Origin of the sequence: Spirillospora sp. NPDC052242, from assembly GCF_040679555.1 — a bacterium.
GTDB lineage: Bacteria > Actinomycetota > Actinomycetes > Streptosporangiales > Streptosporangiaceae > Spirillospora.
Genome location: NZ_JBFAUZ010000026.1, coordinates 54,360 through 110,046, shown reverse-complemented (window position 1 = coordinate 110,046; position 55,687 = coordinate 54,360). Strand labels below are relative to the sequence as shown.

Below are 55,687 nucleotides of genomic sequence, written 5' to 3'. Positions count from 1 at the left end.
CACGGTCCATCCGGCGGACTCGGCGCCCTGGCGGCTGCACCGCGCGGCCGGTGTCGACGCCGCCGACACCGAGGCGATCGAACGGGCCGACCGGCACATCGGGGTCACGTCCGTCCTCCAGGTCGACGAATTGCCGACGGCGCTGCACGTCGTCCGCGCCACGGCCCTGGCGATCGCCGAGGAGGTCTGCGGCGTCCCCGTCGACCTCGACACCGACCAGATCCTCCCCGCGTCGCGGCCCGGCGACACCGGCGGCTTCGTCCTCGCCGACGGGTGGCTCGGCGCGTCCCTCCCGCCCTACCGGGCCGGCGGGCGCTGCGAAGCACCGGACGACGACGAGGCCTGCACCTGCGTCCGCCTCAGGTCCCGCGGGCTGCGCCGCTTCGGGATCCCCGAACTCGAGATCACCGGCGTGGCCTGCACGCAGGACGTGGCCGCGCTCAACGTCCTGCGCACGACCGCGCAGCGGCTGCTCCCCCTCGGGCGGCATCCGGGCCGCCACACGGTGACGTCCGAGCCGGCGCTGACCGGCACCGACTTCGCCGAGTTCTGGGGCGGCCGCCGGCCGATGTGGGACGACGATCCCGTCCCCGTCCGGCTGGTCGAGGCCGGTCCCGGGCGGCTGGCCATCGAGCAGCCCGCCGACTATCCCGGCGGCCTGAACGACTGGCTGTGGGACGAACTGCCCTCGGCCCTCCACCAGGTGCTCAGCCGCGAACCCGACCGAACACCGGCCGCCTCCGCACCCGGCGGCTAACGTCGCCTGTCATGGACGAGTCTCTGCAGAAGGTGCTGGCGGACGTCGCGGCCGAACGTGCGGCCCAGGAGCGGGCCTGGGGCGTCCAGGACTTTCCGGACGGCACCGGGCCGGCGTTCACCGAACACGCCGATCGGTCCAAGCGCGACTGCGCGGACGCCGCGGCGTCCGGTGAGCCGACCTGGCGGCACATCCTCACCGAGGAGTTCTACGAAGCCCTCGCGGAGTCCGATCCCGCCCTGCTGCGCAAGGAACTCGTGCAGACGGCCGCGGTCGCGGTCCAGTGGATCCAGGCGCTCGATCGCCGGCACGGCGGCGGCGTCCCGGCGGAGAAGCTGGTCCGCGACCGCATCCCGGAGATCATCACCGGCTCCGGCCGGAACCCGCGGACCCGGATCGCCGGGCAGGGCGAGTACACGTCCCTGCTGCGCGCCAAGCTCCTGGAGGAGGTGACCGAGTACACCGACGACGCGGATCCGACGAGCTCGCCGACGTCCTGGAGGTCGTGCACGCCCTCGCCGCCGTCCACGGCCTCACTCCCGGCGACCTGGAACGCCGCCGCACGGCCAAGGCCGCCGAACGCGGCGGCTTCACCGGCCGAGTCGTCCTCCGCCTCCCGTCGCCCTGACCGATTTCCTGCACACCTACGATCACCACCGCTGCCGCACCGCACTGGGCGGCCGACCACCCGTCACCCGCGTCACAACGCTGAAGGTCGATACGGCTGAAGCGCGAGCCGGGCGTGAGCGGCACGGCGAACGCGGCCTCGGCGAGCGCGGGCCGGGCGTTGGGCGGCGCGGCGGGTGCGGCGTCGGGCCTCGGCGAGGGCGAGCGAGGGTGCGCCGGTCGACGTCCACGCTCCGCACGCGGGCGTCGTGTGCCTGGGCGGTGTGCCTGGGCGGTGTGCCTGGGTGTGGACGCCCGCGGACGGCGATGAGTCGAGCGTGGACGGTTTCTACTTCTCCAGGACAGCGGAGGAAGGATGGTGCGCGGTCCGGAACACCCATTCGTTCCATCTGAACTCGTGGTCGACCAGCACCAGCGTGCGCCAGCCGCGGTAGAGGCACCCGGACCGCTGATCATGCGGGGAAAGGCCGTCGATCAGCTCCTGCCACAGGTCGTAGTCCTCGTACTTGAGCAACTGCGAGGCGTCGGTGATGACGACGCACTCCGCCTTGGCGGAACGATCGTCCAGTGCCTCCCGGAAATCTCCCCATCCCCGGGTCGCTTCGTACGGCAGCTGCAGCGCGGCGACGAACTGCTCGATGGTCTTGGCCGCGGTCGTGCACGCCGAGCCCAGCGCCATCCGCACCGTGACCTCGTCGGGCTCGTCGCCGAACGCCGCGTCGAGGGCCCGCGCGAGGCGCCGAACCAGCTCGCCGACCTTGGAGCCGTCCAGCTCCACGGTGATCAACGTGCCGCACTCGTCGATCACGCGAGCGGTGAGCGCGTCGATGCCGTCGCCGCCGGTGTGCACGGTCTCCCGAGTCATGACCCCATCGTGGGCCACCGACCGGCGCGGTGACCAATGATTTGATCGGCTGGTTTCGATAACGGCCGGTTGCCCGGCGCCCCGGCGCGAAGGTGTGTCAGGTCGCGCCTATCTTTTCGGCCAGCTCAGGGGACAGTGGGTAAGGGCGTTCAGGCGGCAGGAGGATTTTCGCTCTCGATGTCTTGCCGTCTTGGAGCAGGCGGTGGATTCGGCGGACGAGCGGTGTGCGGTCCTCGATCCCGATAATCCAGTCGTCCACGTAACGGTCGATCACATGGCGGCTCAGGCCGATCTGGATGCTGCGTTGTTCGAGTTTCTGCCCGCGCAACGAGCGTTCCGGGTCCCATTGGACGTGGACGACCGCGTGCGCGAAACGGCGGCGCCATTCGTCGGAATCGCGGAAGACCCGGCGGTCGGCGTGGGTGGGCACGGCCTGCGCGAGGGCCTCCTCCCATCCGGCGCGGGTGATCCGTACCGCGAGGACCATCTCCTGGCCCGGCTTGCTGGCCCAGTTGCTGCGCGCCATCAGCCAGAGGAAGGAGGGCTTGATCCAGGTCATCCGGTTGCGAGAGAAGGGTTCGACGAACGTGCCGGTCCCGATGGCGGGTACGCCGATCTCCGGCCGGTATGCCTGGTAGACGGTGATCGAGTCACGATCGTGTGCGGCGCGGATCTGCCGGAGCGGAACGGTCATGTCATGCCTTCGTCGTATCGCGGGTCGCCGTCATCGCGGCTCGCCGGTGCATATTGGCCGTTCGGCGCACCGGCGGTCAACGCGTTTATCCGCCGGTGTCGCGGGCCCGGGCAGGGGTAGATAGCCTGCCCTCCGAGACTGTTTCCGTGCGGGGGCGATGACCGTGGCCACTTTCGTTCTGATTCCCGGCGCCGGTGGGCGTGCCTGGTACTGGCATCGGCTGATCCCCGAGTTGCGGGGGCATGACGTCGTGGCCGTGGACCTTCCGGCGGACGACGACTCCGCGGGGCTGCGAGAGTACGCCGACACGGTGGTGTCCGCGATCGGCGGCAAGACGGACGTGGTCCTCGTCGCGCAGTCGATGGGCGGGCTGACGGCGCCGCTCGTGTGCGCGCGGGTTCCGGTGAAGTCGCTGGTGCTGGTCAACGCCATGGTGCCGGTGCCCGGGGAGACGGGCGCCGAATGGTGGCGGAACACCGGACAGCCGCGGGCGGCGGCCGAACTGGCGGTGCGGCAGGGGCGGACGCCCGCCGAGGAACTGGACCCGATGGAGATCTTCTTCCACGACGTCCCGCCGGACGTGGTCGCGGAGGCGATGCGGGAGGAGCCGCGGCAGTCGTCGGCTCCGTTCGAGGAGCCGTGGCCGCTGGACGCGTGGCCCGACACGCCGACCGTGTTCCTCCAGGGACGGGACGACCGGCTGTTCCCCCTCGAATGGCAGCGGGGAGTCGTCCGGGACCGGCTGGGGATTCCCGTCGAGGAGCTGCCCGGCGGGCACCTGGTGGCGCTCGGGCATCCCCGGGAGCTGGCGGCGCGCCTGGTGCGCGCGGCGTCCTGAGGCTCAGCCGCGCGTGCGGCGGCGGTGCGCCTTCTGGCGGCAGGCCGGGCCGCAGGACCGTGCGGGACGGCCGGTTCGCGAGGCGTTCAGCGGGCCGCCGGGCGGACGAGCCCGGTCTCGTAGGCCGCGATGACGAGCTGGGCGCGGTCGCGGGCGTCCAGCTTGGCCAGCAGGTGACCGATGTGGGTCTTCACGGTGGCCGGGCTGAGGTGCAGGTGCTCGGCCAGCTCGGCGTTCGACAGCCCGCGCGCGATGAGGGTGAGGACCTCCCGCTCCCGGGCGGTGAGGGCGCCGAGCCCGTCGGGCGCGGGCCGGACGGGGCCGGGACCGCGGACGAACTCGGCGATCAGCCGCCGCGTCACCGTGGGCGCGAGCAGCGACTCCCCCTCGGCGATCACCCGGACGGCCGACAGCAGATCGGCGGGCGGGGTGTCCTTGAGCAGGAAGCCGCTGGCCCCCGCCCGCAGCGCCCCGTAGACGTAGGCGTCGAGGTCGAACGTGGTGAGGATCAGCACGCGGACGTCCGGGAGGGCGGCGCAGATCCGGCGGGTGGCCTCGAGCCCGTCCATCTCGGGCATCCGGACGTCCATGAGGACGACGTCGGGACGTTCGCGCGCGGCGAGTTCGACGGCCTCGGCGCCGGTCCCCGCCTCCCCCACCACGCGGAGCCCGGGCGCGGTGTCGATGAGGACGCCGAAGCTGCCGCGGACCAGGGCCTGGTCGTCGGCGACGAGGACGCGGAGTTCTTCCACGGTGCTCACGTTTCGTAGGGGAATCGGGCCGTGACGGCGAATCCGCCCTCGGGCCGGGGCCCGGCGCTGAACTCGCCGCCGTACATCATGACGCGTTCGCGCATCCCGATGATCCCGTGCCCCTCGCCGGGGCCGCCGGGCAGGACGCGCACGCCGGGGCCGTCGTCGGCGACGTCGATGGCGACGCGGCCGCCGTCGGCGACGACGCCGACGCGGCAGCGGGCGGGCGCGGCGTGCTTGACCACGTTGGTGACGGCCTCCTGGACGATGCGGTAGACCGCGAGCGCGACGCTCTCGGGCACGTCGCCGGCGCGCACGTCGAGGTCGACGCGGACGCCGGCCATGGCGGCCCGCTCGGCGAGCGCGTCGAGGGCGGCGAGGTCCGGGGGCGGCGCGAGGGAGCCCTCGCCGGTGGCGTCGGCGCGCAGGACGCCGAGGAGGTGCCGCATCTCGGCGAGGGTGCCGCGGCTCGTGGCCTCGATGACGCGGAGGGCGTCGACGGCCTCGGCGGGGCGCGCCTCGGCGACGTGCACGGCGACGCCGCTCTTCACGGCGATGAGGCTCATGCTGTGGGCGACGATGTCGTGCAGCTCCCGGGCGATGCGGAGCCGCTCCTCCCCGACGGCGCGGTCGGCGAGCTCGCGGGCGAAGCGCGCGGCGTGCTCGCGGCGGTCGCGGACGGTGCGGCCGAGCGCCCAGGACGCGCCGAGCACCGCGAGGCCGAGCACGAGGAAGCCGAGCCGTTCGGCCTGCCAGCCCATCGGACCGGCGAGGGCGGCGCCGAGGATGACGACGCAGCTCAGCACGCCGATGAGGGTGGTGGGCACCCATCTCCGCCGCCGCCGGGTGACGGCGACCGTGTAGAGCGCGTAGGCCGCGGCGACGAAGGCGTCCGACGGCATGTCGAGCAGCATCATCAGGGCGGACGCGGTGAACACGACGGCGAACACGGGGACGGGCCAGATCCGCCGCACGGCGAGCGGGAGCCCGGACGCGGTGAGCAGGAAACCGGCGGCGACCGCGGAGACGCCGGACCGCGCGGACGCGAGCATCACGAACACGTAGAGGAGCGCCGCCGCGGCGTCGAGGGCGATCAGCTTCGACCGGGCGACCCGCGCGCCGAGCGGGACGAGCGGGACGCGCGCTTCGGGTTCGTCCACGTCGCAACGGTATCCGGGGGCCGCGGGCGGGCGCGTCCGCCCGGCGGGCGTCGGACCGGGGTCGGAGGCGTCCGGGCGATCTCCGACCACGGTCGTACGGAGGAGTCCGGCCCGCGTTCCGATGTGCGCGGGGCCGTCCGGGGACGACCGTGGACGGCATGATCGAGGTACGTGAGCTGACCAAGCGCTACGGCGCGACGACGGCGGTGGACCGCCTGTCGTTCACGGTGGCGCCCGGGACGGTCACCGGGTTCCTCGGGCCGAACGGCGCGGGGAAGTCGACGACGATGCGGGTGCTGCTGGGCCTGGACGCGGCCGAGTCCGGTGAGGCGCTGGTGAACGGCGGCCGGTACGCGGCGCTGCGGCGGCCGATGTTCGAGGTGGGCGCGCTGCTGGACGCCGGCGCGGTGCACGGCGGCCGCCGGGCGATCGACCATCTGGGCTGGCTGGCGCGCAGCAACGGCGTGTCGCCGCGCCGGGCGGCCGAGGTGCTGGAGCTCGTCGGCCTGGCCGGAGTGGCGCGCAAGCGGGTCGGGGGCTTCTCGCTGGGCATGCGGCAGCGGCTCGGGGTCGCGGCGGCGCTGCTGGGCGACCCGGGCGTGCTGCTGTTCGACGAGCCGGTGAACGGCCTGGACCCGGACGGCGTGCGCTGGATCCGCGAGCTGATGCGGTCCCTCGCGGCGGAGGGCCGCACGGTGCTGATCTCCAGCCACCTGATGAGCGAGATGGAGCTGACCGCCGACCGGCTGATCGTGATCGGCCGCGGCCGGCTGATCGCCGACACGTCGGTCCGGGAGCTGGCGGACCGGTTCGCGCGGGGCGTGCGGGTCCGCTCGCCGCGTCCGGACGAGCTGACGGCGGTGCTCGCGGCCGCCGGGGGACGCGTGGAGGCCGAGCAGGGCGACGCGCTAAGGGTGACGGGCCTGGACGTGGCGGAGATCGGCGACCGCGCGGCGGCGCACGGCATCCCGCTGCACGAGGTGGCGGCGCAGAGCGCGTCGCTGGAGGAGGCGTACATGGAACTGACCGCCGACAGCGCCGAGTTCGGCTCGGTGACGCGATGAGCGAGATCGGGACGGGCGAACGCCGGACCGGGCTCCCCGGCGGGGAGGCCGTGACGGCGCACGGCCCCGCGGCGGACGCCGCGGCGGCGGGGGCGGCGCGGGCCGGCGGGACGTGGGCGGGCGCGATCGCCGCCGAGTGGCACAAGCTGCGCACCGTCCGCTCGACGGCCGCGCTCGCGGCGACGATCGGCGCCGGGTTCGTCCTGTGCCTGCTGTGGTCGCTGTACGCCTCGCAATACTGGGACGGCCTGTCGGCGGAGCGCCGCGCGAAGCTGACCGTGGCACCGCCGACCCAGTTCCTCGAGCTGATCCTGCCGGTCTGCGGCGTGGTCCTCGGCGCGCTGACGCTGACGTCGGAGTACGCGACCGGGATGATCCGCACGACCCTCACGGTGCTGCCCCGCCGCCTCCCGCTGCTCGTCGCCAAGGCCCTGGCGGCGGCCGGCGGCGTCTTCGGCGCCGGGCTGGTCGCCCTCGCGGCCGCGCTCGTAGCGGGCAGGGCGATCGCGGGCGGCCGTCCGATGCCGGGGTTCGAGGGCTCGCTCGTCGAGCATCTCCCGCACCTGGTCGCGGTGGCGCTGACGACGGCGGCCATCACGCTGATGGCGCTCGGCGCCGCCGCGCTGCTGCGGTCGACGGCCGCGACGATCACGATCGGGATGGGCCTGATGTTCGTCGCGCCGCCGGTCGTCCGGCTGCTGCCGGCCCCGTGGAACGACCGGATCTGGTGGCTGCTGCCGACGGGCTTCCCGAACCAGATCGCGCCGGTGCCGGGATCCACGGCGGGCGACGACGGGCTGCCCGCGCCCGTCGCGGGGGCGCTGCTGGTCGCTTACGTCGCGGTCATGGTGGGCGCCGGCGCGTACGCGTTCGCGCGCCGCGACGCGTGACCGCCGCGGGCGCGCCCGCCCCGGAGGGGGCCCCGTTGGGCGGGGCGGTGGCGGCGGAGTGGCGGAAGCTGCGCACGGTCCGCTCCACCTACGGCGTGCTGGGGGCGGCCTTCGCGTTCTCCCTGTTCACCGTGCTGCTCGCGTTGCAGCTCGCCCGGACCTGGGACGGCCTCGGCCCGGACGATCGCGCGCTGGTGGCGATCCGCCCGGTGCTGGAGCTCGCCGGGTGGGTGGGCGGCCTGTGCCTGGCGATCCTCGGGGTGCTGAGCGTGACGTCGGAGTACCGGACCGGCATGGTGCGGCTGAGCCTGGTCGCGGTACCGCACCGCGGGAGGTTCCTGGCCGCGAAGGCCCTGGTGGTGGGGGCGGTCGCGCTGGCCGCGGGACAGGTGACGACGGTGGGGGTCTTCCTCGCCACCCGGCCGGCCGTCGGCGACCGCCCGATCGCCGACCAACGCGCGGCGATCGTCGAGGAGCTGCCCGGGTTCGCCGTCTCCGGGCTGTCGGTGGTGGCGTTCGCGCTGTTCGGACTGGGCCTCGGCGTGCTGCTGCGGTCGGCGGCCGGGGCGATCGCGGGCGTGGTGCTCGTCTGGCACGTGCTGCCCGTGGCGGTGTTCCAGCTGCCGAGCCCGTGGGACGAGCGGGCCGGATCCGTGATGCTGAGCGGGCTGCCGGCGCAGATCTCGGGACGCGGCGCCGAGTCGTCCATCTACGGTGAGCTGCTGCCGCCGGTGGCGGCGTCGGCCGTGCTGGCCGCGTACGCGCTGGTGCCGCTGGCCGCCGGGACGCTGGCGCTGCGGCGCCGGGACGCCTGAGCGGCGGGAGGGACGGCCCGGGCGAGGGACCCGGGAGGACGGCGGCGTCCGGGCACGGGCGCCGCCGTCGGCGGTGCCGGCTCAGCCGACCCGCAGGTTGGTCATCCGGACGGCGAGGCGGGAGCGCAGCAGCGCGATGGCCTCGGCGAGCCGCGGCGCGGCGGCCTGGGCCCGCACGATCCGGCCGTCGATCTCGATGACGGCGCGGGCCAGCGCCGGGCGGGGCAGGGCCGGGTCGGCCACGACGCTGAGCGTGACCTGGACGGACGTGACGGCGCCGTGGGCCTTGGCCAGCGCCTCGCCGACGGCGCGTTCGGCCGCGCCGCGCTCGTGCGCGGTGACGTCGCCCGAGATCAGGAACCGGATGTCGGGTCGCTCACAGGTCGCGTTCATGATTCCCCCAGTTCGGTCGGTGGTGGGCCGGAATCCGGGCGAGCGCCGCACGGGACATCGCTGCCGTCCGCTTTCGCGGCGCGCGTGCGCTGCGCCTCCGTACCAGTGAACGCCGGAACCGTCGAAAGTACGCCCGGCCGCAGAGAGACCTTCGTCACCGAGGCGGGCACCTGCGGCGACGCGGACGAGATCCGGATCACGCCCGGACGCCGGCCCGCGCGGCAGGACCGCCGCCGGGCCCCCGGACGATCGGCGGCGCGGCCTCACGTATTGTTCAGCAGACCGCCGGACGCCCGTCATTATCGTTTCGCACGGGACGGTACGGAAATCACCGCCGATTGGTCGACTGCGACACCCGAGAACGCCCGGCAATTCATGTGCCATCAGGGACGCGCCGCCATCGAAGCGGCCATCGAAGCGACGCCCGAAGCGGTCACGGAAGCGGACGCGGAATTGGCGCGCGGGCGCGCCCGTCCGGCCGCGGCGGCCACGGTCCGCCGCCGTACCGCCACCGACAGCGTCGAACGACCCCGTGGTCACGCTCCAAACCGCCCTTCCGTGATCGGTGCGGCGAAGGGACGCGTTGGCGCGGCATAGGCGAGAGGAGTATCGTCTGCGACTCCGAACGGCGGGACCGTCCGTACTTCGAGGCGTACGGCACCGCGCTGCGCTGCCCGTTCCGGCACGATTGGGAGATTACGAAGACGCCTTTTCCGTACTTCCCAAAATCGTGCTTCCATCCTCTAACATAGGGCGGTGCCGTTCCGCCCCGCGCAGACCCGTCGACTGGCTGGTGACCCCCTTGCCCCAGGATTCAGCTGTCCCGACTCCTCCGGCCGAAGATGATCCGGCCGGACGGCTGATCGACTATCCGCGGCGCGGCGGTCCGACCGTCCTGCGCATCCTGCTCGGCGCGCAGCTCCGCCGCCTCCGGGAGGACTGCGGCATCTCCACCGAGCAGGCCGGGTACGAGATCCGCGGCTCCCATTCGAAGATCAGCCGGATGGAGCTGGGCCGCGTCGGCTTCAAGACCCGCGACGTCGCCGACCTGCTCACCCTCTACGGCGTCACCGACCCCGGCGAGCGGGAGCAGATGCTCGAGCTGGCCAAGGAGGCCAACACGCCGGGCTGGTGGCACCGGTACGGCGACGTGCTGCCGAACTGGTTCGAGGCGTACCTCGGGCTCGAGGAGGCCGCGTCCCTGCTGCGCTCGTACGAGCTCCAGTTCGTCCCGGGCCTGCTCCAGACGGAGGACTACGCCCGCGCGGTCGTCCGCCTCGGGTTCCCCGACGCGTCGGAGGAGGAGGTCGAGCGGCGGGTCTGGATCCGGACGACCCGGCAGCAGCGGTTCACCGCGCCCAGCGCGCCGACGCTCTGGGCGGTCCTGGACGAGGCGGTCGTGCGGCGCCCGCTGGGCGGGCGCGACGTCATGCGGCGCCAGCTGCGGCACCTGATGGAGATGTCGGAGCTGCCGAACGTGACCCTGCAGATCGTGCCGTTCGGCGCGGGCGGGCACGCCGCGGCCGGCGGCCCGTTCACGATCCTGCGGTTCGCCGAGCCCGGCCTGTCCGACGTCGTGTACCTGGAGCAGCTCACGAGCGCGCTCTACCTCGACAAGCCCACCGACGTCGACACCTACATGCGCGCGATGAACAACCTGTGCATCACCGCGGCGCGCCCGGACGACACCGGCGGCCTGCTGAGCGGCGTCCTCAGGGACCTGTGACCGGCCCGGTCCCCGTGATCGCGCATCGGCGGGCGGGCGGCGGGGAAGGTCGTTCGCAACGGCACGGAGCCACGGAAGGAGCAGGAGATGCTGTTCGGCAAGGAGCACGTCGACCGCTACCGGGAGACCGACGGCGCGGAGGGGCACGACTGGCAGGGGACGGTCACGCTGCTGCTCACCACGACGGGGCGGCGCACCGGGCTGCCGCGGACGTCGCCGCTGATCTACCAGCCGGAGGGCGACGCCTACCTGGTGGTCGCGTCCAATGGCGGCGCGGACGAGCCGCCGCTGTGGTACCTGAACCTGCAGGAGAACCCAGAGGTCCAGGTGCAGGTGAAGGGCGACAAGTTCACCGCGCGGGCCCGCACCGCCATGCCGGAGGAGAAGCCCGGCTTCTGGAAGAAGATGGCCGCCACCTGGCCCCAGTACGACGAGTACCAGACGAAGACCGACCGCGAGATCCCCGTGGTCGTCCTCGAGCGCGTCTGAGCGCGGTCGCCTTTCCCCGCGGTGGCGGGCCGTGTAGCGTCGGCCTGGAACATCCGTTCGACCGCCGTCCGTCCGAGGCCGCCGAGGTGCACAGTGCCGACGTCAGAGGTGCCGACGTCAGAGGTGCCGACGTCCGACATGCCGACGTCACGGTCCGCTGACATCGCCGCGGGCGGGCGCGACGCCGGGCCGCCCGCGCGGCTCCTGCGCCGCTGGGAGCTCGGGCCGGACGCGCGGTTCGCCGACCCCGGACCGGACGGCGCCGCCTACCGGCGGTCCCGGCGGGTCGACACGGCGAACGGCGCGTACCTGCTGAAGGAGCACCCCGCCCCCGACCGGCGGCGCATCCTGTTCCGGCACCGGATCACCGCCGCGCTCGACGAGGCCGGCCTGCCCGTCCTCGCGCCCGTCCCGGCACGGAACGGGCGGACGCTCGTCACCGCCGCCGGCCGGGGATACGAGCTGTTCCCCTGGGCCGGCGGACGCGGACGGGACGGGCTGGAGCTGACGTTCGCGCAGTGCGAGGAGCTCGGCGGGCTGCTGGGCCGGCTGCACGCGGAGATGGAGCGGCTGACGCCGCCGGTGCAGCAGAGCATGCTGGTGCCCGCGCCGCGCGCGGCGGACGCCGCGGCGGCGGTCGAGACCATGCTGGCGACCGTCCCGCGCGACGGCGGCGGCACCGACTTCGACGCGCTGTCGGAGCGGCGGCTGCGGGAGCGGCGGGCGCTGCTGGACGAGTTCGCCGACCACCAGCCGCCGGACGCGGAGGTCTGCACGGTCGGGCACCTGCACGGCTCGTTCCACGGCGGGAACCTCCGGTACGGCGGGTCGGGGAACGTGACCGCGGTCCTCGGCTGGGACGGTCTCACGACGGGCCCGGTGGCGGGCGAGGTGGTGGGGGCGGCGGCACGGCTGTTCGCGGGCGAGGACGACCGCGGCCTCGACCTCGACCGGGTGCAGGCGTTCGTCCGGGGGCACCGCGCGGCGTTCCCGCTCGACGCGGGGCAGATCCAGTCGGCGGTGCACCGGGCGTGGTGGGAGCGGCTGTGCGACGTCGCCCCGCTGCGGCAGCGCTACCTCGGCGAAGACGGGACCGGCGGGGCCGCCGCGCCGGACGCCGTGGCGTCGCCGCCGCAGGATCGCGGCCACGCCGCGCTCGTGACCTGGTGGTCGGCCCACCTGGAGCGGACGCTCGACGCGTTCGCCGCGCCGTACGCGCCGGGCGCCGGAGACGGTGCGACCGCCGACGCCGGCACCGACGTCCCGGGTGACGAGCACGCCTACGGCTGACGACCGCGGCCACGGCCGGCCGCGCGCCGCGCGCCGCCCGTACCGCACGAATTCGTACCGTTCAGTTCGGATAGGAGACGATCATGACCGAAGTCGCCCTGCTCGGAACCGGGATCATGGGCACCGCGATGGCCCGCACCCTGCTGCGCGACGGCCACCGGGTCACGGTGTGGAACCGGACGGCCGCCCGCGCGGAGCCGCTGCGCGCCGACGGCGCCGCCGTGGCGCCCTCCCCCGCCGAGGCGGTGACCGGCGCCGAGGTGGTCATCACCATCCTCGGGGACGGCGAGACGGCGCTGGCGGTCATGGCCGACGCGGCGCCGGGCCTGCGCCCCGGGCAGGTCTGGGCGCAGATGGGCACCGTCGCCGTGGACGACGTGCCGCGGCTGGCCGCCCTGGCCGCCGAACACGGCGCGACGTTCGTGGACGCGCCCGTCCAGGGCACCAAGCAGCCCGCCGAGCAGGGCAACCTGGTGGTCCTGGCCGCGGGGCCGGAGAAGGCGCGGCCGGTGCTGGAGCCGGTGTTCGGCACGCTCGGCAGCCGGACGCTGTGGCTGGACGAGGACGGTTCGGCCGCCGCGGGCACCCGGCTGAAGCTCGCCGCCGTCAGCTACGCGATCTCGCTGACCTCGGTGATCGCCGAGTCGGTCGCGCTGACGCGGGCGCTCGGGCTCGACCCGGCCCTGCTCGGGGAGGTCCTCACCGGCGGCCCGCTCGACAACGCGTACCTGCAGGTGAAGATGAAGGCGATCGTGGAGGACGACCTCGCGCCGAGCTTCGCCGTCCGCACCGCGGAGAAGAACACCCGCATCATCCACGACGCCGCGGCGGCCGCCGGGATCCGCGTCGACGTCAACGACGCGGCGGGCGAGCGGTTCCGCCGCGCGATCGAGCAGGGCCACGGCGACGCGGACATGGCCGCGACCTACCACGCGAGCTTCCCCGGCTGATCGACGCCGGCCCGGAAACGTTCGGTTCCGGGCAGGGGCCGGTTCCGGGGCGGCACGGGCGCCGGGCGAGGATGGGGCCATGGAGGTTTTGAGCAGCCGGATCCTGCTCCGCCCGGCGGACGCGGAGCGCAGCCAGCGGTTCTACCGGGACGTCCTTGGGCTCGCCGTCTACCGGGAGTTCGGCCCGCCCGATTCCCCCGGCGTCGTGTTCTTCCTCGGCTCCGGGTTCCTGGAGGTGTCGGGGCACGGCGCCGCCGAGGACGGGTCGGCCGCGATGATATGGCTCCAGGTGCGGGACGTGCGCGCCGAGCACGAACGGCTCACCGCGGCCGGGGCGCGGATCGTCCGGGAGCCCCGGGAGGAGCCGTGGGGGCTGGTGGAGATGTGGATCGAGGACCCGGCGGGCGTCAAGATCGTTATCGTGGAGGTGCCGGAGGGGCATCCGCTCCGCCGCGACACCCGCTGACCCCGTCCCTCCCCCGGTGGCGCCGATGGCCGTGAGCACGGCAGACGAGTACTGGAACCACAACACCCACTACCACCCGCTCGTGCTGCGCGGCGTTCCGCGCGGCTGCCGGGAGGCGCTGGACGTGGGGTGCGGCGACGGGCTACTCGCCCGCCGGCTCGCGCCCCGCGCGGCCCGCGTCACCGGGCTCGACCGGTCGGCGGAGATGATCGAGCGCGCGCGGGCGCTGAGCCGGGACGCGGGCAACGTCCGGTTCGTCGAGTCCGGCCTGCTGGAGTACGACCTGCCGGAGGCCCGCTACGACTTCGTCTGCAGCGTCGCCGCGATCCACCACATGGACTTCGCCGCCGCGCTGACCGCGATGCGCGACGCCGTCCGTCCGGGCGGGACGCTCGTGGTGGTCGGCCTCGCGAACAACGCGGGCCTCGGCGACCTGCTGTACTCGGCGGCCGGGCTCCCCGCGCACCACTTCCACCGCGCCCGTCACCGCAGGATCGCCGGAGATCCCGGCGCTCCGGTCACCGACCCCGACATGACGTGGGCGGAAGTACGCGACGGGGCCCGGCGGGTGGTGCCGGGCGTCGTGTTCCGCCGCCACCTCCTCTGGCGGTATTCGCTGGTGTGGCACAGGCCGAACCCCTCTCCCGGACATCTCGGAGAGACCGCCGGATAACGCGCCGAAATACTGGAAAACCCTGGAATTGTCTGGGACCTCCTGTACCGTCTGCCGCATGTCCCGCTCCCCCGGCCCGCCCACCCCCGACGCGCTCGAGGCCCGCATCGCCGAGCTGCGCGCGGGCGTGCGCCGGGCGATGGCGGCCGGGGACCGGCGGGCCGCCCGCGAGCTGCGCGGCGAGCTGCGGTCCGCCGAGGACGCCTGGGACGATCTCGTCCTCGGCGACGGCGCCGACACCGCGGACGCCGGAGACCTCGTCGACCTCCGCGCCGCCGCACCGCGGCGCTCGTCCGGCGGACGGGCGCCGGCCGCGGCGTCCGGAAAGGGCGGGCGCGCGAAGCAATCGCCGAAGGGTTCCGCGAAAGGCACCGGCAAGGGCGGCGCGAAGGGCGCCAAGAGTCCCGGAAAGGGCTCCGGAAAGGGCTCGCGCCGGGGCCTGCTCCCGGTCCGCGAGCAGGTGCACCAGGCGCTGACGCTGCTCGGCGTCCCGTCCGCCCCCAAGCTCGTCGGGACGGTGTACGCGGCGTTCTTCCCCGGCGAGATCGCGGCGGGCCGGCTGTCGAGCCTGCGCCGCGACGAGGAACGCTCGTTCCGCACCGCGCCGTACGCCCGGCCGTACTACCTGTGCGCCGCGCTCACCGCGGACCTGCTCGCCCCCGCCCGCGGCCTGCTCACCGTCAGCACGTGGCCGCTGGAGCGCCGCATCGTGGGCCCGCTGAGCCCGCGCACCGATTTCCTGACGTCCGCGATCCGGCTGGCCGAGCACGCCGATGCCCGGCTGACCGGGCGCGGCGAACCGAACCCCGACGTGCAGCGGCTGCTGTGGCGTTTCGCGTCCAACATTCCCGGTGCGGTCGACGGTACGGTCGGTACAGTCGATCCGGCCGTGCTCGCCGAGGCCGCCCGGGAGGAGCTGGAGGTGCACCGGGAGGCGGACCGGCGGCGGCGCGAGTCGGCCGCCGGGCGCGCCCTGGACCGGCTCGACGACGCGGAACGGCTGTTCGGCAGCCGGCTGCGGGCCCTGCAGGACGCCCCACGGCGCCCTGCCGTCAATGGAGAGACGGACCGATGACCGAGACCGCGCCGGACCTGGACCGGCTGCGCGGCGGCGCTCCCCCGCGCAACCACGACGCACGCACGATCGCCGCGCTGACCGGCAATCCCGGTTGCGCCCGCCGCGGGGTGATGGACGCGGCGGGGGTCGACAAGGACGCGGTGGCGCGGGCGCTCGGGTTCCCGGCGCCGTTCGGCCAGTCGCAGTTCGCGATCACGCGCGGCAACGCGTTCGAGGCGCAGGTGAAGGCCGACGGGTGCGCGGAGCTGCTGACGCTGCTGCGCGACCGGCTCGGGCTCGCCGTCCCGGAGGTCGCCTACGACGACCTCGAGGTGGTCGCGGGCAACGAGGGCCGGGAGCTGCGGCACACCCGGACGCGGCGGCTGCTCGCCCGCGCGCTGGAGTCCGGCGAGGGCACGCTGTTCGACCATCCGCTGCTGCGCCTCGACATCGCCGGGCAGCCCGCCTACCTGGAGCCGGACGTCATCGCGTTCCAGCTCGCCGGACGCCTGCACGTGATCGAGATCAAGTCGTTCGCGGTCGTCGACGGGCAGGCCGAGCCGGAGCAGGTCGCGGCGGCGGCCAGGCAGTCGGCGGTGTACGTGCTGGCGCTGCGGCGCCTGGTGGAGGAGCTGGGGCACGACCCGGCGCGCGTGTCGCACGAGGTGTTCCTCGTCTGCCCCGAGAACTTCTCGAACCGGCCGACGGCGACGCCGCTGGACGTCCGTCCGCAGCTCGCCGTCCTGGAACGGCAGCTCGCCCGGATCACCCGCATCGACCGCATCCTGGACGAGCTCCCGGACGACCTGACGTTCGAGCCCGGCGACGCGCTCGCCGAGTCGGTACGGGCGGTCGAGGCGCGGTACGCGCCCGAGTGCATGGCGGGCTGCGAGATGGCGCTGTTCTGCCGCGACGAGGCGCGGGCGTGCGGGGCGACCGGCGCGCTGGGCCGCTCGGTCCGCGACGACCTCGGCGGCGTGGACGCGATCGGCACCGCGCTGGCGCTCGCCGACGGCGTCCTGACGCCGTCGGACGACCTGGCCGAGACCGCCGAGCAGCTGCGCACCGCGGCCCGGCTGCGCGCCGAGGCGCTGGCCGGAGCGGCGCAGGGCGCCGCGTGATCGGCACATGAGCGCGCTGTCCTCGCTCGCCCGCCTGCAGGCGGCGGCCGCCGGGATCGCGCAGCCGCTCGCCACCGTGCGGCACTGCCACGTCTCGGCGGCGCCGCTGGTGCTGATCCCGCTGCGGCTCGCCGGGGAGGCGGCGGCGCCGCTGGCGATGATGCTCGGCAGCGACCGGGACGACCCGTCGCTGCTGGTCGTCCCGCAGCCGCGCAACCGCGACCTGCGGTTCGCGTTCGCCGCCGAGGCCGCCAAGCTCGTCCTGAACCACATCGAGACCAGCCGCGGCCCCGTCGAGACGCTGGCGCCGAGCAGGTCCGCCGCCAAGTCCGGGGAGGTCGAGGAGCGGATCCGGTACGGGGACGCGCCGCAGGTGCTGGTGCCGAACCGCGGCGGCGTCACGTTCCTGCGGCTGCTCGGCCGCTCCACCCGGTTCCGCAGCACGGAGGGCCCCTACGCGGTGGACCCGGCGGTGCCGGTGCTCGGCCGGTGGCTGACCTGGTTCGCCGACCGGTACGACCATCCGGGGTCGTCGCTGCTGCTGGCCATGACGGAGACGCTGCGGCTGCACTGGGCGACCGGGCAGAGCTCCCTGGAGGACGGGAACCTCGCGGCGCTGCTCGGCTGGATCGACCCGCCGGACGGCATGGACGGCCCGGCCGCCGCCGCCCGCGCCGAGGACCCGGTGACGTGCCCGCCGGCGGGGCCCGCGACCGACCCGACGTTCGACAACGAGGTGCTCGCGCCCGCGATCGCCGCCTACGACCGGTCGAACGGCGCGCCCCGCACCGAGGAGCGGCTGCGCGCCGCCGTCGCGTCCCAGCTCACCCCCACCTGGGACCTGATGTGGGGGGCGGCCGACCTGCTGCGCGCGCTGCCCGAGGGCGCGAGCGTCCCGCGCCGCTGGGAGCGCGATCGCGACGCGTTCACCTATTACCACCAGACGTTCGGCGAGGCGTATCCTCAGGCGCGCCGCGACACGCCCGTCCGGGCGGCGCGGCGCCTGCACGATCTGGAGCGCGCGCAGGACGCCTACGAGGCGCAGCGCGCGTTCGACGACCCGCTGGTCATGGCCGAGCACCGGCTGTCCGGCCAGGCGTTCGGCGGCGTCGTCACCGAGTGCGACCCGACCCGCCTGGACGAGACCGGCAAGCGGCCGAAGCTGCGCCCGTACCTGCGGGTCGCCACCGAGGACCCGGTCCGGCTCGACGTCGGCACGACCGTGTGCAACGCGGCGCGGCCCGCGCTGAAAGGGAGGATCGTGGAGTTCGGCACGGGCGGCGTGCTGCTGGAGCTGACCGGCGGGATGGGCCGCAAGCTCACCCCGGAGCCCGGCGTGGTGCCGCAGGTGGGCGAGCGGGTGTGCTTCACGTCGCTGACCGAGGGCTCGTTCGGGCAGGCGAAGTTCCCCGACCGGGAGGACACGCCGTGGACCCACGGCGGCCCGCCCGAGGACTACGTGCCGACCGACGAGGACGCCGAAGAGGAATGGTCATGACCACGGGCGAGACGACGGACCGGATCGCGCCGGGGACGCGCCGCCTGACGCCGGTGCCGTCGCCCGCCCCCGCGCCCGCGGGACGTCCGGGGGCCGGGGCCGCCGGGGTCCCGGCGGAGGACCCGGGGAAGGCGGCGGCCCGCGTCGTCGACGCCGTCCTGGCGGACCTGTCGGGCTCCCACCGCGGCGTCGTCGTCGACTCCCCGCCCGGCGCGGGCAAGTCCACGCTGGTGGTGCGCGCCGCCGGGCACCTGGCGGACGCGGGCGAGCGGCTGATGATCGTCGCGCAGACCAACGAGCAGGTCGACGACCTCATCGAGCGGATCGCCGACGCGCATCCGCGGCTGACGATCGGCCGCCTGTCGGCGTCGCAGTACGTGCCGTCCGAGCGGGTGCTGGCCCATCCGCAGGTGCAGGTGCGGCAGAAGGCCGGGGACCTCGCCGAGCAGGCCGTCGTGATCGCGACGGCCGCGAAGTGGGCGACGCTGTCGGGCGGCTCGTGGCCGTGGGCGATCGTCGACGAGGCGTACCAGATGCGCTCGGACATGCTGCTGCGCATCGCCGGGCGGTTCGAGCGGGCGCTGTTCGTGGGCGATCCCGGCCAGCTCGACCCGTTCTCCACGGTCGAGGTCGAGCGCTGGGCGGGCCTCGCGTGGGACCCGATGCGCAGCGCCGTGTCCGTCCTGCTGGCCCACAATCCGGGCCTGCCGGTCCACCGGCTGCCGGTGTCGTGGCGGCTGCCCGCGTCGGCGGCGCCGGTCGTGGCGGACGCCTTCTACCCGTTCACCCCGTTCCGGGCCGGGACGGGACCGGACGACCGGCGGCTCGAGTTCTCCGCGGGCGGCATGGGCACCACCTACGACCGGGCGCTGGAGGAGGCCGCGGCCACCGGCTGGGCGCTGTTCGAGCTGCCCGCCCGGCACACGCTGCGCACCGACTCCGAGGCGGTCCGGGCGACGGCGGCGCTCGCCGTCCGGCTGCTGCAGCGCGGCCCGGTCGCGCACTCGGAGAAGGGGACGGCGCAGGTGGACGCGTCCCGCGTGGCGATCGGCGCGGCGCACCGCGACCAGGTCACCGCGATCCGCGCCGCGCTCGGCCCGCACGGCGCCGGGATCACCGTCGACACCGCGAACCGCCTGCAGGGCCGCGAGTACGACGTCACGGTCGTCCTGCATCCGCTGTCGGGCCGCCGCGACGCGACCGCGTTCCACCTGGAGTCGGGGCGGCTGTGCGTGCTGACGTCCCGGCACCGGCACGCGTGCATCGTGGTGGCGCGGGCGGGCATCCCCGAGCTGCTGGACGCCCACCCGTCGGCCGAACCGGTCCACCTCGGCGTCCCGGTGAAGTTCCCGGACGGGTGGGAGGCGAACCAGTCGGTCCTCGCGCACCTCTCCCGGCACCGGATCGCGGCGGGCTGACGGCGGCCGGCTGACCGCGGCTACGCGGGCCCGGCGGTCGCGGCCCAGCGGCCGTTGTTCCGGGTGATCGTGATCGGGTGGTCGAAGCATTCGCTGACCGCCTCGGTGGTGAGCACGTCGGCGGCGGCGCCGGACGCCAGCACCCGCCCCTCCCGCAGGAGCAGCGCGTGGCTGGTGCTGGTCGGCAGCTCCTCCAGATGGTGGGTGACGAGCACGGTCGTCAGGTCGGGCCGGTCGGCGCGGAGCCGGTCGATGCTGGCGAGCAGCCGCTCCCGGGCGGCGACGTCCAGTCCGGTGGCGGGCTCGTCGAGGAGCAGCAGCGGCGGGTCGGGCATCAGCGCCCGCGCGATCAGCGACCGGCCGCGCTCGCCTTGCGACAGGTTCGGCCAGCGGGCGTCGGCGCGGTGCGCCAGGCCCATCAGCGCGATCAGCTCGTCGGCGCGGCGCAGCTCGCCGTCGGTGGGCGTCCAGCGCGGCACCAGCTCGATCGTGCCGGTGGCGCCGGTGAGGACGATCTCGCGGACCGTCCGCGCCGACTCCAGCGGGTGCCGGGGATTGACGTGGCCGATCATCGTGCGGATCCGCTGCACGTCGACGCGGCCGAGCCGGTGCCCGAGGATCTCGGCGGAGCCCCGCGTGGGGTGGGTGTAGGCGCCGAGGATGCCGAGCAGGGTGCTCTTTCCGGCGCCGTTCGGCCCGAGCAGCGCCCAGTGCTCCCCGCGCAGCACCGTCATGGTCACCTGATCGAGCAGGAGCCGCCGCTCGCGGACGAGATCGATCTTGTCGGCGTTCAGGACGACGCCGGGCACGGCGGGGGGCATCGGGACCTCCGTTCGGGATGCGGGCGCGCACGACGGGGCGTGGAACACCGGGTCACGGGGATCTGAACCGCGGGACGCGCCGGGGCGGACGGACGCGGGCGGAGGCCGGGGTCGCCGGGCGCGGGCGTCGAGGAAGATCTTCAACTTATCCGAACCGCCCGACACCCGGGTACAACGGGAGCGCTCGGACGGATACTGTGAGAGCCGGTGCCTCAGCGATCAGGGGAGGGACATGGAGGACATCGGCTTCATGTGCGCCCGCTGCGGCGGCGAGGTGCACGACGTCACGCACAACCGCGAGGGATCGCTCGACGGCGTCGGCTACCGCCACAACCGCAGGGTGGAGCCGTGGGACCACGAGCTGGAGCTCGCGGTCGGCGAACCCGCCGTGCAGGACCGGGCGTGCGACTTCTGCGGGGGTCCGGAGACGAGCTGGCTGTACTACCCCACGCTCGACCCCGAGGACACCGACATGTTCGAGGTCGAGCTGGACACCACGCACCTGTCGGACGACGACACCGCGGTCGCCGTCCTCAACATGCTGTACCCGTGGTACGCGTGCGACACGTGCTCGGTGCTGGTCGCCGACCGCAACGTCGACCGGCTCATCGCCCGCGCCCTGGACCGCACGCCCGTCCGCCCGGACGGGCCCGTGGACGAGGAGACCGTCCGGGCGCGCCTGCGGGGCTCGCTGTCGGTCTTCTTCACCACCCGGCCGGGCCGCCCGCAGCCGTCGCGCGCCGTCTGAACCGTCGCCCGCCGGCCCGTTCCGCCATTGCGGACGGGGTCGGCGCTTCGGACGTCCGACCGGCTCATTATGATCGGTCCCGTTTTTGCGGCGGATCGTGAGCACGGGGGAAACGGCAAGTGATCATCGAGAGACGGTTCCACGGCCCGGACGAGTCGGGCAACGGCGGCTACGTGGCGGGGCTGCTGGCGAAGCGGGTGCCCACCGACACCGTCACGGTGACCCTGCGGCAGCCTCCGCCGCTGGACACCGAGCTGACCGTGACGGCGGAGGACGAGCGCTGGCACAGCGTCCGGCTGTGGGACGGCGAGCGGCTGATCGCCGAGGCGCTGGCGGGCGCGATCGTGGTGCCGCCGGTGCCGGGCGTCTCGTTCGAGGAGGCGGAGCGGGCCGCGGAGAAGTACCGGGCGGCGGGCGGCAACCCGTTCCCGGGCTGCTTCGTGTGCGGCCCGGACCGCGAGCCGGGGGACGGGCTGCGGCTGGAGCCGGGGGCGGTCGCCGAGGACACGGTCGCGACGCCGTGGACGCCCGAGGAGGTTCCCGGGCGGGAGCTGGTGTGGGCGGCGCTGGACTGCCCGGGCGCCTGGTCGTTCGACGTGGCCGAACGGCCGGCGGTGCTCGGCACGATGACCGCGCAGGTCTCCGACGTGCCCGCCGCCGGGGAGCGCTGCGTCGTCATGGGCGCGACGCGCACCCGCGAGGGCCGCAAGACGCACACGGCGACGGCGCTGTACGGGGCGGACGGCCGGCTGCTGGGCCGCGCCGAGCAGATCTGGATCGAGATCGACCCGGAGCGGTTCGGGAGCTGATCCGGGGCCCGGCGGCCGGGCGTCCGTGCCGCCGGGCGGGCCCGCGGGCGCGGGTCACGGGCCGGTGAACAGGGGGTCCTCCCGGTCCGAGCCGTTCACGGTGCGGCCCTGGTCGGCGTGGGCGCCGTTCTGGCCGGGCACCGGGTAGGGCGTGGCGCCGGGGGTCCCGTGCGGTCCGGTCCCGCCCTGGACGGGGCCGCCGATCGGCGGCGGGCCCGGGGGCATCCCGGGCACCTGCGGGCCGTGCGGCTGGCCGTTCTGCATGGCGGTGCTCTGCATCTGCCCGCTCTGCATCCGGCCGCCCTGCGGGGCGCCCGACGCGAAGGTTCCCTGGGTGAACTGGTCCACCTGGCGGCGGGCGCGGTCGGCCTCGGCGCGGGCCGCGTCGCGCTCCTCGGCCAGCGCGGTGAGCGCGGCCTGCTGGTCGGCGACCGACTGCGACAGCTGCCGCAGCTGCGTGGCCTGGTCGTTCAGCCGGCCCGTCAGCTCGTCCCGCTCGGCCGCCGCGGCCTGCGCCTGGGCGAGCGCGGCGTCGCGGTCCTTGACGGCCTCGTCGGCGCGGGCCTGGACGCGGACGACCTCCGCCTCGGCCTCGGACTGGGCGCGCAGCGCGGCGCTGCGCTCGGCCTCCGCCTTGCTGGCGGCCTGCATCGCGCGCTGCCGCTGCGCCTCGGCGTCCCGCATGGCGTTGCGCAGGTCCTCGGCGCCCTGCTTGGCGACGGCCGCCTCGACGCGCTGCGACTCGGCGGCGCTCTCCGCCTCGGACACCTTGGCGTGCAGCTCGACGAGCTCGGCGCGGGCGCTCTCCAGCGCCGACAGCAGCTCGGCCTCGCGGGCGGCGACGCGGTCCCGCTCGCTCTCGGCGGCCAGCTTCGCGGTCATCGACTGCTGCGCGATCTGGTGCGCCTCCTCCCAGGCCTGCTGGGCGGCGTCCCGCTTCGCGGTCGCGAGCTTGGCCTCCTCGCGGGCCCGCTCGGCGTCCTTCTCCGCGTTCTCCGCGCGGTGGCGGGCGGACGTCGCCTCCTGCCAGGCCTCCTCGGCCCGGCGCTGGGACGCGTCCCGCTCGCTCTGCGCGATGGCGAGCTCGCGGGCGGCCTCGGCCCGCACCTCGGCGACGCGCCGCTCCACCCCGGCGACGCTCAGCTCGGAGGTCAGCGACTCGGCGAGCACGTCGGCGGCCTTCTCCAGCCGCTCGACCATCTCCCAGGTGGAGGCGACCTGCCCGGTGAGGCCCGGCGCGTCCCGGCCGCGCTCCCGGCGCTCGCGCGCCTCGCGCGCGCACGTGCCGTCGTCGTCCTGGCAGTAGCGGACGACGCGGGTCGCCCCCACCGGCTGCGGCACGGGACGCCCGCAGTTCGCGCACGGCCACACCGCGACGGGGTCGCCCATGCGGGCCACCGCCGTCTCCCCCGATCCCCCGGACGCGCCGACGTCGCCGCGCGGTCCCCCGGGGACCGCGGCAGAAGACGTCGCGGCCGTCTCCTGCGGGCCGCTATTGTCGCGCTCTTGGCTGTTAGGCATGGAATGAACGATACGCACTAGTTGGCGTGACCGCAGTGACTTGGGTGCCAGATGTGGGGCCGTCCACGACGCACCCGGCGACGGAAAACGGCCCGGACCGCCGATCCGGCGGCCCGGCCGCCGATGCGCCCGGAACGTCCCGTGATCAGGGCCGGAAGGCGTCGGTCGCCTCGATCAGCCGGTGCCGGACGCCCGGTTCGGACCCGCCGTGCCCCGCGTCCTCCACGATGTGGAACTCAGCTTCGGGCCACGCCCGGTGCAGTTCCCACGCCTGGTCGGGCGGGGTCTTCATGTCGTAGCGGCCGTTCACGATCACGGCCGGGACGTGCCGGATCCGGTCGACGCCCGCGAGGAGGCCCTCCGGCGGCAGGAACCCGCCGGCGGCGATGTAGTGGTGGCTGATGCGCGCGAACGCCAGCGCGGCCGCGTCGTCCAGATCCGGAGGCGCCACGGGCAGCAGCGTGTTGGCCGTCAGCTCCCAGTCGATCCACGCGCGGACCGCGGGCGTCCGGACTGCCGGGTCCGGGTGGCCGATGCGGCGGCCGTAGGCGGCGACCAGGTCGTCCCGCTCGTCCGCCGGGATCGCGTCGCGGAACGCCGCCCACTCGGCGGGGAACAGCCGCGACGCGCCGCCGGGGGCGAAGGCCCACGCCTCGTCCTCGGGGCGGACGAGGTAGACGCCGCGCAGCACCATCTCCGTCACGCGGTCGGGGTGCGCCTGCGCGTAGGCGAGCGCGAGCGTGCTGCCCCAGCTGCCGCCGAAGACGAGCCAGCGGCCGATGCCGAGATGCTCGCGGAGCCGCTCCATGTCGGCGACCAGGTGCGGGGTCGTGTTGCGCTCCAGCGGGACGGACGGGTCGCCGGCGTGCGGGCGGCTGCGCCCGCAGCCGCGCTGGTCGAACAGCACGACCCGGTAGGCGGACGGGTCGAAGAACCGCCGGTGGTCCGGCAGGAGACCGCCGCCCGGGCCGCCGTGCAGGAACACCGCCGCCTTGCCGTCCGGATTCCCGCAGACCTCCCAGTAGACCTCCTCGCCGTCGCCGACATCGAGGAGTCCGGAGTCGTAAGGCCGAACCACCGGATAAAACTCTCGCAACCCCATGTGTCCAGTCGTATCGGCTACTCGATCATGAGCGCAACCGGCCTACCATCGCGGGGTGACGGCGATCAGGTGCACGCAATGCGACGGCACGGAACTGGACCCGGGGTTCATCGAGGACGCCGGCGAGCACAGCAAGGGGTACGCCCGCTGGATCCCCGGCCCCCTGAAGCTCGGGATCCTCGGGGGCGCGAAGCGCTTCGGCAAGGACCGCTGGCAGATCGACGCGTACCGCTGCCGCGGGTGCGGCCACCTGGAGATGTTCGCCTCCGTCCAGGCGTACTGACCCGACGCTCCCGCCCCGGCGCGGGGCGGGAGGCGGGTCACAACTGGGCCATGGCCTTCCGGATGCGCTTGTCCGACACGGGGTAGCGCGTACCGAGCTGCTGGGCGAACAGGCTCACCCGGAACTCCTCGATCATCCACCGGACGTGCCGCACCGGCTCGTCCTCGCGGCGCGCCGGATGCAGCCGCTGCAGCGTCCGGCGGTACTCCTCCTTGAGCGCCTCGACCTGGCCCGCGAGCAGCCGGTCCCGGTTCGGGTTCTCCGGAAGCTTGTCGAGCCTGGCCTGGAGGGCGCGCAGGTAGCGGACGAGGTCGGGCAGCCGCGCCGCGCCCGTCGCGGTGACGAACCCGGGCCGGACGAGCGACTCCAGATGGCCGCGCGCGTCGGACAGCGCCGGGACGAGCGTGATGCTCTTCGTCCCGCGGATGCGGCGGTCGGCCTCGTGCGCCTCGGCCAGGATCCGCTCGACCTGCGCGACGATCTGCGCCGTCGCGTCGTGCAGGTCGGCGCGGACCCGGTCGTACAGGGCGCGGAACCCGGCCTCGTCCCAGGCGGGGCCGCCCGCCTCGGCCATGAGCCGGTCGGCGGCGGCGGTGACGCAGTCGTCGAACAGCGCGGCGATGGAGCCGTGCGGGTTGTGGCTGAGCGCCAGCTTGCCCTGGTTGGTGAGGCGGCTCTGGATGAGCTTCACCGGCGACGGCGCGTTCAGCAGGACGAGGCGGCGGGTGCCGCGCCACATCGCGCGGCGCTGCTCGGCCTCCGTCTCGTACATCCGGACGGCCACCGAATCGCCCTCGTCGGTGAGCGCGGGATACGCCTTGACGTCGTAACCCGCCTGCTTCCGCTCGTAGGTGCGGGGCAGCTCACCGATCGTCCAGTCGGTGAGGCCGGTCCGCTCGACGGTCGACGCCGCCTTCGACAGGGTGCCCCGCACCTTGCCCGCGAGGCGGCGCTTCAGCTCGTCCAGGTCGGTGCCCTCGCCGAGGGTGCGCTTCCCCTTCCGGCCGGGCTCGTCGCCGACGACGCGGAACGTGATCCGCAGGTGGGCGGGCAGGCGCGAGGGGTCCCACGCCTCCCGCGCCACCGGGACGCTCGTCAGCGCCGTCAGCTCGCGCTCCAGCGCGTCCAGGAGCGGTTCGCTGCGCGGCGCGACCCGGTCGAGGACCTTGCGGGCGTAGTCGGGCGCGGGCACGAAGTTGACCCGCAGCTGCTTGGGCAGCGACCGGATCAGCTCGGTGACCAGCTCGGCGCGCAGGCCGGGGACCTGCCACTCGAAGCCGTCCGAGCGGACCTGGTTGAGGACCTCCACCGGGATGTGGACGGTCACGCCGTCGGCGTCCGCGCCCGGCTCGAACTGGTACGTCAGCCGCAGCCGCAGCGGCCCCTGCTTCCACACGTCCGGGTAGTCGGCCTCGCTGACCCCGTCGGCGGAGTCGTTGATGAGCATCGACTTCTCGAACCCGAGCAGGTCGGGGTCGGTGCGGCGCGCCTTCTTCCACCAGGTGTCGAAGTGCCGACCCGACACGACGTCCGCGGGGATCCGGGCGTCGTAGAAGTCGAACAGCGTCTCGTCGTCCACGAGGATGTCGCGGCGCCGGGCGCGGTGCTCCAGCTCCTCGACCTCGTCGAGCAGGGCCCGGTTGTCGTGGAAGAACTTGTGGTGGGTCTCCCAGTCGCCCTCGACGAGCGCGTGCCGGATGAACAGCTCGCGCGACAGCGCCGGGTCGATGGAGCCGTAGTTGACGCGGCGGTCGGCGACGATCGGCACGCCGTAGAGGGTGACCTTCTCGTGCGCCATGACCGCGGCCTGCTTCTTCGACCAGTGCGGCTCGCTGTAGTTGCGCTTCACCAGGTGCCCGGCGAGCGGCTCGACCCACTCGGGCTCGATCTTGGCGTTGATCCGGCCCCACAGCCGGGACGTCTCGACGAGCTCGGCCGACATCACCCAGCGCGGCGGCTTCTTGAACAGCGCCGACCCGGGGAACACGGCGAACTTCGCGCCGCGCGCCCCGATGTACTCGTGCCCGCGCCGCGGTTTCTCGCGCTTGGCCGGGTCGCCGCGTCCAGCCCGCTCGGTCCGTCCGGGCGTGTCCATCAGCCCGATGTGCGACAGCAGGCCGGACAGCAGCGACACGTGGACGCGGTCGGGCGCGGCCTCGGCGTCGTTCAGGGTGACGCCGAGGGACTTGGCGACCTGCTTGAGCTGGCCGTGCAGGTCCTGCCATTCGCGGATGCGCAGGAAGTGCAGAAACTCGTTCTTGCACATCCGGCGGAACGCGCTGCCCGACAGCTCCTTCTGCCGCTCCCGCAGGTAGTTCCACAGGTTCAGGTACGCGAGGAAGTCGGAGGTCGGGTCGGCGAACCGGCGGTGCTTCTCGTCGGCGGCCTGCTGGTGCTCGGCGGGCCGCTCCCGCGGGTCCTGGATGGACAGCGCGGCGGCGATCACGAGGACCTCGCGGACGCAGCCGTTGCGGTCGGCCTCCAGGACCATGCGGGCCAGCCGCGGGTCCACCGGGAGCTGCGCGAGGCGGCGGCCGAGCGGGGTGAGGCGCTTGCGCGGGTCCTTCTCGGCCGGGTCGATCGCGCCCAGCTCGTGCAGCAGGTCGACGCCCGCCTTGACGTTGCGGCGGTCCGGCGGCTCGACGAACGGGAACGCGGCGATGTCGCCGAGCCCGAGGGCCGTCATCTGCAGGATGACGGACGCGAGGTTCGTGCGCAGGATCTCCGGATCGGTGAACTCCGGGCGGGACTCGAAGTCCTCCTCGGAGTACAGCCGGATGCACACGCCGTCGGAGACGCGGCCGCAGCGGCCCTTGCGCTGGTTCGCCGACGCCTGCGACACCGGCTCGATCGGGAGCCGCTGCACCTTCAGGCGGTGGCTGTAGCGGGAGATCCGGGCGGTGCCGGGGTCGACGACGTACTTGATGCCCGGGACGGTCAGGGACGTCTCCGCGACGTTCGTCGACAGGACGATGCGGCGCCCGCGGTGCGGCTGGAACACGCGGTGCTGCTCGGCCGCCGACAGCCGCGCGTACAGGGGCAGGACCTCGGTGGTCCCCCGCTGCCGCGCGAGGTGCTTGGTCAGCGCCTCCGCGGTGTCGCGGATCTCCCGTTCGCCGCTGAGGAACACCAGGACGTCCCCGGGGGCCTCGCGGCCCAGCTCGTCCACCGCGTCGATGATCGCCTGGATCTGGTCGCGGTCGGGGTCGGCGGACGGGTCGTCGGGGTCGGTGACCGGCCGGTACCGGACCTCGACCGGGTAGGTGCGGCCGGACACCTCCACGATCGGGGCGTCGCCGAAGTGCCGGGAGAACCGCTCCGGGTCGATCGTCGCGGAGGTGATGATCACTTTGAGGTCGGGCCGCTTCGGCAGGATCTCCTTGACGTACCCGAGCAGGAAGTCGATGTTGAGGCTGCGCTCGTGCGCCTCGTCGATGATCAGTGTGTCGTACTGCCGCAGCAGCCGGTCCGTCTGGATCTCGGCGAGCAGGATGCCGTCCGTCATCAGCTTGACGAGCGTGTCGTCGCTCGACCGGTCGGTGAACCGCACCTTGTACCCGACGGCGTCGCCCAGCTCGGTGCCGAGCTCCTCGGCGATGCGGTCGGCGACGGTGCGGGCGGCGAGCCGGCGCGGCTGCGTGTGCCCGATGGAGCCGAGCACGCCGCGGCCCAGCTCCAGGCAGATCTTGGGGATCTGGGTGGTCTTGCCGGACCCCGTCTCGCCCGCGACGATCACGACTTGGTGGTCGCGGACGGCCGCGAGGATGTCGTCCTTCTTCTGCGAGACCGGCAGCTCCGCCGGGTAGGTGATCGCCGGGACGGCGGCGCGGCGCCGCTCGACGCGGCGCTCGGCGGCCGCGACCTCGGCGGCGACCTCCTCGGCGACCTTCGCCCGCCGCGCGGCGTCCTTGATCTTCTCGGTGCCGTCGATGCGGCGGCGCAGCCTGCTGCGGTCGCGCGGCATCAGTTCGGGCAGGCGCGCGCGCAGGTCGGCGAGCGGCGATCTCACAGGCGTCCTCATAACCGTTGACAAGGATAGGCCGCGGGCGTCGCGCCCCTACCTCGGCCGGGGGCTCATCGGGCGCCGCCCTCGGAACCTTTGCACGGTAGCCGGACGGCTCACGGCGGGGCGATCCATTTTTCCGCGGCGCCCGAACCACAACGCGTCCCCGGACACCGCCATTCCCCGATGGCCGGACGTACCGGAATCATCACGCAACGTAGTGCGCGGGGGCCTCCGATGAGTCACCATGGGGAGGCGTGAGCACACCGAGCGCCGCCGGCCGCTACCGGATCGACCGCCTCCTCGGGACGGGCGGCTTCGCGTCCGTCTGGCTGGGCCACGACCCGGACCTCGACTCCCCCGTCGCGATCAAGATCCTCGGCGAGCACTGGACGCTCCACGCCGACGTGCGGGAACGGTTCGTCCAGGAGGCCCGGCTGCTGCGCCGCGCCGACTCGCACCGGCTCGTGCAGGTCTTCGACATCGGCGAGCTGCCCGGCGGGCGCCCGTACTTCGTGATGACCTACGCCGACCTCGGCACGCTGGAGGAGCGGCTCGCGGCCGGGCCGCCCGCCGGGCCCGGCGCGCTCGCGGACGCGCTGGCCCTCGCCCGCGAGATCGCGCGCGGCGCGCAGGACCTGCACGACCTCGGGATCGTCCACCGGGACCTCAAGCCGTCGAACGTGCTGCTGCGGACGGTGCCGGGCGGCGGCGAGCGCGTCATGATCGCCGACCTGGGCATCGCGCGGACCGGCGACCACCTGTCCAGCCTGACGCTGCCCGCCGGGTCGCCCGGCTACATGGCGCCCGAGCAGACGCAGGTCGACGGGGCGCCCGACCACCGCGCCGACGTCTACGGGCTCGGCGCCCTCGCCTACCACCTGCTCACCGGGGAGCCGCCCGGCACCCCGGCCCGCCCGCCGGGCGACGTCCGTCCGGGCGTCCCGCCGGAGGTGGACGCGGCGGTGCTGCGGGCGCTCGAGCCCGACCGGGAGCGGCGCTGGCGGACGGCGGCCGAGTTCGGGGCCGCGCTGGAGGGCCTGGACGCGGCAGCGGGCGCGGCCGGGCCGCCCGCGCCGCCGCCGACCCGCCCGGACGCGCCGCCGACCGTCCCGGGCGCGGACGCCCCGCGCCGCCGGCGCCGGGTCGTCCTCGCCGGGGCGGGGGCGCTGGCCTGCGCCCTCGCCGCGGGCGCCGCGTTCTGGCTGTTCGGCGGCGCGGGCGGCGGCGGAGCGGCGGTGACCGGCGCGGCGACCGGCGCCGACGGGCGCTGGTTCCGGCCCGGCTCCGACGTCCCGGCGCGGTACCGCGACCTGATCGTCGAGGCCGGGGAATGGTGCGAGATGCCCGGGCTGAGCCCGGCGCTGATCGCCGCGATGCTCAAGGCGGAGAGCGGCTTCGACCCGCACCTGGCGGACCCGGCGAAGGACGAGTACGGGATCGCCCGCTGGACGCCGCGCGTCCTCGTGCACTGGCAGCCCGGCGGCCTCGACAACCCCGAGCCCAGGCCGGCGGAGATCACCCCGGAGCTGTCGATTCCGGCGATGGGCCGTTTCCTGTGCTACTGGGGCAAGGACCTCGAGGGCGTCCCGGGCGATCCCGCGCTGAACCTCGCCGCGACGTACCGCACGTCGTCCAAGACGGTGGTCAAGGCGGGCGGCGTCCCGGCGGAGTACCGGGCCTACGCGGAGAAGGTCCGCCGGTACCTGGAGGACTACCGGCCGCGCTGACCGGCGGGCGCCGCCGCCCAAGCCCCGGCGGCGGCCGCCTCCTTCACGTACTCGGCGAACGGCCGCGGGTTCCGGCCGAGCGCGCGGCGGACGCCGTCGCTCACCCGGTCGCCGGCGCCGTCGCGGAGGTCGGCCAGCAGGCCCGCCAGCATCTCGGCGAACGCCGCCGGCACGCCCTGCGCCTCCAGCAGCGCGGTGAACTCCGGCACCTCCAGCGGCGTGTACCGGATGTCGCGTCCCGACGCCTCCGCGATCATCCGCGCGGCGGCGCGGAACGGCAGCGGCTCCGGCCCCGACAGCTCGTACACCTCCCCCGCGTGCCCGGCGCCGGTGAGCGCGGCGACGGCCACGTCGGCGATGTCCCCGGCGTCCACGAACGCCTCGCGCCCCTCCCCGGTGGGCAGCGCGAGCTCGCCCGCCAGCAGGGGTTCGCGGAAGAAGTCCTCACTGAAGTTCTGCGCGAACCAGGCCGGGCGCAGGATCGTCCACTCCGCCCCCGACTCGCGGACGGCGCGCTCGGCGGGCTCCTGGGCGGGCTGCGGCGCGCCGTCGACGCCGCGCGCCGCGAGCAGCACGAGCCGCCGGACGCCCGCCGCGACCGCGGCGTCCGCGAACTCGGCGACGGCGTCCTGGTCGACGGTCTCGTTCATCGGGACGAGGTAAACGGCGCCGGCGCCGTCCAGCGCGGGACCCCAGGTGGCCCGGTCGGCCCACTCGAAGATCGTCCCGGTCGTACGGGACGCGGCGCGGACGGGGACGCCGCGGGCGGTGAGGCGGGCGGTGACGCGGCGGCCGGTCTTGCCGCGGGCGCCGAGCACGAGAATCGGTGAATCGGTCATGGGCCCAGCACACCAGCGGGCACGGAGACGTTCCATGGCCGCGCGTCTCGAAGGCATGTGAGATCGTCTCGGCATGGACCTCCTGGACGATCTGCTGGCCGGGGTGCGGGCCCGCGGCGCCGTGTACTGCCGCTCCGTGGCGCAACCGCCGTGGGCGGTGCGGTTCGCGGCGCCCGCGCCGCTGTCGCTCGCCACGATGCTCCGGGGCACCGGCTGGATCGCCCGCGACGGCGGGGAGCCGGTGCGGGCCGGGCAGGGGGACATCGTGCTGCTGCGGGGCGGCGCCCCGATCGTCGCCGGCGACCGTCCCGGCGCCGAACCGGAGATCGTGGTGCTGGACGCCGACCGCTGCTACGCGGTCGACGGCGGCCCCGCGACCGCCGGGCACAACTTCCGGCTCGGGCCGCGCACGTTCGGGCTCGTGCCGGACGGCTCGGACCTGTTCGTCACCGCCGAGTACCCGATGCGCGGCGACGTGTCCGAGCGGCTGCTGGAGGCGCTGCCCCCGCTGGCGGTCGTCCCGGCCCGGCCGGACTTCGCGCCGCTGCTGGACCTGCTGGCGGTCGAGGTCGCGCGGGAGGAGCCGGGCCAGCAGATCATCCTGGACCGGCTGCTGGACATGCTGCTGGTGCGGGCGCTGCGCGCGTGGTTCGCGCGGCCGGACGCCGAGCCGCCCGCCGGGTACCGGGCGCTCGGCGACCCGCACGTCGGGCGCGCGCTGCGGCTGCTGCACGAGAGCCCGGCGCGGCCGTGGACGGTGGCGGAGCTGGCGGCCGAGGCGGGGCAGTCGCGAGCGGTGTTCGCGCGGCGGTTCACCGAGCTGGTCGGCCGCCCGCCGCTGGCCTACCTCACCGAATGGCGGATGACGCTGGCCGCCGACCTGCTGCGCGAGCCCGGCGCGACGGTGGCGTCGGTGGCGCGGCGCGTCGGGTACGCCGACGGGTTCGCGTTCAGCAACGCGTTCAAGCGGGTTCGCGGCGCCGCGCCGAGCAGCGTGCTGCGCGACGCCGCGAACGCCTGACCGTCCGGGGTCAGGACGCGCCGTAGACCGGCTCGGGGGCGGGGGCCTGCGCGAGCAGGCCGGCGACGACCTCGCCGACCTCGGCCGGGTCCCAGCGGGCGCCCTTGTCGGCGGCCGGGCCGTGCCGGAAGGCGTCCATCACGCAGATCTTGCCGCCCTCGGCCTCGAAGACGCGGCCGGTGACGTCGCGGGACTCGGCCGAGCCGAGCCAGACGACGAGCGGGGACACGTTCTCGGGGGCCATCGCGTCGAACTCGCCCTCGGCGGGCGCGGCCATCGTCTGCGCGAAGACCTCCTCGGTCATCCGGGTGCGGGCGGCGGGCGCGATCGCGTTGACCGTCACCCCGTACCGGCCGAGCTCGGCGGAAGCGACGAGGGTGAGGCCGACGATGCCGGCCTTGGCCGCCGAGTAGTTGCTCTGCCCGACGCTGCCGAGCAGCCCGGCGCCGGACGAGGTGTTGATCACCCGGGCGTCCACCGGGCGGCCCGCCTTGCTCTCGGCGCGCCAGTGCAGGCCGGCGTGCTTGAGCGGCAGGAAGTGGCCCTTGAGGTGGACGCGCATGACCGCGTCCCACTCGTCCTCGGAGAGGTTGACGAGCATCCGGTCGCGCAGGAACCCGGCGTTGTTGACCAGGACGTCCAGCCGCCCGAACGTCTCGACGGCGGTGCCGACGAGCGCGGCGGCGCCGGCGTCGGTGGCGATGTCGTCGGTGCTGGCGACGGCCTTCCCGCCGAGCGCCTCGATCTCCCGGACGACCTCCTGCGCGGGGCCGTCGGCGGCGTCCCCGGTGCCGTCGCGGGCGACGCCGAGGTCGTTGACGACGACGAGGGCGCCCTGCCGGGCGAACTCGAGGGCGTGCGCGCGGCCGAGGCCGCGGCCGGCCCCGGTGACGGCGACGACGCGGTCCTTGCAGATCATCGTGTCTCCTTCTCGTTCGCGCCGGCGGTCCCGTCCTTGTTCACGGTGGCGGCGTCCAGGAAGGCGGGGCGCTCGCCCCCGCCGTGCAGCAGCATCTCGGTGCCGGTGACGTAGGAGGCCAGGTCGGACGCCAGGTAGACGCAGGCGCCGCCGACCTCGTCGGGGGTGCCGAGGCGGCCCATGGGGACGGTGCGGCCGACCGCCGCGATCCCCTCCTCGTCGCCGTAGTGCAGGTGCGCGGTCTCGGTGCGGATCATGCCGAGGATCAGCGTGTTCACCCGGACGTGCGGCGCCCACTCGACGGCCAGGGACCGGGTGAGGCTGTGCAGCCCGGCCTTCGCGGCGCCGTAGGCGGACGTGCCGGGCGAGGGCCGGACGCCGCTGACGCTGCCGATGTTGATGACCGAGCCGCCGGTGTCCAGCTCGCGCATCCGCGGGTAGGCGGCGCGGGCCATGAGCAGCGGCGCGGTCAGGTTCAGCTCGATGATCTTGGAGTGGGTCCGCAGCTCCCCGTCGGCGAGGGGCAGGAAGGGGCCGCCGCCCGCGTTGTTGACGAGCACGTCCACGCGGTCGAGGCCGTTCATGAACTCCTCGACGGCCTCGGGCTTGCGCACGTCCAGCGGGACGAACCGCGCCGCGCGTCCGTCCGCCTCGGGGAGCGCGTCGGGGTCGCGGCGGCCGACGGCCACCACGTCGGCGCCCGCCGCGAGGAAGGCGCGGCTGATGCCCGCGCCCACGCCGCGCACGCCTCCGGTGACCACGACGGTCTTCCCGCTCAGGTCCAGCGTCAGTGACATCCCACCACCTCGGGCATCCCGCCTCCTTTTGCACCTCTGCTACGGTCAGTTCTAACAAATGTTTGGTGGAAAGGTAGCGCATGGGAGTCTCCACCACGACCCGGGACGGGGTCGCCGAGATCGTCGTGAACGCCCCGCCGGTCAACGCGCTGACCGTCGCGGGCTGGCACGAACTGGCGGACGCGGTGCTCGCGGCCGGACGGGACCCGCAGGTGGGGGCCGTCGTGCTCCGCGCCGAGGGCCGCGGCTTCAACGCGGGCGTCGACATCAAGGAGATGCAGTCCACGGAGGGGCACACCGCGCTGGTGGGCGCCAACCGGGGCTGTTACGCGGCCTTCGCGGCCGTCTACGACTGCGAGGTGCCGGTGATCGCCGCGGTGCACGGGTTCTGCCTGGGCGGCGGCATCGGGCTCGCGGGCAACGCCGACATCGTCATCGCGTCGGACGACGCCTACTTCGGGCTCCCCGAGGTGGACCGGGGCGCGCTCGGCGCCGCGACGCATCTGGCACGGCTCGTCCCGCAGCACCTGATGCGCGCGATGGTCTACACGTGCCGCAACGTCACGGCGGCCGAGCTGCACCACCACGGGTCGGTGCTCGAGGTCGTCCCGGCGGACGGCCTGCGCGACAAGGCCCTCGAGGTCGCCGCGAACATCGCCGCCAAGGACCGGTACGTCATCCGGCGCGCGAAGGAGTCGCTGAACGGCATCGACCCGGTCGACGTCAAGCGCAGCTACCGCTTCGAGCAGGGCCTCACCTTCGAACTGAACCTCGTCGGCGCGGGCGACGCGCACCGCGACGCCTTCGTGGCCAAGGGGGCGAAATGAGCAAGGTGACCACGATCGAGGAGATCGTCGGGTCGCTGGAGAGCGGCATGACGCTCGGCATCGGCGGCTGGGGGTCGCGGCGCAAGCCGATGGCGCTCGTCCGCGCGATCTCCCGGTCGTCCCTGACCGACCTCACCGTCGTGACGTACGGCGGCCCGGACGTCGGGCTGCTGTGCGCCGCCGGGAAGGTGCGGCGCCTCGTCACCGCGTTCGTGACGATGGACTCGATCCCCCTCGAACCGCACTTCCGGCAGGCGCGCCAGACCGGCGCGATCGAGCTGACCGAGTACGACGAGGGCATGTTCATGTTCGGGCTGTACGCGGCGGCGCACCGCCTGCCGTTCCTGCCCACCCCGGTCGGCCTCGGCTCGGACGTCATGAAGGTCAACCCGGAGCTGAAGACCGTCCGGTCGCCCTACGAGGACGGCACCGAGCTCGTCGCCGTCCCGGCCCTGCGGATGGACGCGGCGCTCGTCCACATGAACCGCGCCGACGCCCGCGGCAACGCCCAGTACCTCGGTCCGGACCCGTACATGGACGACCTGTTCGCCAAGGCCGCGGACCGGACGTACGTGTCGTGCGAACGGCTCGTCGACACCGCGGACTTCGCCAAGGAGGGCCCGCCGCAGTCCCTGCTGATCAGCCGGTCGCACGTGGCCGGGGTGGTGGAGACGCCGAACGGGGCGCACTTCACCGACTGCGCGCCCGACCACGGGCGGGACGAGGCGTTCCAGAAGCTGTACGCGAAGGCGGCGGCCGATCCGGAGCAGTGGGCGGCGTTCCGCGACCGCTTCCTGTCCGGTGACGAGGCCGCGTACCAGGACGCCGTCCGGGCCTGGCGGGAGGAGAAGTGATGGCTGCGTCGACGAGGACGACCACGGACGCGACGGCGACGGACGCGACGCGCGCGGAGGTCTGCGCGGTCGCGTGCGCGGAGCTGTTCCGCGGCGACGGGGAGATCGTGGCGGCGGCGGTCGCCGGTTTCGTGCCGATGCTGGGCTCCCGGCTGGCGCGGTCGACGTTCGAGCCGGACCTGCTGACGACCGACGGCGGGCCGTCGCTGAGCGCGGAACCGCTGCCGCTCGGCGTGCCCGCGGACGTCGTCGAGGGCTGGCTGCCGTTCCGCGACCACCTGTGGCTGGTGCTGAACGGGCGCCGCCACGTGATCATGGGCCCGAGCCAGATCGACCGGTACGGCAACACGAACATCTCGTGCATCGGCGACTGGGCGCGGCCGTCCCGGCAGCTCCTCGGCGTGCGCGGCGGACCGGGCAACACGCTGCTCAACACGACGAGCTACTGGGTGCCGAAGCACTCGACGCGCGTGTTCACCGAGCGGGTCGACATGGTCAGCGGCGTCGGCACCGACCGCGGCGCGCACGAAATTCGCGCCGTCGTGACGAACCTCGCCGTGCTCGACTTCGCCACCCCCGACCGCCGCATGCGGCTCCGCTCGGTGCACCCGGGAGTGACCGTCGACGACGTCGTCGCCGCGACCGGCTTCGAGCTCGTCGTGCCGGACGGCGTCCCCGAGACGCGGCTCCCGGACGCCGAGGAGCTGCGCGTCATGCGCGACGTCCTCGACCCGAAGGGCCTGCGCGAGCGCGAGGTCCCGTCGTGAGCGGGACAGGGCAGGTGCTCGACACCCCGCTGACCCGGCTCACCGGGGTGCGGCACCCGGTCGTCCAGACCGGCATGGGCTGGGTGGCCGGGCCGCGGCTGGTGACGGCCGTCGCGAACGCGGGCGGTCTCGGGATCCTCGCGTCGGCGACGATGACGCTCGACCAGCTCGCGACGGCGATCGGCGAGGTCAAGGACCGGACGGACGCGCCGTTCGGCGTCAACCTGCGGGCGGACGCGGGCGACGCGGGCGACCGCATCGACCTCCTCATCAAGGAGGGCGTGAAGGTCGCCTCGTTCGCACTCGCCCCGAAGAAGGAGCTGATCGCCAAGCTCAAGGACGCGGGGCTCGTGGTGATCCCGTCGGTGGGCGCGCGGCGGCACGCCGAGAAGGTCGCCGGCTGGGGCGCGGACGCCGTCCTGGTGCAGGGCGGCGAGGGCGGCGGGCACACCGGCGCCGTCGCGACCACGCTGCTGCTCCCGCAGGTCGTCGACGCCGTCGACATCCCGGTGATCGCGGCCGGCGGCTTCTTCGACGGCCGCGGCCTCGCGGCGGCGCTGTCGTACGGCGCGGCGGGCGTGGCGATGGGCACCCGCTTCCTGCTGACGTCCGACAGCTCGGTGCCCGACGCGGTCAAGCGGGTCTACCTGAAGACCGGCGAGACCGTGGTGACCCGCCAGGTCGACGGGATGCCGCACCGGGTGCTGCGCAGCGAGCTCGTGGACGAACTGGAGTCGTCCGGGCGGGTCGGCGGGCTGGTGCGGGCGCTGCGCAACGGCGCCCGGTTCAAGAAGCTGTCCGGGATGTCGTGGCGGGAGATGATCGCCGACGGGAAGGCGATGAAGCACGGCAAGGACCTGTCCTGGTCGCAGGTGCTGATGGCCGCCAACACCCCGATGCTGCTGAAGGCGGCGATGGTGGACGGCCGTCCCGATCTCGGCGTCATGGCGTCCGGGCAGGTCGTGGGCGTGATCGACGACCTGCCGAGCTGCGCGGAGCTGATCGGCGGGATCGTGGCGCAGGCCGCGGAGCGGATCGCCGCCCAGCAGGACCTCCTGGTGCGCTAGGAGGCGCCGTCCGCGCGGAGACCGCGCAGCACGGCCGCCAGGCCCCGGCGGAACTCCTCGTCGGGGCCGACGGTGCGGGCGTGCCGCGCGGTCTCGGCCATGCGGGGGAACTCGTCCGGCGGCAGCCCGGCGAGGGCGGCCGTCCCCTCCCCCGACAGCGGGCCGAGGTGCTCCATCTGCACCGCGCCGATCACGTACGCGAGCAGGGCGCGCAGCGCGACGGCCCGCGCGCGCCCGTCCAGTCCCGCCTCGGCGAGGATCCCGAGCACGGTCTCCGACCAGCGCAGCACGCCCGCGGAGCGGTGCCGGTGGACGAGCGTCAGCGGGACGATCTCCGGGTGCGCGCCGACCGCGTCCCGCACCCGCCGCGCCATCTCCTCGACCCGCCCGCGCCACGGGCCGGGAGGCGGCGGCGCGGGGTCGACCGCGCCGAGCACCAGCTCGACGACGAGGCCCTCGAGCTCCCCGCGGTCGCGCACGTACCGGTAGAGCGCCATCGTGCTCATCCCGAGCTCCTTCGCCGCGGCCCGCATCGACAGGGCGGCGAGGCCGTCCCGGTCGATGACGGCGAGGGCCGCGGCGGCGACCCGGTCCGGGGTGAGCGAGCGCGGTCGGGGCATCGCCCGACAGCGTACGGCACCCGCTCACCGCGGGTGATCGCCCCGCCCCCGGTGCCGGCCGCTCAGTACCGGCCGTTCAGTACCGGCCGCCCACCGCGGACGGCAGCGCGTCGAGGTCCGCCAGGTCCGCGGGGGTGAGGTCGAGGTCGGCCGCGCCCGCGTTGTCGCGCAGGTAGCGGACCTTCTTCGTGCCCGGGATCGGGATCACGTGGTCGCCCTGCGCGAGCGTCCACGCGATCGCGACCTGCGCGGGCGTGGCGCCGTGCCGCGCCGCGACCTCCCGGACGGCGTCGACGATCCGCAGGTTCGCCTTCAGCGCCTCCTCCTGGAAGCGCGGGTTGGCGGCGCGGAAGTCGGTCTCCTCGAAGTCCGCGCTGGTGACCGTCCCGGTCAGGAAACCCCGGCCGAGCGGGGAGAACGGGACGAACGCGGCGCCGTTGGCGGCGCACCAGCCGACGACGTCGCCGGCGGCGCCCGCGCCCGCGACGCCGTCGCTCGCACCGCCCGCGCTCCCGCCGGGGACGCCCAGCGCGTCGCGCGTCCACAGCGACAGCTCCGACTGGATCGCCGCGACGGGGTGGATCGCGTGCGCCTCCGCCGCCTGCGCGACCGTCACCTCCGACAGTCCCAGGTGCCGGACCTTCCCCGCGGCGACCAGCTCGGCCATCGCGCCCCACGTGTCGGCCAGCGGCACCTCCGGGTCGACGCGGTGCAGGTAGTACAGGTCGATGACGTCGGTGCCGAGGCGGCGCAGGCTGTCCTCGGCGGACGACGTGACGTGCTCGGGCGTCCCGCGGCGGACGATCCGCCGGGACGCCGGGTCCTCGACGATCAGCCCGGTCTTGGTGGCCAGCACCGCCTCGTCCCGCCGGCCGGCCAGCGCGCGGCCGACGAGCTCCTCGTTGTGCCCGGCACCGTAGGGCTGGGCGGTGTCGAGGAACGTGACCCCGAGATCGAGCGCCTCGCGGATCAGCGCCGCGGACGCGTCGTCGTCCCGCTCGGACTCGGTGTACGCCCAGCTCATCCCCATGCAGCCCAGCCCGACGGCGCCGACGGGCGTGCCCGCGAACTCGCGCTTCCTCATGTTCTCTCCTCCTCCTGCTCGTACGGGACGACCGTCACGCGACGGCGGCGACGAGGCCGCCGTCCACGATCAGGTCCTGGCCGTTGACGTACGCGGCGTCGGCCGACGCGAGGAACGCGACGGCGCCCGCCACCTCCTCCGACGTGCCGATCCGGCCGGACGCCACCCGGGCCCGCGTGCCCTCGACCTCGTCGGCGGGAACGGCGTCGCGGAACATCGGCGTGTCGATGTAGCCGGGGCTGACCGAGTTGACCCGGACGCCCCGCGGGCCCAGCTCGGCCGCGAGGGTGCGGGCCAGGCTCGCCGCGGCGGCCTTCGTCGCCGAGTACAGCGACCCGTTCGGCAGCCCCCGGTGCAGCGTCCAGGACGCGTTGATCACGATCGAGGCGTCGGCCGCCAGCAGCGGCAGCGCCTTCTGGATCGTGAAGTAGACGCCCTTGAAGTTGATGTCCACGGTGCGGTCGAAGTCGTCCTCGGTGATGTCCGCGGTCGGGCCGAACGCGCCGACCCCCGCGTTGGCGAACACCACGTCCAGGCGTCCGTGCCGTTCGCGGACGGCGTCCATCAGCGCGTCCAGGTCGGTGAGGCTCGCGGCGTCGGCGCGGACCGCGAGGATTCGCTCCCCCGCGTCCGGTGCGGCGCCGTCCAGCTCCTTGACCGCCGCGTCCAGCCTCCCCTGGTCGCGGCCGGTGACGACCACCCGCGCCCCCTCTTCCAGCAGCCGCCGCGCGACCGCCAGGCCCATGCCGCTCGTCCCGCCCGTGATGAGCGCGACCTTGCCGTCGAAACGTGAGTCCGTCATGACGATGATGCTGCCGCGGCGCCGGGGAACGCGGCAGAGTCCGTTTATCGTGGGTGTGCCACCACCACCCTCGGCCCGCCTCAGCTCGCGGCGGCCAGGCGCCGCCGGGTCATGAGCCGTTCGAGGCGCTCCAGGGTGCCGGTCCCCGGCCGGGGGTTGTGGAGCACGAGGTCCTGCCCGGGGCGGTCCGCCAGCGGCAGCAGCGTCGCCTCGAACACCAGCTCCCCCGCCTCCGGGTGCAGGACGCTCTTGACCGCCTGCGTCCCCCCGCTCACCTCGTGCCGCGCCCACAGCTCGGCGAACTCCGGGCTGACCGTGGTGAGGTCCGCGACGATCCGGGCGAACTCGGGGTCGTCGGGATGGCGGGCGGCGTCGGCGCGGAACCGGCTCACCACGCCCGGGGCCGCCGCCTCCCAGTGCAGGTGCTGGCGCCGGTAGCGCACGCTGGTGAAGAACGTGACCAGGCAGTTGTGGTCGGTGTCGCCGTACCCGAACACCTCGCGGGCCGCGTCGTTGATCGCGACGAGGTTCCAGTGCCGCCCGCGGATGTACGCCGGGCGCGGCGACCACGCGTCCAGCAGCCGCCGCAGCTCCGGGGTCACCGGGACGGCCGGGCCGGCGTCCGCGCGCGGCGGGTTCAGGCCGGCGAGCAGGTAGAGGTGCTCGCGCTCGGCGCGGTCCAGCCGCAGCGCGCGGGAGATCGCGTCGAGGACCTCCTCGGACACCTTGATGTCGCGGCCCTGCTCCAGCCACGTGTACCAGGACACCCCGACGCCCGCGAGCACCGCGACCTCTTCCCGGCGCAGGCCGGGGGTGCGGCGCCGCCCGCCGGACGGCATCCCGACGTCGGCGGGCGTCACCCGGGCGCGGCGGGTGCGCAGGAAGTCGCGCAGTTCGGCGCGGCGGCGGTCACCACTGGAGGACGTGTCGGGCATACGGCCACGATAGCCACCCGTCCCCCGGAGCGCAGGCCAAGATCACCCCGGGACGGCGGCTAGCCGACCACCCCGGCCGCGCGGAGCCGGGCGATCGTCCCGGCGTCGCGGCCCAGCTCGGCGAGCACCGCGTCGGTGTGCTCGCCGAGCGCCGGGACCGGGTCCATCCGCGGCTCGGTCCCGGCGAGAACGATCGGCGGCAGCAGCGCCCGGATCGGGCCCACCGGGGAGCCGACCTCCCGCCAGCGGTCGCGCTCGGCGAGCTGCGGGTGGGCGACCAGGCCGTGCCCGTCGTTCAGCGTCGCGTTGGGCACGCCCGCCTCGTCCAGGCGCCGCAGCAGCTCCTCCCGGCCGAGCCGCGCGGTGACGGACGCGACGAGCGCGTCGACCTTCTCGCGGTTGCGGACCCGCGCCATGTTCGTCGCGTAGTCGGGGTCGGCCACCAGTTCGGGACGGCCGAGCACGCCGGTGGCGAGGGCCGCCCAGCCCGCGTCGCTCTGCACGCCGATGACGACGTCGGCGCCGTCGGCCGTCGGGTACGCGTCGTAGGGGGCGATCACCGGATGGCTCAGCGTCGAGCGCGGCGGCACGGCGCCCGTGTAGAGCGTCGTGTACATCGTCTGCCCCATCCACTCGGCCACCGCGTCGAACATGCTGACCTCGACCGACGCGCCCTCCCCCGTCGTCCCGCGCCGGACGAGCGCCGCGAGCGTCCCCGAGAACGCGTACATCCCCGCGGCGATGTCGGAGACCGGCGTGCCGGCCTTCACCGGCGTCTCCGGGGTGCCGGTGACCGAGATCAGCCCGGCCTCGGCCTGGACGAGCATGTCGTAGGCGCGCTTGTCCCGGTAGGGCCCGCTCGACCCGTACCCGGACATGTCGACGACGATCAGCCGGGGATCGCGCTCCCGCAGCCGCCCGGCGCCGAACCCGAGGCGGGCGGCGGCGCCCGGCGCGAGGTTCTGCAGGAACACGTCGGCGCCCGCGATCAGGTCGTCCAGGATCGCGCGGCCCTCGTCGCTCTTGAGGTCGACCGCCACCGACTCCTTGGAGCGGTTCAGCCAGGCGAAGTGGGTGCCGAGCCCGCCGCGGACGCCCGCGTCGTAGGCGCGGGCGAAGTCGCCGCCGTCCACCTTCTCGACCTTGACGACGCGGGCGCCGAGGTCGGCGAGCTGCCGGGACGCGAACGGCGCCGCGACGGCCTGCTCCAGCGCGACGACGGTGATCCCCTCGAGAGGCAGCACCCGCTCAGTCCTCCAACAGTCGGCGACCGATGATCATTTTCTGGATGTCGGCGGTGCCCTCGCCGATGAGGAGCATCGGCGCCTCCCGGTACAGCCGCTCGATCTCGAACTCCTTCGAGTACGCGTAGCCGCCGTGGATCCGGAAGGAGGCCTCCACGACCTCCTTGCAGTACTCGCCCGCGAGGTACTTCGCCATCCCGGCCTCGAGGTCGTTGCGCTCGCCCGAGTCCTTGCGGCGCGCCGCCATCACCACCATCTGGTGGGCGGCCTCGACCTTGGTGGCCATCTCCGCGAGCCGGAACAGGACGGCCTGGTGCTCGGCGATCGGGCGGCCGAACGTCTCGCGGCGCCGCGCGTAGTCGCGGGCCAGCTCGTAGGCGCGCATCGCGACGCCGCAGCCGCGGGCCGCGACGTTCACGCGGCCGACCTCGACGCCGTCCATCATCTGGTAGAAGCCGCGGCCGGGCTCGCCCCCGAGGATCTGGGACGACGGGACGCGGTGGGCGTCGAAGACCATCTCGGTGGTGTCGACGCCCTTGTACCCCATCTTCTCGATCTTGCGGGGGATCGTCAGGCCGGGCGCGACCTCCCCGAATCCGGGGGTCTTGTCGACGAGGAACGTCGTCATGCCGCGGTGCCCCGCGTCCGGGTCGGTCTTGACGAGGGTGGCGACGAGGTTCGCGGACGCGCCGTTGGTGACCCACATCTTCTGGCCGTCGACGACGTGGTGGTCGCCGTCGGGGACGGCGCGGGTCCGGATCGCGGAGACGTCGGAGCCGCAGTCGGGCTCGGACATGGAGAAGGCGCCCCGGATCTCGCCGGCGGCCATCTTCGGCAGGTAGTGCGCCCGCTGCTCGGGCGTGCCGTGCCGGTCGATCATCCAGGCCACGATGAAGTGGGTGTTGATGACGCCCGACACGCTCATCCAGCCGCGCGCGAGCTCCTCGACGACGAGGGCGTAGGTCAGCAGGGACTGCCCGAGCCCGCCGTGCTCCTCGCGGATCGTCAGGCCGAACAGCCCGAGGTCGCGCATGCCGTCCACGATCGCCTGCGGGTACTCGTCGGCGTGCTCCAGGTCGGTCGCGACGGGGAGGATCTCCTTGTCGACGAACGCCCGCACGGTCGCGAGGATCTCGCGCTGCTCGTCCGACAGCCCGTGGGTCTGCCGCAGCCGGTCCGCCATCCTCACCTCCACGTCGGCAATTTTTTATACGATATTGGCGGAGATGTCGGAAGGGAAGACCTCCGCGGCGGACCTCAGCCGGCGCCGCCGTCCCAGAAGCCCCGCCCCTCCAGATGCACGACCAGCAGCGTCCCCGCGTGCCGGATGTGGGCGCGCATCGCCTGGCGGGCCGCGTCGGCGTCGCCCGCCCGCAGCGCGGCGAGGACGAGGTGGTGGTCGTCCACCGAGGCCTGGCTCCAGCCCTCGATGCTGGAGAAGAACCGGCGGGGCGCGTACCGCACCACGAGCTGCAGCAGCCAGGACGTCTTCGGCGAGTCCGCGCACAGGTTGACCGTACGGTGGAACCGGTGGTTCGCCCGCTCGATGCCCTCGGCGTCGCGCGTCCGGGACGCCTCCTCCAGCAGCTCCTGCGTGCGCGCGAGCTCGGCCAGCTCGTCCTCGGTGATCTTCTCGGCGGCGCGGGCGGCCAGCTCGCCGGCGAAGTACGCCTGCGCCTCGAACAGGTCCTGGACGTCGCGCCGCGACAGCGGCGCGGGCATGAACCCGCGGCGCGGCACCAGCGTGACGAACCCCTCGCCGCGCAGCGACAGCAGCGCCTCCCGGACGGGCGTGACGCTGATCCCGAGGTCGTCGGCGACCCGCTCCAGGCGGAGGAACTCCCCGTGCCGCACCCGTCCGGACATGATCAGCTCACGGACGTACGCGGCGACCTCGTCGCTGAGCTGGCGGCGCCTGCCGAGCGAGCCGCCGGGCGGGGCGTCGCCGGTGAGGCTCTCGCCGGGGATGGGCACGGTCATCGCCTCCGGGACGGGTGTCGGGAGCTCACATTATGGACGACCCGCGTTGACAGCGAGGCAGTCGCCTATCAAATATATGAAACTGCATTCTCGGTCGGCGAGGCGAAGGAGACGCGGCGATGTTCGAGCTCAGTGCGGAGGAACGCGCCATCGTGGAGGTCGTCGCGGACTTCGTCGACCGGGAGGTCCGGCCGGCGGCGCGGGAACTGGAGCACGCGAACGCCTATCCGGAACGGCTCATCGACCGGATGAAGGAGCTGGGCGTCTTCGGCCTCGCCGTGCCCGAGCCGTACGGCGAGACGAAGGTGTCGAAATCCTGCTACGCGCTGGTCACCGAGGAGCTCGCCCGCGGCTGGATGACGCTCGCCGGGGCGTTCGGCGGGCACACGGTCGTCTCGCACCTGCTGGCGGTGTTCGGCACCGAGGAGCAGAAGGCCCGCTACCTGCCCCGGATGGCGACGGGCGAGCTGCGGGCGACGATGGCGCTGACCGAGCCGTCCGGCGGCTCCGACCTGCAGGCCATGACCACGGTCGCGCGCCGCGAGGGCGACCGGTACGTCGTCAACGGCGCCAAGATGTGGATCACCAACGCGCGCCGGTCCGGGCTCATCGCGCTGCTGTGCAAGACCGACCCCGACGCGACGCCCCGGCATCGCGGGATGAGCATCCTGCTCGCCGAGCAGGGGCCCGGCCTGACCGTGTCGCGCGACCTGCCCAAGCTCGGGTACAAGGGCGTGGAGAGCTGCGAGCTGGTGTTCGACGGGTACGAGGCGCCGCTCGACGCGGTGCTCGGCGGCGAGGAGGGGCGCGGCTTCGCGCAGATGATGCGCGGGCTCGAGGTCGGCCGCATCCAGGTGGCGGCGCGCGCGCTCGGCGTGGGCCGGGCCGCCCTCGAAGACTCGCTGCGGTACGCGCAGGAGCGCGAGTCGTTCGGCAGGCCGATCTGGGAGCACCAGTCGGTCGGCAACCTCCTCGCCGACATGGCCACCGAGCTGCGCGCCGCCCGCCTGCTGACGCTCGACGCGGCGGCCCGGCTCGACGCGGGCGAGCGCTGCGACATGGAGGCGGGCATGGCGAAGCTGTACGCGTCGGAGGCGGCGATGCGGATCGCGCTGAACGCCGTCCGCATCCACGGCGCGGCCGGCTACTCCACCGAGTTCGACGTCGAGCGCTACTTCCGGGACGCGCCGCTGATGATCGTCGGCGAAGGGACGAACGAGATCCAGCGGAACGTGATCGTCAAGCAGCTCGTCGGGCGGCACCGCATCTGACCCGGCCGCCGGACGGGCGGCCGGGGCTCGGGCGCGGCCGCTCGGGGCAGTCCTTCAGGAGAACGTCGCGGTCATCGCGGTGACGCCGCCCGGCGCCTCGATCGACAGCGTCCCGCCGGGGCCGCCGGCCGCCGCGAACGGCTGCCCCGCGAAGACCGGCCTGCGCGCGCGGAACGACAGCTCGCGCACCCGCACGCCCGCCCGGCGCGGCAGCTCCAGGCACAGGATCGCCAGCAGCGGGCCGTGGACGACGAGTCCCGCGTGGCCCTCGACGGCGGTGGCGTACCGCTCGTCGTAGTGGATGCGGTGGGCGTTGTAGGTGAGGGCGCTGAACCGGAACAGCAGCACGGGGTCGGCCGTCATCGGCAGCGTCCAGGGCGCCTCGACGGCCGGGGCCTCGAACGACGGCTCGGCCGGGGGCGCGGCCGCGTCGCCGCTGCGGTAGACGAGGTCCTGCTCCTCGACCGCGATCTCGGCGCCGTCCCGCAGGAACGTGTGCCGCACGGTGACGAACAGCAGCTCGCCGCTGCGTCCGGTCTTGACGGCCGTCGAGGCCAGTTCGTCCCGCCGGGTGACGGTGTCGCCGACGCGGATCGGCTCGGCGACGCGGAACCTGCCCCCGGCGAACATGCGCCGCCGGTCGGGGATCGGCGGGAGGAACCGCCCTTCCCGGGGATGCCCGTCGGCGCCCAGCTCGCGCCGCGCCGGCCGTTCGAGGAAGTGCAGCCACTGCCACAGCGGCGGCAGCTCCTCCTCCGGCGGCGGGACGTCCAGCACCCCGGCCAGCGCCGCGGCGGGCGCGGCGTCGATGACCTCGGTCGTCTCCCGCGCCTCCGGCGCCCATCCCGCGACGTCGATCACCGGCCCGCACCCCTCTCATATATTTGATAGGGGATTATGCCGAACCGCCGCGGAGACGGAGACGGCCGGGGGCGTCCGAGGGCGGCCCCCAGACGCCGGTCCGTCAGAGGCGTTCGATGATGGTGACGTTGGCCTGGCCGCCGCCCTCGCACATCGTCTGCAGGCCGTAGCGGCCGCCGGTGCGCTCCAGCTCGTGCAGCAGCGTCGTCATCAGCCGGGCGCCGGTCGCGCCGAGCGGGTGGCCGAGCGCGATAGCGCCGCCGTTGGGGTTGACGATCGCGGGGTCGGCGCCGGTCTCCTTGAGCCACGCCAGGACGACCGACGCGAACGCCTCGTTGATCTCGACGGCGTCGATGTCGCCGATCGTCATGCCCGTCTTCTTCAGCGCGTACGCGGTCGCGGGGATCGGCGCCGACAGCATCCGGATCGGGTCCTCGCCGCGCGCGGAGATGTGGTGGATGCGGGCGCGGGGGGTGAGGCCGTGGTCCTTGACGGCCTGCTCGGAGGCGATGAGCAGGGCCGCGGAGTTGTCGGAGATCTGCGACGAGACCGCGGCGGTGAGGCGGCCGCCGTCCACCAGCGTCTTCAGCCCCGCCATCTTCTCCAGGGACGTGTCGCGGCGCGGCCCCTCGTCGTGCTCGACGCCCTCGAACGGGACGATCTCGCGCGCGAACCGGCCCTCGTCGATGGCGCGGATGGCACGCTGGTGCGACTCGTAGGCGAACGCCTCCATGTCCTCGCGGGACAGGTCCCAGTCGCGGGCGATCATCTCGGCGCCGTTGAACTGCGACACCTCGCCGTCGCCGTAGCGCCGGACCCAGCCCTTGGAGCCGACGAACGGGCCCTGCGTGAAGCCGAGCTGCTCCCCGGCGATCATCGCGTAGGAGATCGGGATCTGCGACATGCTCTGCACGCCGCCCGCGACCACCAGGTCGGACGTCCCGGACAGGACGGCCTGCGCGGCGAAGTGCACGGCCTGCTGCGAGGAGCCGCACTGGCGGTCGACCGTGACGCCGGGGACCTCCTCGGGCAGCCCGGCGGCCAGCCAGCAGGTGCGGGCGATGTCCCCGGCCTGCGGGCCGACGGTGTCCACGCAGCCGAACACCACGTCCTCGACGGCGGCCGGGTCGACCTTCGCGCGGTCCATCAGCGCCGTCAGGGCGTGCGCGCCCAGGTCGGCGGGGTGCGCTCCGGCGAGCCCGCCGCCGCGCCGCCCGACCGGCGCGCGGACCGCTTCGACGATGTACGCCTCGGCCATGGTGTCTCCTTCGTGGGGGCCTTCGTGGAGGCTCTGGGATCTGAGAGGCTTGTGTTTTCGCGGGTCAGCTCGCCTTGATCCCTTCCAGGAACATGGCGAGGTACTGCTTGGCGATGTCGTCGGCGGACAGCCGCCCGCCGGGCTCGTACCAGTTCGCCGCCACCCAGACGGTGTCGCGGATGAACCGGTAGATCAGCGCCCGGTCGAGGTCGGCGCGGAACGCGCCCTCCTTGACGCCCCGGTCGAGGAGCGACAGCCACATCTCCTCGAACCGGCGCTGCGAGTCGAGCAGGTACCGGAACCGCTCGCCGGTCGCCAGGTGCTTCGACTCGTTCTGGTAGATGACGACGGCGGGGCGGTGCCGGTGGATCGAGCGGAACGACTCGACGACGATGCCCTCGAGGGTGTCGCGGGCGTTGCGGCCCTCCGCGAGGACCCGCTCGTAGGAAGCCCACATCTCGTCCAGGAAGGTCGAAAGGATCTCGTCGGCCATCGACTCCTTGGAGTCGAAGTGGTAGTACAGGCTGCCGCCGAGGATCCCGGCGGCGTCGGCCACCTTCCGGACGGTGGTGGCGGAGTAGCCCTGGGAGGCGAAAACCTCGGCGGCCGTGGCGAGCAGCTCGGCCCGCCGTTCCGCGCGGGCGGCCGCGGTGCCCTCGGCATCGCGCCGTCGTGGACTCATGGGTTACGGACTTTCTAAGGGTGCTGGGAGGAGACGGAGACGACCTCCCCGGTCATGTACGAGGAGTAGTCGCCGGCGAGGAAGACGATAACGTTGGCGACCTCCCACGGCTCGGCGTAGCGGCCGAACGCCTCCCGGCGCGTCAGCTCGTCCAGCAGTTCCGCCGAGGTGACCTTGACCAGGTGCGGGTGCATGGCGAGGGACGGCGAGACGGCGTTGATCCGGACGCCGAAGTCGGCGGCCTCCAGCGCCGCGCAGCGGGTGAGCGCCATGACGCCGGCCTTGGCGGCGGCGTAGTGCGACTGGCCGCGCTGCGCCCGCCAGCCGATCACCGACGCGTTGTTGACGATCACGCCCGCGCCCTGCCCGCGCATGATCCGCAGCGCCGCGCGGGTGCAGCGCATGGTGCCGTTGAGGGTGATGTCGAGGACGCGGTCCCACTGCTCGTCGGGCATGTCGACGAGGTCGGCGGTGCCGCCGAGGCCCGCGTTGTTGACGGCGACGTCGACGCGCCCGAAGCGTTCGACGGCCAGGTCGTACAGGGCACGGACCTGGTCCTCGGACGTGACGTCGCAGGGCAGCGACGCGACGCGGTCGGCGCCGAACTCCGCGGCGAGCTCCTGCTCGGACGCGGCGAGCCGCCGCTCGTGCGCGTCCGAGATCAGCACGCGGGCGCCCTCCTCCAGGCAGCGGCGGGCGGTGGCGCCGCCGATCCCGGCCCCGGCGGCCGCGGTGATGACGACGGCGCGGTCCTTCAGCAGGTCGTGCCCTGGCACGTAGGGGGGCGGGGTCATCCGCGGGCCTCTCTCGGGAGCCCGAGCACGCGCTCGGCGATGATGTTGCGCTGGATCTCGTTCGACCCGGCGTAGATGGTGTCGGAGCGGGAGAACAGGAACAGCCGCTGCCAGTCGTTGAGGTCGTACGGCTCGCCGTCGGCGACGAGGCCGGCGGCGCCGAGGACGTCCATGGCCAGCTCGCCGAGCTCGCGGTGCCAGGTGCCCCAGACGAGCTTGGAGATGGACGACTCGGGCCCGGGCGCCCCGGTGGCCACGCCGGCCATCGTCCGCACGGCGTTGAGGCGCATGATCTCCAGTCCCATGTGGGAGCGGACGAGCCGGTCGCGCAGCAGCGGGTCGTCGATCGCGCCGGTGCGGCGGGCCAGTTCGAGGACGCCCTCGAACTCGCGGCGGAACCCGACCTGCTGGCCGAGGGTCGCGACGCCGCGCTCGAACCCGAGGGTGGCCATCGCGATCTTCCAGCCGTCGCCGGGCGCGCCGACGATGTTGGCCGCGTCGGTGCGGGCGCCGTCGAAGAACACCTCGTTGAACTCCGAGGTGCCGGTGAGCTGCACGATCGGCCGGATGTCGACGCCGTCCGCCTTCATCGGCACCAGCAGGTACGACAGGCCCTTGTGCCGGGACGATCCGGGCTCGGTGCGGCAGACGACGAAGCACCAGTCGGCCTCGAGCGCCAGCGAGGTCCACACCTTCTGCCCGTTCACGACCCAGGCGCCGTCCCGCAGTTCGGCGCGGGTCTGGACGTTCGCGAGGTCGGATCCGGCGTCGGGCTCGGAGTAGCCCTGGCACCACAGTTCCTCGACCGCGACGATCGGGGGCAGGAAGCGGGCCTTCTGCTCCGCGGTGCCGAACGCGATGATCGTCGGTCCGAGCAGGTTCTCGCCGATGTGGTTCACCCGGGCGGGGGCGTCGGCGAGCGCGTACTCCTCGTGGAAGATCACCTGCTGCCGGACGCTCGCGCCGCGGCCGCCGTGCTCCTTCGGCCAGCCCACGCAGGTCCAGCCGGCGGCGGCCATGTGCCGCTCCCAGGCCAGCCGCTCCTCGTGCGCCTCGTGCTCGCGGCCCGGGCCGCCGAGCCCGCGGGCGTGCGCGAACTCGCCGGACAGGTTGGACTCGAGCCAGTCGCGGACCTCGGCCCGGAACGCCCGGTCCTCGGGGGACTCGTTCTCGTTCACGGGCGCACTCTACCAAACAGTTGTTAGAAAGAATCGCCCTCCAGGGCGGGTGCGGCGTCCCGCCCCGCGGCGGCGGGCCGGGCGGCCGGGGCCGCGGGGCGCGCCGCCCGCCGGGCGCCCTCGCGCGCGAGGCGCCCGCGCCGCGCGCGCCTCCGCTCCGCGCGGGCCCGCGCCGGGACCGTCCGTCCGGTCGGCGCGGGGTCGCCCGCCGGGACCGCCGGGAGGTCGCGGTCCAGCAGGTCGAACAGCCGGTCCCAGTGCGCCAGCACCGCCTCCGGCCGGAACCGCCGGACGGACGCGCGCGCGTTCGTCCCCAGCTCGCGGCACAGGTCGGGGTCGTCCATGAGCCGGCCGAGCGCCGCGGCGAACGCCGCCGTGTCGCCCGGCGGGACCAGCAGCCCGGACGCCCCGCGCCCGGGCGGCGCCTCCCCGAGCAGGGCGCGGACGCCGGGCGCGCAGTCGAACGCGACCGTGGGCAGCCCGTACGCCATGGCCTCCAGCACCGACATCGGGAACCCCTCGGCCCGCGACGGCAGCGCGAAGATCGACACCTCTACCAGGGCGTCCTCGACGTCGGCGACCACGCCCCGGAACTCCACGGTGTCCGCGAGGCCCGCCGCGGCGGCGCGGCGCCGCAGCGCCTCCTCGTCCGGTCCGGTGCCGTAGACGTGCAGCCGCCAGCCCGGGCGCCGCTCCCGGGCCCGCGCCCACGCCTCCAGCAGCAGGTCGACGCCCTTCTCGTCCGACAGCCGCCCAACGCAGGCGACGGCCGGGAGGTCGAGCGTCGGGTACACCTTCGGCTCGACGTGCAGCGGGTTCGGGACGTGGCCCGCGTTGGTCATGCCGGCGCGGGCCCACGCGTCCGCGTCCTCGGCGGTCAGCGCGAGCAGCCGGTCCGCGTGCGCGAAGTGCTCCCGGACCCGGCCGTAGCGGGACGAGCGCCGCGTGGCCTCGAACGACTCGTGCGTCATCCCGACGACCCGCAGGCCCGAGGTGTCGGCCCGCCGCACCCACTCCATCGCCCACACCTGCGCGACGATCACGACGGCGCCCGGGCGGGCCGCGGCGAACAGCCGGGAGAGCCGCGCGGCGCCGCGCCGCTGCGCGGCCGAGCGCCACGCGTCGCGTCCCCGCGCGGCCGGGTCCAGGCGGGCGCGCGGCGAGCGCGGCCGGAGGGCGAGGGCGGGCGGCCGCCAGCGGCCGTGCAGCGCCACCACCCGGTACGCGCCGGCCGGATCGTGCGCGGCGGGCCCCGGCCCGCGGGTGATCCCGACGAGGGTGACGCGGTCGCCGCGCGCCGCGAACAGCCGCGCCGTGCGGTGGGCCCACCGCTGGACGCCCCCGACGCCGTCGGCGTTGTTGCAGACGACGAAGACGTCTCGTCCCGCGGCGTCCCCGCCGCCGGTCTCCCTGCCCGTCAGCATGCCCGCCCCCGATCGGCGAAGTAGCGTTCCACGACCGTGCGCGCCGCCGTGCCGCGGTCGTGCTCGCCGAACCGCGCGGCGAACGCCCGGCGCCGGGGCGCGTGCACCGCCTCCGCCGCGTCCAGGTCCGCGAGCACGGCGACGAGCTCGTCCGCCGTCCGGGCGATCGGCCCGGGCGCGTCCCGCTCGAGGTCGACGTACCCGCCGCCGTCGCCGCCGGGGCCGGGCGGGACGTCCGGCAGGTGCAGCACGATCGGACGGTCCAGCAGCGCGTAGTCGAACATGATCGACGAGCGGTCGGTGATCAGCGCGTCCGCGAGCAGCAGCAGCGGGGTGACGTCCGGCACGTCGCCGACGTCGCGCATGTACGCGCGCGCGGACGGCGGGAGGTCGGCGCGGCACAGGTAGTGGGGGCGGAGCAGCAGCACGAACTCCTCCCCCAGCTCCCGCGCGAACACGTCCGGGTCGACCGGCGGCTCGAGCGTCCGGACGGGACGGCCGCGGGGGCCGGTCGCGTACGTCGGCGCGTACAGCAGCACCCGGCGCCGGTCTCCTTCCAGCCCGAGCGACCGGCGCAGCCCGGCGACCTCGGCCGCCGTCTCCGGATCGGCGTCCGCGCCGCGGACCAGCGGATCGTTGCGGGGATACCCGGCGGGCAGCGCCTCCGCGCGCACGCCCAGGGCCGGGCAGAGGGTGCGGACGTCGTGGTCCGACCGCACCAGGAAGCAGTCGTAGCGCTCCACCATCCGGCGGAGCCGGTGCCGGTCCGCCGCGGGACCGGCCTTGAGCCGCGGCTGGTCGAGGCCCATGAGCTTGACCGCCGAACCATGCCACGTCTGGATATAGGTGGTCTCGGGCCGCTTGCGCAGACCGTCCGGGAAACCCTGGTTGTCGACCCAGAACTCCGCCCGCGCGAGCGCCCGGTAGTAGGCCCACGAGCCGCGCCGGACGAGCCGCGCGTCGGGCGGGAACCCCTCGGGCGACGACCGGTAGGACCACACCGCGTCCACCGCGTGTCCGGATCGGCGCAGCTCGCGGTAAATGTACTTGGGATTGTCGGAATAGGACCGGCCGAGGTGGCTCTCGAACACCGCCAGCCCGGGCCGCACCGGGAGCCGCGTCAGGACCCGGTTGAACACCGCGGTCTTCGTCCGCCGCGACGTCAGCGCCCGGCGCGCCGACCGGCGCAGCCGCCGCGCGCGCCGCCAGGAGCGCCGTCCCGCCGGGGTCCCCGCCGCGCCCCGCACGACCGCCCCGGTGAACCGCGCGCCGCGGCCGCGCCCGTCCAGGACGAACGACAGGTGCCCGGACGCGGTCACGTGCGAGCGCAGGACGTCCCCGGCGAAGCGGGTCAGCCGCGGGCGCACCGGGAGGTCCACGTCGTTCAGCGGGGGCGATCCGGTGCCGCTGCCCGGACGGGTGACCATCGTCTCCCCGTTCACCGTGACGCGCAGCCGGACGTCCCACAGCGGGTCGACGAAGCCGATCGGCCGGACGCGGCGCCGCGGGTCGAACTCCGCCCGCCAGGCCAGCCGGTCGCCGCGGTGCTCGACGTCCGCGCCGACCCGCGCCGCCGGCGCCCGCCCGCGGCGGTCCCGGAACACCAGCACGGCCGACAGGTCGGCGTCCGGCGGCACCCGGCCGAGCGGGTTCAGGACGTACCCGGCGATGCGGGCGCAGCCGTCCCGGACCTCCAGCCGCGTCACCGTGTTGCCCGGGCACAGTTCCCGCAGCGGCCGCAGGTGGAAGCCGAACCCGGTGACGTCCAGCACGCGCCGCCCGAGCCCCCCGCGCGGCGGGCGCGCGCCCCAGTAGACGCGGCCGTCCCGCTCCGCCAGCGGCGCGCCCAGCACGGGATGCTCGGGACGGTGCTCGGCCGCGGCCAGCGCCGCCGCGTGATCGCCCTCGCGGATCAGGTACGCGGCGACCGCCGCCATCGGGTTGGCGTCCTCGAACGACCGCGGGTCCAGCTCGGCGAGGTAGCCCGCCGCCAGGTCGAGGAACCGCGCCCGGTGGCCGGGGTCGCGGCCGCGCAGCTCCCGCAGGTACAGCAGCAGGTCATGGTTGAGGAACTTGACGTCCTTGGCGCGCTTCAGCCCGTGGGCGCCGCGGAGCGCGAACAGCATGTCGATGCGGCGGTGGATCTCCAGCCGGTCCGCGAAGTTGGCCAGCTCGGCGCGCCGGTTGGAGATCGACGGGCCCGCCGCGGCGTCCTTGACCAGCCAGTTGTAGACGCGGTGCGGGATCAGCGCGGTCCGCCGGGCCGCCAGGTACGCCTCGGCGGTGAACAGCAGGTCCTCGTAGTGGAGGCGCTCGACGAACCGCAGCCCGTGCTCGTCCAGGAACTCCCTGCGGTACGCCTTGTTCGTGGACAGCGTGTCGTACAGCAGATCGGGGTTCTCGCTGAGCGAACCGTAGACGGCGCTGCGCTCGTACAGCCATGGATACCAGGGACGCGTGCGGTTCTTCGCGTCCGGCGGCCGGTTCAGGAACACCCTCGTGCACAGCCCCGAGACCAGGTCGGCGCCGGTCTCCTCGCCCGCGGCGACCAGGTTGAGGCACGCGTGCCGGTCCAGCAGGTCGTCGCTGTCGAGGAACATGACGAACCGGCCGTCCGAACGCTCCACCCCGGTGTTGCGCGGACGGCCGCACCCCCCGGAGTTCACCGGCAGGTGCACGGCCCGGACCCGGCCCGGATGCGCGGCGGCGAGGCGTTCCGCGACGTCCCCGGTGCGGTCGGTGCTCGCGTCGTTCACGATCACCGTCTCCACGGAGCGCAGCGACTGCGCCAGCGTCGAGGCGACCGCCCGGGGCAGCCGCCGCGCGTCGTTGTAGGCGATCACCACCACACTGACATCCGGGCGCACCCGCATGGGCCTCCCTCCGCTACGCCGCGTGCCAGGGATTCCTTTCCAGGAACGGCGGAGGGAGGTCCAAGCGCGACCAAAGCCTGTCAATGGTTCGCATTACCGTGGGGACGCCGAAGGCGCCCGGCGGAGCGCCGGGCGCCTTCGTGATCGGCCGGTGCCGGTCGATCAGGCGTACTCGGGGTAGCCGTAGCCCACGATCTGGCCCTTGTCCCGGACCCTCTCCTCGACGGCGTTGTTGCTGTTGCCCTCGATGGTGCTGACGGTGCCGTCGCCGTTGTCCTTCTCGACGATCCCGACGTGGTCGATGTCGCCGATGGAGCCGTCCGAACCGGCGCCCCAGTCGAAGAACACGATCGCGCCCGGCTTGGCCTTCTGGCCCCAGCGGCCCTGGTCCTCGAACCACTTGGCGTGCGACACGGTGTAGGCGTCCCAGCCCATGCCCTTGACGCCGGTCTGCGCGCCGAGCCACGAGACGAACATGTCGCACCAGGCGGCGCCGTCGTAGGCGTCCACCGAGAAGCCGCCGCTGCTGGCGGCCTGCTCGGCGCGCGGCGTCGAGGTCCACCACTCGTGGAACTTGGTCATGTTGCCCGGGCCCTCTTCCTCGATGCCGACCTGCTCCTTGGCCAGGTCGATCACCTCGGACGCCTCGACGGCGCGCGGCGGCACCTTCCAGCCCTGGGCCTTGGCCTCGGCGAGGCTCATCGTCGACGCCGACTCGGCCTTCTCCGCGGTGTGCGTGACGGCCGCGGCCTTCTGGACGGTCGTGCTCGCGGCCTCGGTGGCCGCGCTCGCCCCGGCCATGGGGTTGAACACCGACAGCCCGACGGCGCCGGCCAGCACCGCGCCGACGGCGACGCCGACGGCCCGGTCCTCCGGGGTCATGCGCTTGATCGCGAGTTCGGGGGCCAGCCGCTTGACCGCGGACTGGGGGTTGAGGCGCTTCACGGACTCGGAAAGTCGATCGAAACGACCGGTCATGCAGGGAATCTCCTTGTCTCCCATGACGCCTACCGGGTTAGCTGACGGATTC

At 74.3% G+C, this 55,687-nt stretch carries 53 protein-coding genes, 1 pseudogene and 1 riboswitch (2 of these 55 only partly in view); of the genes and pseudogenes, 27 read left to right on the top strand and 27 right to left on the bottom strand.

What is annotated here, in order from left to right:
* Window positions 1–757, top strand: the 3' portion of a protein-coding gene (locus tag AB0L25_RS22240) for a hypothetical protein (protein WP_500174543.1). 158 nt of this gene lie to the left of the window's left edge; only the last 757 of its 915 coding nucleotides appear in the window; its start codon lies off the left edge, out of view; its stop codon occupies window positions 755–757.
* Between the two features lie 621 nt (window positions 758–1,378).
* Window positions 1,379–1,485 (top strand): annotated as a pseudogene (locus tag AB0L25_RS22235) (IS481 family transposase); the annotation flags it as partial.
* A 227-nt stretch (window positions 1,486–1,712) separates the two neighbouring features.
* Here AB0L25_RS22235 and AB0L25_RS22230 read toward each other — a convergent pair.
* Window positions 1,713–2,249: a hypothetical protein gene (locus AB0L25_RS22230; RefSeq protein ID WP_500174542.1), complete on the bottom strand. Its 537-nt coding sequence runs from the start codon at window positions 2,247–2,249 to the stop codon at window positions 1,713–1,715.
* Window positions 2,250–2,346: 97 nt separating this feature from the next.
* Window positions 2,347–2,943, bottom strand: a complete 597-nt coding sequence (locus tag AB0L25_RS22225; RefSeq protein ID WP_500174541.1) for a DUF4291 domain-containing protein — start codon at window positions 2,941–2,943, stop codon at window positions 2,347–2,349.
* Between the two features lie 163 nt (window positions 2,944–3,106).
* Here AB0L25_RS22225 and AB0L25_RS22220 point away from each other — a divergent pair, with 163 nt between their 5' ends.
* Window positions 3,107–3,781, top strand: a complete 675-nt coding sequence (locus tag AB0L25_RS22220; protein WP_500174540.1) for an alpha/beta fold hydrolase — start codon at window positions 3,107–3,109, stop codon at window positions 3,779–3,781.
* A gap of 86 nt (window positions 3,782–3,867) precedes the next feature.
* Here the strand turns inward: AB0L25_RS22220 and AB0L25_RS22215 are convergent, their stop codons facing one another.
* On the bottom strand, window positions 3,868–4,542 hold the full coding sequence (locus AB0L25_RS22215; protein ID WP_500174539.1) for a response regulator: 675 nt from the start codon (window positions 4,540–4,542) through the stop codon (window positions 3,868–3,870).
* On the bottom strand, window positions 4,539–5,693 hold the full coding sequence (locus tag AB0L25_RS22210) for a sensor histidine kinase (protein ID WP_500174538.1): 1,155 nt from the start codon (window positions 5,691–5,693) through the stop codon (window positions 4,539–4,541). The genes AB0L25_RS22215 and AB0L25_RS22210 overlap by 4 nt, the downstream gene beginning before the upstream one ends.
* Before the next feature lie 158 nt (window positions 5,694–5,851).
* On the opposite strand from AB0L25_RS22210, the gene AB0L25_RS22205 reads away from it, so the two are divergent.
* From AB0L25_RS22205 to AB0L25_RS22195, 3 genes are read left to right on the top strand one after another with little or no spacing between them, the layout of a single operon-like run.
* A complete protein-coding gene (locus AB0L25_RS22205) occupies window positions 5,852–6,757 on the top strand; it encodes an ABC transporter ATP-binding protein (RefSeq protein ID WP_500174537.1) in 906 nt (301 codons plus the stop codon).
* Window positions 6,754–7,647, top strand: coding sequence for an ABC transporter permease subunit (locus AB0L25_RS22200; protein ID WP_500174536.1), 894 nt, complete (start codon window positions 6,754–6,756; stop codon window positions 7,645–7,647). The genes AB0L25_RS22205 and AB0L25_RS22200 overlap by 4 nt, the downstream gene beginning before the upstream one ends.
* Window positions 7,648–7,682: 35 nt before the next feature.
* Window positions 7,683–8,462, top strand: a complete 780-nt coding sequence (locus tag AB0L25_RS22195) for an ABC transporter permease (protein ID WP_500174535.1) — start codon at window positions 7,683–7,685, stop codon at window positions 8,460–8,462.
* An 81-nt stretch (window positions 8,463–8,543) separates the two neighbouring features.
* On the opposite strand, the gene AB0L25_RS22190 is transcribed toward AB0L25_RS22195, so the two are convergent.
* On the bottom strand, window positions 8,544–8,855 hold the full coding sequence (locus tag AB0L25_RS22190) for a hypothetical protein (RefSeq protein WP_500174534.1): 312 nt from the start codon (window positions 8,853–8,855) through the stop codon (window positions 8,544–8,546).
* Window positions 8,856–8,960: 105 nt separating this feature from the next.
* On the opposite strand from AB0L25_RS22190, the gene AB0L25_RS22185 reads away from it, so the two are divergent.
* From AB0L25_RS22185 to AB0L25_RS22135, 11 genes are all read left to right on the top strand, one after another.
* Complete coding sequence (locus AB0L25_RS22185; RefSeq protein WP_500174533.1) at window positions 8,961–9,452, top strand: hypothetical protein; 492 nt, start codon at window positions 8,961–8,963, stop codon at window positions 9,450–9,452.
* A gap of 262 nt (window positions 9,453–9,714) precedes the next feature.
* A complete protein-coding gene (locus AB0L25_RS22180) occupies window positions 9,715–10,581 on the top strand; it encodes a Sco1979 family transcriptional regulator (RefSeq protein ID WP_500174561.1) in 867 nt (288 codons plus the stop codon).
* Window positions 10,582–10,668: 87 nt separating this feature from the next.
* Window positions 10,669–11,070: a nitroreductase family deazaflavin-dependent oxidoreductase gene (locus AB0L25_RS22175; protein WP_500174532.1), complete on the top strand. Its 402-nt coding sequence runs from the start codon at window positions 10,669–10,671 to the stop codon at window positions 11,068–11,070.
* Window positions 11,071–11,208: 138 nt separating this feature from the next.
* Window positions 11,209–12,360, top strand: a complete 1,152-nt coding sequence (locus AB0L25_RS22170; protein WP_500174531.1) for a phosphotransferase enzyme family protein — start codon at window positions 11,209–11,211, stop codon at window positions 12,358–12,360.
* An 83-nt stretch (window positions 12,361–12,443) separates the two neighbouring features.
* Window positions 12,444–13,310 (top strand): NAD(P)-dependent oxidoreductase, encoded by an 867-nt coding sequence (locus AB0L25_RS22165; RefSeq protein ID WP_500174530.1) that lies wholly within the window; start codon window positions 12,444–12,446, stop codon window positions 13,308–13,310.
* A gap of 79 nt (window positions 13,311–13,389) precedes the next feature.
* A complete protein-coding gene (locus AB0L25_RS22160) occupies window positions 13,390–13,776 on the top strand; it encodes a VOC family protein (protein ID WP_500174529.1) in 387 nt (128 codons plus the stop codon).
* 25 nt (window positions 13,777–13,801) lie between these two features.
* Window positions 13,802–14,449, top strand: coding sequence for a class I SAM-dependent methyltransferase (locus AB0L25_RS22155; RefSeq protein WP_500174528.1), 648 nt, complete (start codon window positions 13,802–13,804; stop codon window positions 14,447–14,449).
* Between the two features lie 58 nt (window positions 14,450–14,507).
* On the top strand, window positions 14,508–15,524 hold the full coding sequence (locus tag AB0L25_RS22150) for a hypothetical protein (RefSeq protein WP_500174527.1): 1,017 nt from the start codon (window positions 14,508–14,510) through the stop codon (window positions 15,522–15,524).
* The gene (locus tag AB0L25_RS22145) at window positions 15,521–16,627 is read left to right on the top strand and encodes a hypothetical protein (RefSeq protein WP_500174526.1); all 1,107 of its coding nucleotides are present in this window, start codon (window positions 15,521–15,523) and stop codon (window positions 16,625–16,627) included. The genes AB0L25_RS22150 and AB0L25_RS22145 overlap by 4 nt, the downstream gene beginning before the upstream one ends.
* Window positions 16,628–16,634: 7 nt before the next feature.
* The gene (locus tag AB0L25_RS22140) at window positions 16,635–18,125 is read left to right on the top strand and encodes a hypothetical protein (protein WP_500174525.1); all 1,491 of its coding nucleotides are present in this window, start codon (window positions 16,635–16,637) and stop codon (window positions 18,123–18,125) included.
* A complete protein-coding gene (locus AB0L25_RS22135) occupies window positions 18,122–19,543 on the top strand; it encodes an AAA domain-containing protein (protein WP_500174524.1) in 1,422 nt (473 codons plus the stop codon). The genes AB0L25_RS22140 and AB0L25_RS22135 overlap by 4 nt, the downstream gene beginning before the upstream one ends.
* Before the next feature lie 20 nt (window positions 19,544–19,563).
* Here AB0L25_RS22135 and AB0L25_RS22130 read toward each other — a convergent pair whose 3' ends face one another.
* A complete protein-coding gene (locus AB0L25_RS22130; protein WP_500174523.1) occupies window positions 19,564–20,364 on the bottom strand; it encodes an ABC transporter ATP-binding protein in 801 nt (266 codons plus the stop codon).
* Between the two features lie 232 nt (window positions 20,365–20,596).
* Here AB0L25_RS22130 and AB0L25_RS22125 point away from each other — a divergent pair, with 232 nt between their 5' ends.
* Window positions 20,597–21,112, top strand: a complete 516-nt coding sequence (locus AB0L25_RS22125; RefSeq protein WP_378301868.1) for a hypothetical protein — start codon at window positions 20,597–20,599, stop codon at window positions 21,110–21,112.
* Window positions 21,113–21,231: 119 nt separating this feature from the next.
* A complete protein-coding gene (locus tag AB0L25_RS22120; protein ID WP_500174522.1) occupies window positions 21,232–21,921 on the top strand; it encodes a hypothetical protein in 690 nt (229 codons plus the stop codon).
* Window positions 21,922–21,975: 54 nt separating this feature from the next.
* Here the strand turns inward: AB0L25_RS22120 and AB0L25_RS22115 are convergent, their stop codons facing one another.
* Together AB0L25_RS22115 and pip are read right to left on the bottom strand one after the other, a co-directional pair.
* On the bottom strand, window positions 21,976–23,310 hold the full coding sequence (locus tag AB0L25_RS22115) for a chromosome segregation ATPase (protein ID WP_500174521.1): 1,335 nt from the start codon (window positions 23,308–23,310) through the stop codon (window positions 21,976–21,978).
* A 277-nt stretch (window positions 23,311–23,587) separates the two neighbouring features.
* Window positions 23,588–24,538: a prolyl aminopeptidase gene (gene pip, locus AB0L25_RS22110; RefSeq protein ID WP_500174520.1), complete on the bottom strand. Its 951-nt coding sequence runs from the start codon at window positions 24,536–24,538 to the stop codon at window positions 23,588–23,590.
* 61 nt (window positions 24,539–24,599) lie between these two features.
* Here pip and AB0L25_RS22105 point away from each other — a divergent pair, with 61 nt between their 5' ends.
* Window positions 24,600–24,827, top strand: coding sequence for a hypothetical protein (locus AB0L25_RS22105; protein ID WP_500174519.1), 228 nt, complete (start codon window positions 24,600–24,602; stop codon window positions 24,825–24,827).
* A gap of 37 nt (window positions 24,828–24,864) precedes the next feature.
* On the opposite strand, the gene hrpA is transcribed toward AB0L25_RS22105, so the two are convergent.
* Complete coding sequence (hrpA, locus tag AB0L25_RS22100) at window positions 24,865–28,848, bottom strand: ATP-dependent RNA helicase HrpA (RefSeq protein WP_500174518.1); 3,984 nt, start codon at window positions 28,846–28,848, stop codon at window positions 24,865–24,867.
* Window positions 28,849–29,087: 239 nt separating this feature from the next.
* Between hrpA and AB0L25_RS22095 the strand changes: the two genes are divergently transcribed.
* Complete coding sequence (locus AB0L25_RS22095) at window positions 29,088–30,560, top strand: protein kinase domain-containing protein (protein WP_500174517.1); 1,473 nt, start codon at window positions 29,088–29,090, stop codon at window positions 30,558–30,560.
* Here the strand turns inward: AB0L25_RS22095 and AB0L25_RS22090 are convergent.
* Entirely contained in the window at window positions 30,545–31,399 is an 855-nt protein-coding gene (locus AB0L25_RS22090; protein WP_500174516.1) for an NAD(P)H-binding protein, read from the bottom strand. The genes AB0L25_RS22095 and AB0L25_RS22090 overlap by 16 nt on opposite strands.
* Window positions 31,400–31,472: 73 nt before the next feature.
* Here AB0L25_RS22090 and AB0L25_RS22085 point away from each other — a divergent pair, with 73 nt between their 5' ends.
* On the top strand, window positions 31,473–32,420 hold the full coding sequence (locus AB0L25_RS22085) for an AraC family transcriptional regulator (protein ID WP_500174515.1): 948 nt from the start codon (window positions 31,473–31,475) through the stop codon (window positions 32,418–32,420).
* A 10-nt stretch (window positions 32,421–32,430) separates the two neighbouring features.
* On the opposite strand, the gene AB0L25_RS22080 is transcribed toward AB0L25_RS22085, so the two are convergent.
* Window positions 32,431–33,339: an SDR family oxidoreductase gene (locus AB0L25_RS22080; RefSeq protein ID WP_500174514.1), complete on the bottom strand. Its 909-nt coding sequence runs from the start codon at window positions 33,337–33,339 to the stop codon at window positions 32,431–32,433.
* Window positions 33,336–34,136 (bottom strand): SDR family oxidoreductase, encoded by an 801-nt coding sequence (locus tag AB0L25_RS22075; protein WP_500174513.1) that lies wholly within the window; start codon window positions 34,134–34,136, stop codon window positions 33,336–33,338. The genes AB0L25_RS22080 and AB0L25_RS22075 overlap by 4 nt, the downstream gene beginning before the upstream one ends.
* Window positions 34,137–34,216: 80 nt before the next feature.
* On the opposite strand from AB0L25_RS22075, the gene AB0L25_RS22070 reads away from it, so the two are divergent.
* The 4 genes from AB0L25_RS22070 (at window position 34,217) to AB0L25_RS22055 (ending at window position 37,651) form a co-directional block, all read left to right on the top strand.
* Complete coding sequence (locus tag AB0L25_RS22070) at window positions 34,217–34,963, top strand: enoyl-CoA hydratase family protein (RefSeq protein ID WP_500174512.1); 747 nt, start codon at window positions 34,217–34,219, stop codon at window positions 34,961–34,963.
* Entirely contained in the window at window positions 34,960–35,817 is an 858-nt protein-coding gene (locus AB0L25_RS22065) for a CoA transferase subunit A (protein ID WP_500174511.1), read from the top strand. The genes AB0L25_RS22070 and AB0L25_RS22065 overlap by 4 nt, the downstream gene beginning before the upstream one ends.
* Window positions 35,817–36,584, top strand: coding sequence for a CoA-transferase subunit beta (locus AB0L25_RS22060; protein WP_500174510.1), 768 nt, complete (start codon window positions 35,817–35,819; stop codon window positions 36,582–36,584). Before AB0L25_RS22065 ends, AB0L25_RS22060 begins: the two co-directional genes overlap by 1 nt.
* 74 nt (window positions 36,585–36,658) lie before the next feature.
* Window positions 36,659–37,651 (top strand): NAD(P)H-dependent flavin oxidoreductase, encoded by a 993-nt coding sequence (locus AB0L25_RS22055; RefSeq protein ID WP_500174560.1) that lies wholly within the window; start codon window positions 36,659–36,661, stop codon window positions 37,649–37,651.
* Here the strand turns inward: AB0L25_RS22055 and AB0L25_RS22050 are convergent.
* From AB0L25_RS22050 to AB0L25_RS22020, 7 genes are all read right to left on the bottom strand, one after another.
* Window positions 37,648–38,271, bottom strand: a complete 624-nt coding sequence (locus tag AB0L25_RS22050; RefSeq protein WP_500174509.1) for a TetR/AcrR family transcriptional regulator — start codon at window positions 38,269–38,271, stop codon at window positions 37,648–37,650. The two genes, AB0L25_RS22055 and AB0L25_RS22050, sit on opposite strands and share 4 nt — an antisense overlap.
* Before the next feature lie 76 nt (window positions 38,272–38,347).
* The gene (locus tag AB0L25_RS22045; RefSeq protein ID WP_500174508.1) at window positions 38,348–39,355 is read right to left on the bottom strand and encodes an aldo/keto reductase; all 1,008 of its coding nucleotides are present in this window, start codon (window positions 39,353–39,355) and stop codon (window positions 38,348–38,350) included.
* Between the two features lie 34 nt (window positions 39,356–39,389).
* Complete coding sequence (locus AB0L25_RS22040) at window positions 39,390–40,157, bottom strand: glucose 1-dehydrogenase (RefSeq protein WP_500174507.1); 768 nt, start codon at window positions 40,155–40,157, stop codon at window positions 39,390–39,392.
* Window positions 40,158–40,237: 80 nt separating this feature from the next.
* A complete protein-coding gene (locus AB0L25_RS22035) occupies window positions 40,238–41,092 on the bottom strand; it encodes a helix-turn-helix transcriptional regulator (RefSeq protein WP_500174506.1) in 855 nt (284 codons plus the stop codon).
* Window positions 41,093–41,151: 59 nt separating this feature from the next.
* Window positions 41,152–42,336, bottom strand: coding sequence for a CaiB/BaiF CoA transferase family protein (locus AB0L25_RS22030; RefSeq protein WP_500174505.1), 1,185 nt, complete (start codon window positions 42,334–42,336; stop codon window positions 41,152–41,154).
* A gap of 4 nt (window positions 42,337–42,340) precedes the next feature.
* Window positions 42,341–43,519, bottom strand: a complete 1,179-nt coding sequence (locus AB0L25_RS22025) for an acyl-CoA dehydrogenase family protein (protein WP_500174559.1) — start codon at window positions 43,517–43,519, stop codon at window positions 42,341–42,343.
* A gap of 74 nt (window positions 43,520–43,593) precedes the next feature.
* Entirely contained in the window at window positions 43,594–44,316 is a 723-nt protein-coding gene (locus tag AB0L25_RS22020) for a GntR family transcriptional regulator (RefSeq protein ID WP_500174504.1), read from the bottom strand.
* Window positions 44,317–44,435: 119 nt separating this feature from the next.
* Here AB0L25_RS22020 and AB0L25_RS22015 point away from each other — a divergent pair, with 119 nt between their 5' ends.
* Window positions 44,436–45,587 carry an acyl-CoA dehydrogenase family protein gene (locus AB0L25_RS22015; RefSeq protein WP_500174503.1) on the top strand — a complete coding sequence of 384 codons (1,152 nt, stop codon included), beginning with the start codon at window positions 44,436–44,438 and terminating at the stop codon, window positions 45,585–45,587.
* Window positions 45,588–45,641: 54 nt separating this feature from the next.
* Here the strand turns inward: AB0L25_RS22015 and AB0L25_RS22010 are convergent, their stop codons facing one another.
* The 8 genes from AB0L25_RS22010 to AB0L25_RS21975 all read right to left on the bottom strand — a co-directional run bounded on the left by AB0L25_RS22010 (window position 45,642) and on the right by AB0L25_RS21975 (window position 55,635).
* A complete protein-coding gene (locus AB0L25_RS22010) occupies window positions 45,642–46,448 on the bottom strand; it encodes an HTD2 family dehydratase (RefSeq protein ID WP_500174502.1) in 807 nt (268 codons plus the stop codon).
* A gap of 103 nt (window positions 46,449–46,551) precedes the next feature.
* Complete coding sequence (locus AB0L25_RS22005) at window positions 46,552–47,706, bottom strand: acetyl-CoA C-acetyltransferase (protein WP_500174501.1); 1,155 nt, start codon at window positions 47,704–47,706, stop codon at window positions 46,552–46,554.
* A gap of 64 nt (window positions 47,707–47,770) precedes the next feature.
* Complete coding sequence (locus tag AB0L25_RS22000; RefSeq protein WP_500174500.1) at window positions 47,771–48,388, bottom strand: TetR-type transcription factor C-terminal domain-containing protein; 618 nt, start codon at window positions 48,386–48,388, stop codon at window positions 47,771–47,773.
* A 14-nt stretch (window positions 48,389–48,402) separates the two neighbouring features.
* The gene (locus tag AB0L25_RS21995) at window positions 48,403–49,182 is read right to left on the bottom strand and encodes an SDR family oxidoreductase (RefSeq protein WP_500174499.1); all 780 of its coding nucleotides are present in this window, start codon (window positions 49,180–49,182) and stop codon (window positions 48,403–48,405) included.
* Complete coding sequence (locus tag AB0L25_RS21990) at window positions 49,179–50,360, bottom strand: acyl-CoA dehydrogenase family protein (RefSeq protein ID WP_500174498.1); 1,182 nt, start codon at window positions 50,358–50,360, stop codon at window positions 49,179–49,181. The genes AB0L25_RS21995 and AB0L25_RS21990 overlap by 4 nt, the downstream gene beginning before the upstream one ends.
* Window positions 50,361–50,383: 23 nt before the next feature.
* Window positions 50,384–51,784 carry a glycosyltransferase gene (locus tag AB0L25_RS21985; RefSeq protein WP_500174497.1) on the bottom strand — a complete coding sequence of 467 codons (1,401 nt, stop codon included), beginning with the start codon at window positions 51,782–51,784 and terminating at the stop codon, window positions 50,384–50,386.
* Window positions 51,778–54,657, bottom strand: a complete 2,880-nt coding sequence (locus AB0L25_RS21980) for a CDP-glycerol glycerophosphotransferase family protein (protein WP_500174496.1) — start codon at window positions 54,655–54,657, stop codon at window positions 51,778–51,780. The genes AB0L25_RS21985 and AB0L25_RS21980 overlap by 7 nt, the downstream gene beginning before the upstream one ends.
* 162 nt (window positions 54,658–54,819) lie before the next feature.
* Window positions 54,820–55,635: a CHAP domain-containing protein gene (locus AB0L25_RS21975; protein ID WP_500174495.1), complete on the bottom strand. Its 816-nt coding sequence runs from the start codon at window positions 55,633–55,635 to the stop codon at window positions 54,820–54,822.
* Window positions 55,636–55,647: 12 nt separating this feature from the next.
* A riboswitch (cyclic di-AMP (ydaO/yuaA leader) is annotated at window positions 55,648–55,687 on the bottom strand (it continues 114 nt past the right edge of the window).

Coding starts and splice junctions, on each gene's coding strand:
- AB0L25_RS22230 (WP_500174542.1), bottom strand. CDS start 2,249: ATGACTCGGGAGACCGTGCACACCGGCGGCGACGGCATCGACGCGCTC.
- AB0L25_RS22225 (WP_500174541.1), bottom strand. CDS start 2,943: ATGACCGTTCCGCTCCGGCAGATCCGCGCCGCACACGATCGTGACTCG.
- AB0L25_RS22205 (WP_500174537.1), top strand. CDS start 5,852: ATGATCGAGGTACGTGAGCTGACCAAGCGCTACGGCGCGACGACGGCG.
- AB0L25_RS22200 (WP_500174536.1), top strand. CDS start 6,754: ATGAGCGAGATCGGGACGGGCGAACGCCGGACCGGGCTCCCCGGCGGG.
- AB0L25_RS22190 (WP_500174534.1), bottom strand. CDS start 8,855: ATGAACGCGACCTGTGAGCGACCCGACATCCGGTTCCTGATCTCGGGC.
- AB0L25_RS22175 (WP_500174532.1), top strand. CDS start 10,669: ATGCTGTTCGGCAAGGAGCACGTCGACCGCTACCGGGAGACCGACGGC.
- AB0L25_RS22170 (WP_500174531.1), top strand. CDS start 11,209: ATGCCGACGTCACGGTCCGCTGACATCGCCGCGGGCGGGCGCGACGCC.
- AB0L25_RS22165 (WP_500174530.1), top strand. CDS start 12,444: ATGACCGAAGTCGCCCTGCTCGGAACCGGGATCATGGGCACCGCGATG.
- AB0L25_RS22160 (WP_500174529.1), top strand. CDS start 13,390: ATGGAGGTTTTGAGCAGCCGGATCCTGCTCCGCCCGGCGGACGCGGAG.
- AB0L25_RS22155 (WP_500174528.1), top strand. CDS start 13,802: ATGGCCGTGAGCACGGCAGACGAGTACTGGAACCACAACACCCACTAC.
- AB0L25_RS22150 (WP_500174527.1), top strand. CDS start 14,508: ATGTCCCGCTCCCCCGGCCCGCCCACCCCCGACGCGCTCGAGGCCCGC.
- AB0L25_RS22145 (WP_500174526.1), top strand. CDS start 15,521: ATGACCGAGACCGCGCCGGACCTGGACCGGCTGCGCGGCGGCGCTCCC.
- AB0L25_RS22140 (WP_500174525.1), top strand. CDS start 16,635: ATGAGCGCGCTGTCCTCGCTCGCCCGCCTGCAGGCGGCGGCCGCCGGG.
- AB0L25_RS22135 (WP_500174524.1), top strand. CDS start 18,122: ATGACCACGGGCGAGACGACGGACCGGATCGCGCCGGGGACGCGCCGC.
- AB0L25_RS22130 (WP_500174523.1), bottom strand. CDS start 20,364: ATGCCCCCCGCCGTGCCCGGCGTCGTCCTGAACGCCGACAAGATCGAT.
- AB0L25_RS22125 (WP_378301868.1), top strand. CDS start 20,597: ATGGAGGACATCGGCTTCATGTGCGCCCGCTGCGGCGGCGAGGTGCAC.
- AB0L25_RS22115 (WP_500174521.1), bottom strand. CDS start 23,310: ATGGGCGACCCCGTCGCGGTGTGGCCGTGCGCGAACTGCGGGCGTCCC.
- hrpA (WP_500174518.1), bottom strand. CDS start 28,848: ATGAGGACGCCTGTGAGATCGCCGCTCGCCGACCTGCGCGCGCGCCTG.
- AB0L25_RS22090 (WP_500174516.1), bottom strand. CDS start 31,399: ATGACCGATTCACCGATTCTCGTGCTCGGCGCCCGCGGCAAGACCGGC.
- AB0L25_RS22085 (WP_500174515.1), top strand. CDS start 31,473: ATGGACCTCCTGGACGATCTGCTGGCCGGGGTGCGGGCCCGCGGCGCC.
- AB0L25_RS22080 (WP_500174514.1), bottom strand. CDS start 33,339: ATGATCTGCAAGGACCGCGTCGTCGCCGTCACCGGGGCCGGCCGCGGC.
- AB0L25_RS22075 (WP_500174513.1), bottom strand. CDS start 34,136: ATGTCACTGACGCTGGACCTGAGCGGGAAGACCGTCGTGGTCACCGGA.
- AB0L25_RS22070 (WP_500174512.1), top strand. CDS start 34,217: ATGGGAGTCTCCACCACGACCCGGGACGGGGTCGCCGAGATCGTCGTG.
- AB0L25_RS22065 (WP_500174511.1), top strand. CDS start 34,960: ATGAGCAAGGTGACCACGATCGAGGAGATCGTCGGGTCGCTGGAGAGC.
- AB0L25_RS22060 (WP_500174510.1), top strand. CDS start 35,817: ATGGCTGCGTCGACGAGGACGACCACGGACGCGACGGCGACGGACGCG.
- AB0L25_RS22055 (WP_500174560.1), top strand. CDS start 36,659: ATGGGCTGGGTGGCCGGGCCGCGGCTGGTGACGGCCGTCGCGAACGCG.
- AB0L25_RS22050 (WP_500174509.1), bottom strand. CDS start 38,271: ATGCCCCGACCGCGCTCGCTCACCCCGGACCGGGTCGCCGCCGCGGCC.
- AB0L25_RS22045 (WP_500174508.1), bottom strand. CDS start 39,355: ATGAGGAAGCGCGAGTTCGCGGGCACGCCCGTCGGCGCCGTCGGGCTG.
- AB0L25_RS22040 (WP_500174507.1), bottom strand. CDS start 40,157: ATGACGGACTCACGTTTCGACGGCAAGGTCGCGCTCATCACGGGCGGG.
- AB0L25_RS22035 (WP_500174506.1), bottom strand. CDS start 41,092: ATGCCCGACACGTCCTCCAGTGGTGACCGCCGCCGCGCCGAACTGCGC.
- AB0L25_RS22025 (WP_500174559.1), bottom strand. CDS start 43,519: ATGGCGGACCGGCTGCGGCAGACCCACGGGCTGTCGGACGAGCAGCGC.
- AB0L25_RS22020 (WP_500174504.1), bottom strand. CDS start 44,316: ATGACCGTGCCCATCCCCGGCGAGAGCCTCACCGGCGACGCCCCGCCC.
- AB0L25_RS22015 (WP_500174503.1), top strand. CDS start 44,436: ATGTTCGAGCTCAGTGCGGAGGAACGCGCCATCGTGGAGGTCGTCGCG.
- AB0L25_RS22005 (WP_500174501.1), bottom strand. CDS start 47,706: ATGGCCGAGGCGTACATCGTCGAAGCGGTCCGCGCGCCGGTCGGGCGG.
- AB0L25_RS22000 (WP_500174500.1), bottom strand. CDS start 48,388: ATGAGTCCACGACGGCGCGATGCCGAGGGCACCGCGGCCGCCCGCGCG.
- AB0L25_RS21995 (WP_500174499.1), bottom strand. CDS start 49,182: ATGACCCCGCCCCCCTACGTGCCAGGGCACGACCTGCTGAAGGACCGC.
- AB0L25_RS21985 (WP_500174497.1), bottom strand. CDS start 51,784: ATGCTGACGGGCAGGGAGACCGGCGGCGGGGACGCCGCGGGACGAGAC.
- AB0L25_RS21980 (WP_500174496.1), bottom strand. CDS start 54,657: ATGCGGGTGCGCCCGGATGTCAGTGTGGTGGTGATCGCCTACAACGAC.
- AB0L25_RS21975 (WP_500174495.1), bottom strand. CDS start 55,635: ATGACCGGTCGTTTCGATCGACTTTCCGAGTCCGTGAAGCGCCTCAAC.